This window comes from Rhodococcus sp. IEGM1339 (assembly GCF_050321925.1).
Classification (GTDB): Bacteria; Actinomycetota; Actinomycetes; order Mycobacteriales; family Mycobacteriaceae; genus Rhodococcus; species Rhodococcus pyridinivorans.
The window spans coordinates 1-57,671 of sequence record NZ_JBNQFT010000011.1 but is presented as its reverse complement, the minus strand read 5'-3'; the positions used below and the strand labels follow the sequence as shown (position 1 = coordinate 57,671).

The 57,671-nt window shown below is 68.7% G+C and carries 52 protein-coding genes and 1 pseudogene (1 of these 53 running past the window's edge); 15 read left to right on the top strand and 38 right to left on the bottom strand.

The features are described from left to right. From ACQR3U_RS12800 to mftE, 13 genes are all read right to left on the bottom strand, one after another. Window positions 1-3,965: the start of a non-ribosomal peptide synthase/polyketide synthase gene (locus ACQR3U_RS12800; protein ID WP_230811009.1), read on the bottom strand. It extends 16,936 nt beyond the left edge of the window; the window shows 3,965 of its 20,901 coding nt (coding positions 1-3,965); the start codon lies at window positions 3,963-3,965; its stop codon lies off the left edge, out of view. A 282-nt stretch (window positions 3,966-4,247) separates the two neighbouring features. Continuing rightward, window positions 4,248-4,601: a hypothetical protein gene (locus tag ACQR3U_RS12795; protein WP_006553525.1), complete on the bottom strand. Its 354-nt coding sequence runs from the start codon at window positions 4,599-4,601 to the stop codon at window positions 4,248-4,250. Window positions 4,602-4,666: 65 nt separating this feature from the next. Further along, complete coding sequence (locus ACQR3U_RS12790; protein ID WP_230811008.1) at window positions 4,667-6,628, bottom strand: acetoacetate--CoA ligase; 1,962 nt, start codon at window positions 6,626-6,628, stop codon at window positions 4,667-4,669. Between the two features lie 143 nt (window positions 6,629-6,771). Beyond that, on the bottom strand, window positions 6,772-7,041 hold the full coding sequence (locus ACQR3U_RS12785; protein ID WP_016932945.1) for a GlsB/YeaQ/YmgE family stress response membrane protein: 270 nt from the start codon (window positions 7,039-7,041) through the stop codon (window positions 6,772-6,774). Between the two features lie 145 nt (window positions 7,042-7,186). Further along, window positions 7,187-8,854, bottom strand: a complete 1,668-nt coding sequence (locus ACQR3U_RS12780; RefSeq protein WP_230811007.1) for an AMP-binding protein — start codon at window positions 8,852-8,854, stop codon at window positions 7,187-7,189. Window positions 8,855-8,951: 97 nt separating this feature from the next. Further along, window positions 8,952-10,352, bottom strand: a complete 1,401-nt coding sequence (locus ACQR3U_RS12775) for an MFS transporter (RefSeq protein WP_006553529.1) — start codon at window positions 10,350-10,352, stop codon at window positions 8,952-8,954. A gap of 146 nt (window positions 10,353-10,498) precedes the next feature. Beyond that, entirely contained in the window at window positions 10,499-11,047 is a 549-nt protein-coding gene (locus ACQR3U_RS12770; protein WP_230811006.1) for a hypothetical protein, read from the bottom strand. A gap of 133 nt (window positions 11,048-11,180) precedes the next feature. After that, window positions 11,181-11,705, bottom strand: a complete 525-nt coding sequence (locus tag ACQR3U_RS12765) for a DUF779 domain-containing protein (RefSeq protein WP_006553531.1) — start codon at window positions 11,703-11,705, stop codon at window positions 11,181-11,183. A gap of 93 nt (window positions 11,706-11,798) precedes the next feature. Next, window positions 11,799-13,322, bottom strand: a complete 1,524-nt coding sequence (gene adh / locus ACQR3U_RS12760; RefSeq protein WP_230811005.1) for an aldehyde dehydrogenase — start codon at window positions 13,320-13,322, stop codon at window positions 11,799-11,801. Window positions 13,323-13,388: 66 nt separating this feature from the next. Continuing rightward, the gene (locus ACQR3U_RS12755; protein WP_024101641.1) at window positions 13,389-14,687 is read right to left on the bottom strand and encodes a helix-turn-helix domain-containing protein; all 1,299 of its coding nucleotides are present in this window, start codon (window positions 14,685-14,687) and stop codon (window positions 13,389-13,391) included. A gap of 36 nt (window positions 14,688-14,723) precedes the next feature. Beyond that, complete coding sequence (gene mftG / locus ACQR3U_RS12750) at window positions 14,724-16,184, bottom strand: mycofactocin dehydrogenase MftG (RefSeq protein WP_230811004.1); 1,461 nt, start codon at window positions 16,182-16,184, stop codon at window positions 14,724-14,726. Between the two features lies 1 nt (window position 16,185). After that, the gene (gene mftF, locus ACQR3U_RS12745; protein ID WP_064060471.1) at window positions 16,186-17,619 is read right to left on the bottom strand and encodes a mycofactocin biosynthesis glycosyltransferase MftF; all 1,434 of its coding nucleotides are present in this window, start codon (window positions 17,617-17,619) and stop codon (window positions 16,186-16,188) included. Continuing rightward, a complete protein-coding gene (gene mftE, locus ACQR3U_RS12740; protein WP_006553536.1) occupies window positions 17,616-18,299 on the bottom strand; it encodes a mycofactocin biosynthesis peptidyl-dipeptidase MftE in 684 nt (227 codons plus the stop codon). Before mftE ends, mftF begins: the two co-directional genes overlap by 4 nt. Before the next feature lie 97 nt (window positions 18,300-18,396). Here mftE and ACQR3U_RS12735 point away from each other — a divergent pair, with 97 nt between their 5' ends. Continuing rightward, window positions 18,397-19,380 carry a GNAT family N-acetyltransferase gene (locus tag ACQR3U_RS12735; RefSeq protein ID WP_230811003.1) on the top strand — a complete coding sequence of 328 codons (984 nt, stop codon included), beginning with the start codon at window positions 18,397-18,399 and terminating at the stop codon, window positions 19,378-19,380. On the opposite strand, the gene ACQR3U_RS12730 is transcribed toward ACQR3U_RS12735, so the two are convergent. From ACQR3U_RS12730 to mftA, 7 genes are read right to left on the bottom strand one after another with little or no spacing between them, the layout of a single operon-like run. Continuing rightward, on the bottom strand, window positions 19,355-21,340 hold the full coding sequence (locus ACQR3U_RS12730; RefSeq protein ID WP_230811002.1) for a mycofactocin system FadH/OYE family oxidoreductase 2: 1,986 nt from the start codon (window positions 21,338-21,340) through the stop codon (window positions 19,355-19,357). The two genes, ACQR3U_RS12735 and ACQR3U_RS12730, sit on opposite strands and share 26 nt — an antisense overlap. Window positions 21,341-21,342: 2 nt before the next feature. Further along, window positions 21,343-22,155: a mycofactocin-coupled SDR family oxidoreductase gene (locus tag ACQR3U_RS12725; protein WP_006553541.1), complete on the bottom strand. Its 813-nt coding sequence runs from the start codon at window positions 22,153-22,155 to the stop codon at window positions 21,343-21,345. 50 nt (window positions 22,156-22,205) lie between these two features. Further along, window positions 22,206-24,107 (bottom strand): mycofactocin system FadH/OYE family oxidoreductase 1, encoded by a 1,902-nt coding sequence (locus ACQR3U_RS12720; protein ID WP_230811001.1) that lies wholly within the window; start codon window positions 24,105-24,107, stop codon window positions 22,206-22,208. A gap of 13 nt (window positions 24,108-24,120) precedes the next feature. Continuing rightward, entirely contained in the window at window positions 24,121-25,329 is a 1,209-nt protein-coding gene (gene mftD, locus ACQR3U_RS12715) for a pre-mycofactocin synthase MftD (RefSeq protein WP_230811000.1), read from the bottom strand. Between the two features lie 23 nt (window positions 25,330-25,352). Further along, a complete protein-coding gene (gene mftC / locus ACQR3U_RS12710) occupies window positions 25,353-26,594 on the bottom strand; it encodes a mycofactocin radical SAM maturase (RefSeq protein ID WP_006553544.1) in 1,242 nt (413 codons plus the stop codon). Window positions 26,595-26,613: 19 nt separating this feature from the next. Then, window positions 26,614-26,907, bottom strand: a complete 294-nt coding sequence (mftB, locus tag ACQR3U_RS12705; RefSeq protein WP_006553545.1) for a mycofactocin biosynthesis chaperone MftB — start codon at window positions 26,905-26,907, stop codon at window positions 26,614-26,616. A 40-nt stretch (window positions 26,908-26,947) separates the two neighbouring features. Further along, window positions 26,948-27,043 carry a mycofactocin precursor MftA gene (gene mftA / locus ACQR3U_RS12700; RefSeq protein WP_006553546.1) on the bottom strand — a complete coding sequence of 32 codons (96 nt, stop codon included), beginning with the start codon at window positions 27,041-27,043 and terminating at the stop codon, window positions 26,948-26,950. A gap of 120 nt (window positions 27,044-27,163) precedes the next feature. On the opposite strand from mftA, the gene mftR reads away from it, so the two are divergent. The 3 genes from mftR to ACQR3U_RS12685 all read left to right on the top strand — a co-directional run bounded on the left by mftR (window position 27,164) and on the right by ACQR3U_RS12685 (window position 29,152). After that, window positions 27,164-27,829 (top strand): mycofactocin system transcriptional regulator, encoded by a 666-nt coding sequence (gene mftR / locus ACQR3U_RS12695; protein WP_019291266.1) that lies wholly within the window; start codon window positions 27,164-27,166, stop codon window positions 27,827-27,829. After that, complete coding sequence (mftM, locus tag ACQR3U_RS12690; RefSeq protein WP_006553548.1) at window positions 27,826-28,629, top strand: mycofactocin oligosaccharide methyltransferase MftM; 804 nt, start codon at window positions 27,826-27,828, stop codon at window positions 28,627-28,629. The genes mftR and mftM overlap by 4 nt, the downstream gene beginning before the upstream one ends. Before the next feature lie 82 nt (window positions 28,630-28,711). Next, the gene (locus ACQR3U_RS12685) at window positions 28,712-29,152 is read left to right on the top strand and encodes a hypothetical protein (RefSeq protein WP_019291264.1); all 441 of its coding nucleotides are present in this window, start codon (window positions 28,712-28,714) and stop codon (window positions 29,150-29,152) included. 182 nt (window positions 29,153-29,334) lie between these two features. On the opposite strand, the gene ACQR3U_RS12680 is transcribed toward ACQR3U_RS12685, so the two are convergent. The 4 genes from ACQR3U_RS12680 to ggt all read right to left on the bottom strand — a co-directional run bounded on the left by ACQR3U_RS12680 (window position 29,335) and on the right by ggt (window position 34,815). Next, window positions 29,335-30,012, bottom strand: coding sequence for a MadR family response regulator transcription factor (locus tag ACQR3U_RS12680; RefSeq protein WP_006553550.1), 678 nt, complete (start codon window positions 30,010-30,012; stop codon window positions 29,335-29,337). Beyond that, window positions 30,009-31,382 (bottom strand): MadS family sensor histidine kinase, encoded by a 1,374-nt coding sequence (locus tag ACQR3U_RS12675; RefSeq protein ID WP_019291263.1) that lies wholly within the window; start codon window positions 31,380-31,382, stop codon window positions 30,009-30,011. Before ACQR3U_RS12675 ends, ACQR3U_RS12680 begins: the two co-directional genes overlap by 4 nt. Further along, window positions 31,379-32,611 carry an iron-containing alcohol dehydrogenase gene (locus tag ACQR3U_RS12670; RefSeq protein WP_006553552.1) on the bottom strand — a complete coding sequence of 411 codons (1,233 nt, stop codon included), beginning with the start codon at window positions 32,609-32,611 and terminating at the stop codon, window positions 31,379-31,381. Before ACQR3U_RS12670 ends, ACQR3U_RS12675 begins: the two co-directional genes overlap by 4 nt. Before the next feature lie 209 nt (window positions 32,612-32,820). Beyond that, window positions 32,821-34,815, bottom strand: a complete 1,995-nt coding sequence (ggt, locus tag ACQR3U_RS12665) for a gamma-glutamyltransferase (protein ID WP_230810999.1) — start codon at window positions 34,813-34,815, stop codon at window positions 32,821-32,823. A gap of 58 nt (window positions 34,816-34,873) precedes the next feature. On the opposite strand from ggt, the pseudogene ACQR3U_RS12660 reads away from it, so the two are divergent. Then, window positions 34,874-34,993 (top strand): annotated as a pseudogene (locus tag ACQR3U_RS12660) (transcriptional regulator); the annotation flags it as partial. Window positions 34,994-35,026: 33 nt separating this feature from the next. Continuing rightward, entirely contained in the window at window positions 35,027-35,308 is a 282-nt protein-coding gene (locus ACQR3U_RS12655) for an SRPBCC domain-containing protein (RefSeq protein WP_230811011.1), read from the top strand. 60 nt (window positions 35,309-35,368) lie between these two features. Here ACQR3U_RS12655 and madC read toward each other — a convergent pair whose 3' ends face one another. The 3 genes from madC to mdo all read right to left on the bottom strand — a co-directional run bounded on the left by madC (window position 35,369) and on the right by mdo (window position 39,358). After that, on the bottom strand, window positions 35,369-36,910 hold the full coding sequence (gene madC / locus ACQR3U_RS12650) for a MadC family VWA domain-containing protein (RefSeq protein ID WP_230810998.1): 1,542 nt from the start codon (window positions 36,908-36,910) through the stop codon (window positions 35,369-35,371). Window positions 36,911-36,917: 7 nt separating this feature from the next. Next, the gene (locus tag ACQR3U_RS12645; protein ID WP_230810997.1) at window positions 36,918-38,006 is read right to left on the bottom strand and encodes a MadB family AAA-type ATPase; all 1,089 of its coding nucleotides are present in this window, start codon (window positions 38,004-38,006) and stop codon (window positions 36,918-36,920) included. A gap of 80 nt (window positions 38,007-38,086) precedes the next feature. Next, a complete protein-coding gene (gene mdo / locus ACQR3U_RS12640; protein ID WP_019291259.1) occupies window positions 38,087-39,358 on the bottom strand; it encodes an NDMA-dependent methanol dehydrogenase in 1,272 nt (423 codons plus the stop codon). Between the two features lie 298 nt (window positions 39,359-39,656). On the opposite strand from mdo, the gene ACQR3U_RS12635 reads away from it, so the two are divergent. Further along, a complete protein-coding gene (locus ACQR3U_RS12635; RefSeq protein WP_019291258.1) occupies window positions 39,657-40,712 on the top strand; it encodes a ferredoxin--NADP reductase in 1,056 nt (351 codons plus the stop codon). Between the two features lie 52 nt (window positions 40,713-40,764). Here ACQR3U_RS12635 and ACQR3U_RS12630 read toward each other — a convergent pair whose 3' ends face one another. The 3 genes from ACQR3U_RS12630 to ACQR3U_RS12620 all read right to left on the bottom strand — a co-directional run bounded on the left by ACQR3U_RS12630 (window position 40,765) and on the right by ACQR3U_RS12620 (window position 44,314). Then, a complete protein-coding gene (locus ACQR3U_RS12630) occupies window positions 40,765-42,015 on the bottom strand; it encodes an MFS transporter (RefSeq protein ID WP_230810996.1) in 1,251 nt (416 codons plus the stop codon). A gap of 162 nt (window positions 42,016-42,177) precedes the next feature. After that, window positions 42,178-42,981: a glutamate racemase gene (locus tag ACQR3U_RS12625; protein WP_006552244.1), complete on the bottom strand. Its 804-nt coding sequence runs from the start codon at window positions 42,979-42,981 to the stop codon at window positions 42,178-42,180. Window positions 42,982-43,048: 67 nt separating this feature from the next. Next, window positions 43,049-44,314, bottom strand: a complete 1,266-nt coding sequence (locus ACQR3U_RS12620; RefSeq protein ID WP_317752293.1) for an NAD(P)/FAD-dependent oxidoreductase — start codon at window positions 44,312-44,314, stop codon at window positions 43,049-43,051. A 214-nt stretch (window positions 44,315-44,528) separates the two neighbouring features. On the opposite strand from ACQR3U_RS12620, the gene ACQR3U_RS12615 reads away from it, so the two are divergent. The 5 genes from ACQR3U_RS12615 to ACQR3U_RS12595 are packed head-to-tail and all read left to right on the top strand — an operon-like array spanning window position 44,529 to window position 47,049. Beyond that, a complete protein-coding gene (locus ACQR3U_RS12615; protein ID WP_006552246.1) occupies window positions 44,529-44,990 on the top strand; it encodes an Asp23/Gls24 family envelope stress response protein in 462 nt (153 codons plus the stop codon). Further along, window positions 44,987-45,298, top strand: coding sequence for a hypothetical protein (locus ACQR3U_RS12610; protein ID WP_006552247.1), 312 nt, complete (start codon window positions 44,987-44,989; stop codon window positions 45,296-45,298). Before ACQR3U_RS12615 ends, ACQR3U_RS12610 begins: the two co-directional genes overlap by 4 nt. After that, window positions 45,295-45,489, top strand: a complete 195-nt coding sequence (locus ACQR3U_RS12605; protein WP_006552248.1) for a hypothetical protein — start codon at window positions 45,295-45,297, stop codon at window positions 45,487-45,489. Before ACQR3U_RS12610 ends, ACQR3U_RS12605 begins: the two co-directional genes overlap by 4 nt. Continuing rightward, window positions 45,482-46,489, top strand: a complete 1,008-nt coding sequence (locus ACQR3U_RS12600; protein WP_230810994.1) for a DUF6286 domain-containing Asp23/Gls24 family envelope stress response protein — start codon at window positions 45,482-45,484, stop codon at window positions 46,487-46,489. Before ACQR3U_RS12605 ends, ACQR3U_RS12600 begins: the two co-directional genes overlap by 8 nt. Further along, window positions 46,486-47,049: a hypothetical protein gene (locus ACQR3U_RS12595; protein ID WP_006552251.1), complete on the top strand. Its 564-nt coding sequence runs from the start codon at window positions 46,486-46,488 to the stop codon at window positions 47,047-47,049. The genes ACQR3U_RS12600 and ACQR3U_RS12595 overlap by 4 nt, the downstream gene beginning before the upstream one ends. 42 nt (window positions 47,050-47,091) lie before the next feature. Here the strand turns inward: ACQR3U_RS12595 and ACQR3U_RS12590 are convergent, their stop codons facing one another. Beyond that, window positions 47,092-48,267 (bottom strand): oxygenase MpaB family protein, encoded by a 1,176-nt coding sequence (locus tag ACQR3U_RS12590; RefSeq protein WP_230810993.1) that lies wholly within the window; start codon window positions 48,265-48,267, stop codon window positions 47,092-47,094. A 98-nt stretch (window positions 48,268-48,365) separates the two neighbouring features. Here ACQR3U_RS12590 and ACQR3U_RS12585 point away from each other — a divergent pair, with 98 nt between their 5' ends. Next, entirely contained in the window at window positions 48,366-48,944 is a 579-nt protein-coding gene (locus ACQR3U_RS12585) for a TetR/AcrR family transcriptional regulator (protein WP_006552253.1), read from the top strand. Between the two features lie 122 nt (window positions 48,945-49,066). Further along, entirely contained in the window at window positions 49,067-50,230 is a 1,164-nt protein-coding gene (locus ACQR3U_RS12580) for a serine hydrolase domain-containing protein (protein ID WP_121208909.1), read from the top strand. 101 nt (window positions 50,231-50,331) lie between these two features. Here the strand turns inward: ACQR3U_RS12580 and tuf are convergent, their stop codons facing one another. From tuf to ACQR3U_RS12545, 7 genes are all read right to left on the bottom strand, one after another. Further along, a complete protein-coding gene (gene tuf / locus ACQR3U_RS12575) occupies window positions 50,332-51,522 on the bottom strand; it encodes an elongation factor Tu (protein WP_064060461.1) in 1,191 nt (396 codons plus the stop codon). 92 nt (window positions 51,523-51,614) lie between these two features. After that, window positions 51,615-53,717 (bottom strand): elongation factor G, encoded by a 2,103-nt coding sequence (gene fusA / locus ACQR3U_RS12570; RefSeq protein ID WP_006552256.1) that lies wholly within the window; start codon window positions 53,715-53,717, stop codon window positions 51,615-51,617. 146 nt (window positions 53,718-53,863) lie between these two features. Continuing rightward, window positions 53,864-54,334: a 30S ribosomal protein S7 gene (rpsG, locus tag ACQR3U_RS12565; protein ID WP_006552257.1), complete on the bottom strand. Its 471-nt coding sequence runs from the start codon at window positions 54,332-54,334 to the stop codon at window positions 53,864-53,866. Continuing rightward, entirely contained in the window at window positions 54,334-54,708 is a 375-nt protein-coding gene (gene rpsL, locus ACQR3U_RS12560; protein WP_006552258.1) for a 30S ribosomal protein S12, read from the bottom strand. The genes rpsG and rpsL overlap by 1 nt, the downstream gene beginning before the upstream one ends. Window positions 54,709-55,032: 324 nt before the next feature. Further along, complete coding sequence (locus ACQR3U_RS12555; protein WP_006552259.1) at window positions 55,033-55,566, bottom strand: DUF3558 domain-containing protein; 534 nt, start codon at window positions 55,564-55,566, stop codon at window positions 55,033-55,035. Next, a complete protein-coding gene (locus tag ACQR3U_RS12550; protein ID WP_269065868.1) occupies window positions 55,563-56,114 on the bottom strand; it encodes a DUF3558 domain-containing protein in 552 nt (183 codons plus the stop codon). The genes ACQR3U_RS12555 and ACQR3U_RS12550 overlap by 4 nt, the downstream gene beginning before the upstream one ends. 10 nt (window positions 56,115-56,124) lie before the next feature. Beyond that, a complete protein-coding gene (locus tag ACQR3U_RS12545) occupies window positions 56,125-56,754 on the bottom strand; it encodes a TetR/AcrR family transcriptional regulator (protein ID WP_019291249.1) in 630 nt (209 codons plus the stop codon). Between the two features lie 162 nt (window positions 56,755-56,916). Between ACQR3U_RS12545 and ACQR3U_RS12540 the strand changes: the two genes are divergently transcribed. After that, a complete protein-coding gene (locus ACQR3U_RS12540) occupies window positions 56,917-57,576 on the top strand; it encodes a TetR/AcrR family transcriptional regulator (RefSeq protein ID WP_019291248.1) in 660 nt (219 codons plus the stop codon). Window positions 57,577-57,671: the final 95 nt, after the last annotated feature.

Here is a 57,671-nt window from a genome sequence, read left to right as displayed (position 1 = left end):
AACAGCGACGCGTGCTGCCTGCGGGCGAGGTCGACGAGACCGCGGTGGGTCTCGGCGTCGATCGCGAAGCGGTGCTTGTCGCCGTTGTAGGAGGAGACGGCGGGCCGGGTCCGGTCGGTGGGCAGGTCGAGCTCGTCGGGCAGACCGTCGAGCTCGTTCACCCAGTAGTCGAGCTGCTGCGCCGCAACGGAATTCGGGTCGGCCTCGTCGCCGAGGGCCTCTCGCTGCCAAACGGCGTAGTCGGCGTACTGGACGGGAAGCGGCGTCCAGCTCGGCTTGTTCCCCTCGGCGCGGGCGCTGTAGGCCGTGACCACGTCGCGGGCGAAGGGGCCGAACGAGGAGCCGTCGGCGGCGATGTGGTGCAGCACCATGGCCAGGACGTAGTCGTCGGGGGCGAGCCGGTACAGCGCGACCCGGAAGGGGACGTCGCGGACGACGTCGAAACCGCGGCTCGCGAGGTCGACGACGGCCGCGTGCAGGTCCTGCTCGTCGACGTCGATCGGCTCGAGCGGGACGACGACCTGCTCGACCGGAAGGATCGTCTGCTGCGGCTCGCCGTCCACCTCGGGGTAGACGGTCCGCAGGCTCTCGTGCCGCGCCACCACGTCGGCGAAGGCGTCGGACACCGCTGCGGGATCGACGGCGCCGGTGAGCCGCACCGTGAACGGAAGGTTGTAGGCGGCGGTGCTGACGTCGAAGCGGTTGAGGAACCAGATCCGTTGCTGCGCAGTCGACAACGGCAGCACGTCGGGTCGCGGTCGGGCGACGAGCGGGGACCGCGCGCCGGTACCGATCTGCTTGGCGAGCCGGGTCGCGAGACCCACGACCGTGGACGCCTCGAACAGCACACGCACGGGCACCTGGGTGTCGAGCGCGGCTCCGATGCGGGAGACCACCTGGGTGGCGACGAGGGAGTTGCCGCCGAGTTCGAAGAAGTCGTCGTCGAGACCGACACGTTCGACACCGAGGACCTCGCCGAACGCTTCGGCGACGGCACGCTCGGCGGGGGTGCGCGGCTCACGGAAGACGCGGGTGCTGCTGAAGACCGGCTCCGGCAGCGCCTTCCGGTCGAGCTTGCCGCTCGTGTTGAGCGGCAGCGCGTCGAGCACCATGAGCGACGCCGGAACCATGTACGACGGCAGCGACCGGCCGGCATGATCGGCGAGATCGGAAGGGTCGATGGTGCGGCCGGGAGCCGCGACGACGTACCCCACGAGCTGGTCCCCGGTGGGGGTCCCCACCACGAGCACGACGGCCTGCGAGACGGCGGAGTGCGCGAGGAGCACCGCTTCGATCTCGCCGAGTTCGATGCGCTGGCCGCGGAACTTGACCTGGAAGTCGGTGCGGCCGATGTATTCGAGCAGACCCGTGCCGTCGGCGGCGGTCTCCCACCGCACCAGGTCGCCGGTGCGGTACATCCGCTCGCCGGGCGCCCCGAAGGGGTCGGCGAGGAAACGGTCGGAGGTCAGGTCGGGACGGTCGAGATATCCGCGCGCGAGCTGGACGCCGGCGAGGTAGAGCTCGCCGGGTCGGCCCACCGGCACCGGCCGCAGCCGCCGGTCGAGGACGTATGCGCGGCTGTTCCACTGCGGGACGCCGATCGGGACGCTGTGCACGTCGCCGGGAGCGGCCCGGTGGTAGGTGATGGAGACCGCGGCTTCGGTGGGTCCGTACAGGTTGTGGAGCCCGGCCGGGCACATGCGCGCGAAGTCCGCGGCGGTCTCGGACGGCAGGGCCTCACCGATGACGAAGACGTGCCGCAGCGAATCACACGTCCCGGCAGGCGCATTCGCGACGAAGACGGTGAGCATCGACGGCACGAAGTCGGTGATCGTGATGCCGTGCTCGGCGATCTTGTTCGCGACGTAGACCGGGTCGCGGTGCCCGTCGGGCGTCGCGATCACGAGGGTCGCGCCGACGCGCAGGGGCATGAAGAAGCCCCACAGCGACACATCGAAGGTCGTCGCGGTCTTCTGCAGGTACACGTCGGTGGAGGTCAGACCGTACTGGTCGTTCATCCACTGGATCTGGTTGTCGATCGCCACGTGGCTCACGGCCACGCCCTTCGGCCGGCCCGTCGAACCGGAGGTGAAGATGACGTAGGCGGTCGTGTCCGGCAGGATCGGTCCGCGTCGTTCGGCGTCGGTGAGCGGTGTCGTGCCGAACCGCGCGTGGTCGAAGGTGTCGACGTCTATCGTGGGGATGCCCTCGGGCAGCGTCACGTCGTCGCGTGCCGTGGTGAGCACCGCCGCGGGGTGGGCGGTCTCGAGGATGTAGGCGGTGCGATCGGCGGGGTGGTCGGGGTCGATCGGCACCCAGGCACCACCCGCCTCGACGATCGCGTACATGCCGACGACGAGCTCGAGCGAGCGTCGGATGGACAGTCCGACGAGGGACTCGGGGCCGACACCGAGATCGACCAGTGCCCGGGCAAGGCTGTTCACCCGCGCGGCGAATTCGGCGTAGGTCAGCGATTCGCCTTCGAAGACCAGCGCGGTCGCCTCGGGAGAGGTCGCGACCCGGTCGTGGAACTCCGCGAGCAGGTCGCGGCGCTGCACGGGATGGTCGGTGCGGTTCCAGTCGCGGACGACCCGGTCGAGTTCGGTGCCGCCGGCGAGCGGGATGTCCCAGACGGGCCGGTCGGAGGCCGAACCGACGAAGCGGTCGAAGAACTCGACGAACCGCGCGTGGTCGGAGGCGGCCCGGTCGGGTCCGTAGAGATTCGGGTTCGACTCGAAGTCGATGTGGGTGTTGTCGCCGCTGGTGTAGACGTTGACGCCGAGATCCTCGATCAGACCGGTGGACAGGATGTTGATCCGTCCCACCATGTCGCCGAGTCGGACCTCGTTGTCGAACAGCATGATGTTGACCCACGGTCCGAAGAAGGTGGACTGCGCTCCACCCGCCGAGGTCGCGGCGCGGTCGCGGACGATGTCCTCGTGCCGGTAGCGCTGGTGACGCAGCGCGCCCGAGACGGCAGCACCGGACGCCGCGATCAGGTCGTGCACAGTGGTCTCGTCGGTCACGCTCAGCCGGAGCGGGACGACGTTCGAGACCATGCTGCCGGAGCGGCGCAACAGGGCGGTCGTGCGAGCCGCGACGGGCAGGCTCAGGACGACGTCGGTCTGCCCGGTCATCTGGGCGACGTAGGCCGCGAACGCCGCGATGACGGCGGTCGCCAGACTCGTGTTCTCCCGCTCTGACAGCTGCTCGACGCGACGTTCGGTCTCATCCGACAACGCCGCGCTGTCGATGCGGCTGACCGGCGCGGGCGCCGCGGTGCGGCCGGCGAGGCTCGTGGGTTCCTCGATGCCCTCGATCTGCTGCGCCCAGTACTCGCGGTCGTCGGCGAACCGCTTCGATCCGCGGTACTCCATCTCGACGTCGTGGACCTTGCGCAGATCGGACGCGAGGCTCGGGGACGGTTCGACGCCGTCGACCGACGCCGTGTAGAGCTCGGCGATGCGGGTCATGAAGGTCGCGGCGGCGAAACCGTCGAGCGCGAGATGGTGGACGCGGTTGTACCAGAAGTAACGACGGTCACCGATGCGCAGGACCGTCGCGGAGATCAGCCGGTCGCGGAGGACGTCGACGGGACGGCTGCGGTCGTCGCGCATCCAATCGAGCGCGGCCTGGCGAGGATCGGGCTCGCCCCGAAGATCCTCGTACCCGACGGACTCTTCGAGAGTGGGGTCGACGAGCTGGTAGGGCTGGGCGTCGACCTCGATGAACCGGAGGAAACCCGATCCCATCTCGTGGGCGGCGCGGACACTCGCGGCACGCAGCAGGTCGCGGTCGAGGTCGCCCTCGAGTTCGACGTACTGAGCGATGTTGGCGGGCACCGTCGGATCGACGTGCTGAGCGAACCACATGCCCAGCTGTGCCGGCGAGAGCGGAAAGGCCCCGGGCGGCACGATGCCCTGCGCGTTCGCCGCTTCCGATCCGCCGCTACCCAGCGAGTCCAATCCCCAACCTCTCTCTCACCGTCGCGCAACCCCCATCGGCGGCAGCTTGCGCAGCGCACAACCTTCTCGGTTTATCTGCTGACCAGGTGGGAATCGTTACGGCGCGGCCGGGCGGTAGGACTCTCCGCAGGACCGGACGCAGCAACGAATCCCCGGCCTTTCGGCCGAGGCGCCCGAAGCAGGTTACCCGCCGGTCATCACCGGAGCCCATGACATACGCATCGGTCCCAATCTACAGGGTGCCCACCCGGCGCCGACCAGCTGTCACCCGAGTGCGGACGATCACGTCCACGCCACGGCGATGATCACGTTGAGAATGCCCAGACCACCGGCGACATGGGCGAGGGTCGCGGTCGAGCCGGGATTCTGCTTCTCCTTCCTCAGGCCGATGAACGCCACGACGAGCACGGCGAGGGCGACCAGCAGCTTGATGCCGATCTTCATGTGGTTCACCTCGACGACGTCCTGCGCCTCCCGCAGACCGACCAGGGCCAGACCCGTCACGACCTGCAGGATGGCGCCGTGCAGCATGCCGGCGACGACGCGCGGTTCCTTGATGACCGCGAGCCACGAACCGATGATGCCCGCGAGGCCGATGAAGTGCAGGATGAGGAAGATCTTGATGGCGATGTCCATGGGCGCAATCCGACCATTCGGGACGGGGACTGTCCAGTTAGGTGACGCTCATGGTGTGCCCCGGATCACGCCTGGTCGCGGTACCAGTCGAGCAGGTCGGGCTCGTCGATCGCGGTGCGGTCGACGACGCGGCCGGGATCGGCTCCCTGCAGGATCCGTTTGAGGGGAACCTCGAGCTTCTTACCGGTGCGGGTGTGCGGCACCCCGGGCGCGGCGACGATCTCGTCGGGCACGTGCCGGGGCGAGGCATGCTCGCGCACGGCCGCACGGATCCGTTCCTTCAGGTCGTCGGTGAGCGTGACGCCCTCGGCGAGGACGACGAACAGCGGCATGCGGTACGTGCCGTCGGGTTGTTCGATGCCGAGGACGAGCGACTCGACGACCTCGGGCAGGTTCTCCACGGCCTGGTAGATATCGGCACTGCCCATCCGCACACCGTGGCGGTTGAGGGTGGAGTCGGACCTGCCGTGCATCTCGAAGGTTCCGCGCTCGGTGATCGTGATCCAGTCGCCGTGGCGCCACACACCCGGGTAGACGGAGAAGTACGCATCGCGGTAGCGACTGCCGTCCGGGTCGTTCCAGAACCGCACGGGCATGGACGGCATGGGGACGGTCACCACGAGTTCGCCGACCTCTCCGCGCACCGGCCGGCCCCCTTCGTCGAAGGCGTCGACCGCCACGCCGAGGCAGGGCACCGAGATCTCTCCCGGCCACACGGGCACCGTGGGGACGGCGCCGACGAAGGCCGTCACGACGTCGGTCCCGCCGGAGATCGACATCACCTGCACGTGCTCGCCGGCGTTGTCCGACAGCCACGCCGACGACGAGGCGGGCAGCGTCGACCCGGTGACCCCGACGCCGCGGAGGGCCGACAGATCGTGGTCGTCCTGCGGGACGACACCGGCCTTGATGCAGGCCAGCACATAGCCGGGGCTCGTCCCGAGCACCGTGACGTTCTCCTCGGCCGCGATCCGCCACAGGCGATCGACCTCGGGATGGGACGGGGCGCCGTCGTAGGTGACGACGGTGCATCCCACGAGCAGCCCCGAGAGCAGGAAGTTCCACATCATCCAGCTCGGGCTGGTGTACCAGAGGAAGCGGTCGCCGGGACGGAGGTCGAGGTGCAGCGACAACGCCTTGAGGTGTTCGAGCAGCACACCACCGTGGCCGTGCACCAAGCCTTTCGGTGGGCCGGTGGTGCCGGAGGAGAAGACCACCCACAACGGATGGTCGAAGGGAACGGGTAGGGGTTCGAGAGCGGCGTCGCCGGAGACAGCGTCCCGCCAGTCCAGAACGGTCCCGGTCTGCCCGGACGTGTCGAACCCGGACGTGTCGAACGATGTCTCCTCCTCCGACACGACGACCGTCAGGGCGAGGCCGGGCATCGCGGCGCGGAGTACGTCCACCTCGTCGACGCGGTCGTGCCGCCGTCCTGCGTAGCGGTATCCGGTTGCCGTGACGAGTGCTCGTGGTTCGAGTCTGGCCAGACGGTCGATCGCCGCAGGTGCGGCGTAGTCCTGTCCACATCCGGCCCAGACGGCCCCGATGCTCGCCGTGGCGAGCAGGGCGACGATCGCTTCGGGGATGTTGGGCAGGTAGCCGACGACACGATCACCCTCCCCCACCCCGTGCGCGCGGAGCGTCGCGGCGAGCGCGGCCGTCCGGCGTTCGAGTTCGGACCAGCAGACCTCGCGTCGGCGTCCCTCCTCGTCGAGGTGGACGATGGCGGCCTCGTCCGGGGGACGCTCCCGGAAGACGTACTCGGCGAAGTTCAGTCGCGCGCCCGGGAACCACACGGCACCGGGCATGGAGGCGTCGGCCAGAGCCGGGCCGGGGTCGGTGTGGGAGACGACGTCGAAGGCGTCCCACACTGCCTGCCAGAATGCGCCGGGCTCGTCGACGGACCACTGCCACAACGCCCGGTAGCCGGGCAGGTCGAGTCCGTGTCTCTCCTCGACGAACCGGGTGAATCCGGTGACGTTCGCCTGCTCGATGTCGACGTCCGTCGGAGTCCATTGCGGTTCCACCACAGTTCACCTCCCGGTCCGGGACCGTACCTGAACACGGACGAAGACCCGCCCGGACCGGCCGGGAACCGTCGTGCACGGACGGACTGCCCGTGCACGACGTCCGAGACGTCCGAAACGGAGCCTCGCGCGAGGACTCTCGGCTACCGCCGCTCGCGCGTCGCAGACGTGTAGATGAGGGTGAGCACCACAGCGACGGCGATGGAGATGATCCAGCGGATCCAGTCGATGCCGGAGGTGTTCTCGTTCCCCTCGGACGAGATCAGACCCCAGATCCAGTAACCGATCAGCGCACCGATGATGCCGATGACGATGGTGATGAGCATCCCCATCGCCTGCTTACCGGGGATCACCAACCTGGCGAGGATACCGATGACTGCGCCGAAGATGATCGTGCCGATGATCTGTCCCATGGTGAGCCTCTCTGTTCGGCGCCGCACCCGGGGCGGCGCAACCTCGACGACCATGTACCCCATCAGTGTCGATCATGAACCCCTCACACGAGGCGGATTCGACGTGCCTGTCGAGTGAACATCCTTCTCCGGCAGGGCCGTGGTCTCACCGGCCCCCGTCCGCTCGTGTCGCCTCGAGCAAGGCGATCGCCTGCTCGCGCATCTCCACCTTGCGGACCTTCCCGGTCACCGTCATCGGGAACTCCTCGACCACGTGCACATAGCGCGGGATCTTGTAGTGGGCGAGCTTGCCGGTGCAGAACGTCCGGAGCGAATCGGCGTCGAGCGGTTCGGCGCCCTCGCGCATCCGGATCCACGCCATGAGTTCCTCGCCGTACTTCGTGTCGGGCACGCCGACGACCTGGGCGTCGAGGATGTCCGGGTGGGTGTAGAGGAATTCCTCGATCTCGCGGGGGTAGATGTTCTCCCCACCCCGGATGACCATGTCCTTGATCCGGCCGGTCACCGAGACGTACCCGTCCTCGTCCATGACGCCGATGTCGCCGGTGTGCATCCATCGGGCCGCGTCGATCGCCTCGGCGGTCTTGTCGGGCTGATCCCAGTAGCCGAGCATCACCGAGTAACCGCGGGTGCATAGTTCGCCGGGTTCGCCGCGCGGCACCGTCAGTCCGGTGACGGGGTCGACGACCTTCACCTCGAGATGCGGGCCGACACGACCGACGGTGCTCACGCGCCGCTCGATGCTGTCGTCGCTGCGGGTCTGCGTCGAGACCGGGGAGGTCTCGGTCATGCCGTAGCAGATGGAGACCTCGCTCATGCCCATCCGGTCGATCACCTGCTTCATCACCTCCACCGGACACGGTGATCCCGCCATGATTCCGGTCCGCAGACTCGACAGGTCGTAGTTGTCGAATCCGGGGTCGGCCAGTTCGGCGATGAACATCGTCGGCACGCCGTACAGCGACGTGCACTTCTCCTCGGCGACCGCACCGAGCGTCGCAGCGGGGTCGAATCCCGGCGCCGGCAACACGGTGGTCGCGCCGTGACTCGTGCACGCGAGGTTGCCCATCGTCATCCCGAAGCAGTGGTACAGCGGGACGGGGATGCAGACCCGGTCGCGTTCGGTGTAGTGGCACAGCTCGCCGACGAAGAAACCGTTGTTGAGCACGTTGTGGTGACTGAGGGTGGCGCCCTTGGGGAAACCGGTGGTGCCCGAGGTGTACTGGATGTTGATCGGATCGTCGGGCGACAACGAGGCCTGGGCCGCGTCGAGCGGTGCCCGGTCCTCGGTGAGCGCGGCGCGGCCGGAGTCGACGAGTTCGTCCCACCGCGGCGAGTCGAGCAGGACGACGTCCTCGAGATCGGGGCAGTTGGGCCGGACGGTCTCGATCATCTGCGCGTAGTCGGAGGTCTTGAACGTCGGGGCGGACACCAGCATCCGCACACCGGCCTGCTCGAGGACGTACTGCAGCTCGTGCAAGCGGTAGGCGGGGTTGATGTTGACGAGGATCGCCCCGATCTTCGCGGTCGCGTACTGCACGAGCACCCACTGCCAGCAGTTGGGTGCCCAGATTCCGACGCGGTCACCCTTGGTGATGCCCGCCCGCAGCATACCGAGCGCGAGCACGTCGATGTCCGCGACGAATTCGGTGTAACTCCAGCGCTTTCCGGCGGCAGAATCGACGAGCGCCTCACGGTCGCCGAAGCGGGCGGCGGTGCGGTCGAGGTTGTCGCCGATGGTGTCGCCGAGCAGCGGGACGTCCCAGGCACCCTGGGTGTAGCTGGGCAGACGGTCGACGTCGAGGCCGGACATCGCATTCTCCTTCACGAGGCGGGGAAACGGCTGTGGTGGCGGTCGTCGGGCTGCTGCCGGACGACCGCCACCGGGGGTGGATCGGTGGGGCGGTGGATCAGAGGGCCCGGTCGCGGGTCTCCACGAGCGCCGCGGTGCAGACCAGGCTCACGAGGCCGATTCCGGCCAGCATGATCCCGATCGCGATACCGCCGTAGGAGGCGGCGAGCGGTGCGGCGATCATCGGCGGGATGGCGCCGCCGAGGACACCGGCGAAGTTGTAGCCCAGACCGGCACCGGTGTAGCGGTAGCGGGTCGCGAACATCTCGGGCAGCAGTGCTCCGCACGGCCCGTAGGCGATACCGAAGATCGCGAGGGTGATCATCATTCCGAGCACGAACGCAATCGGTGAGCCGGTGTCGAGGAGCGGGAACAACACCAGTGCCCAGACCACGGAGAAGGCGCACGAGACCATGATGACCTTCTTGCGCCCGAAGCGGTCGGAATACAGCGCGGACAGCACGATCGCGAGACCGAAGACGAGCGACGAGGCGATGCCCACCACCAGGACGAACGGCCGGTCGAATCCCAGCTCGGACGTCGCGTAGCTGGTCAGGTAGGCCGTGCCCATGTAGAAGAAGGCGAACATGATGGCCAGCGCGCCGCCGGCAAGGAAGATCTCCTTGGCCTGGTAGCGCAACGCGTCGAGGAAGGGCAGCCGGCGCGGGGCCTCGATCTCGGCGGCCGGGGCACTACGGCGGGCTTCCTGCTCCGCACGAAAGACAGGAGTCTCTTCGATGGCGAGGCGCATGTAGAGGCCGATGCCGACGAGAACGATGCTGAGCAGGAAGGGGATCCGCCAGCCGTAGTTCAGGAAGGCGTCGTTGGTGTCGCCGAGGGCGAGACCGGTGAACAGGAAGGTTCCGCTCGACAGGGCGAATGCGATGGCGGGACCGAGCTGCGGGAACATCGCGTACAGACCGCGTTGGCCTGGTGGCGCGTATTCGGCGGTGAGCAGGGTCGCACCGGCCCACTCACCGCCCACTGCGAAGCCCTGGGCGAATCGCAGCAGCACGAGGATGATCGGGGCGGCGACACCGATGGTCTCGGCGCCGGGCAGAAGGCCGATGAGCAGGGTGGAGATACCCATCAGCAGCAGCGTGGAGATCAGCGTCTTCTTGCGTCCGATGCGATCGCCGAAGTGCCCGAACAGCATTGCGCCCACGGGGCGGGCGATGAAGGCGACGGCGAAGGTCGCGAAGGAGGCGACGGTACCTGCGGTCGATCCGAGCGCGGGGAAGAAGACCGTCGGGAAGACGAGCGCTGCGGCGGTGCCGTAGATGAAGAAGTCGTAGAACTCGATCGTCGTGCCCATGCAGCTGGCGACGGCGACGCGCCGGATACCGGGCCCTTCCTTCGAGGGGCCCGCGTGGCGGGGTGTGGATGGATCGGGACGCGAACGTCCCACCGGTCCGGCGACGGGGGGTTCGGCAGCCCCCGGGGTCGACACACTGGTCACGTGAGTCCTCCGTTGTCCGTTCGAACCGCGGGCGTGATCGCCTCGGCGGATGAACGAAACGTAGTGATGCCGGTCACCCCCGCACCACCCCCGAAAGGGGGGTAGAGGTGACCGGCATCACATAGTGCGCCGAACGAACGAAATTGTCAGCGGCCGGCGGCGCCCGCGATCTCCTGGCGCATCTCGCCCCACACGGAGGCGTAGGAGTCGATGTTGGCGGCCGTGGCCCACGCCAGCGAGCCGCCCTTGATCTTCTCCAGGGCCTCGGCGAACAGGTCCTGGTAGCGCGACAGGCGCGGCACGAACGCCGACACGTCGTCGAACAGACTCTGCGCCCGGCGGTCGAGGTCGATGAGGCCGTCGACGAATCCGTCGGCGTCCGCGTTCTCGAGGAGCGTGTTCAGCTCCTCGTCGAGTGGGAGGAACTGGTCGTAGAGCTCCGAGATCGAATCCTCGTCGATGGAGACCCGTTCGGCATCGAGCTGATCGTTCAGCTCGGAGGTGCCCTTGTCGGTGAGGCTGATGCCGCCGCCGTTCTCCGACGCCTTGCCCTGTTCGAGGAGCGCGGCCACCGCAGTCTGGCCGGCCGCCACCGACACACCGAGGTGCGCGGCGATCACCTCGGCAGCGACCTGCTTCTTCAGGCGCACCGTCTGCAGCAGTGCCAGTTCGTCCACGTTGCCTGCGAAGGCCATGCCCACTCCTCGTCGCACCCGCCGGGCGCCCACGTCGTCGTCCGGAATCCGGACGGATTCCGTCCCGATTCTGACGCACACCGGCAACCGGCAGGCGAGTCACCCTCCTCCCGATGGGATCACGCCGATGGGATCACGGGGACAGGCCGGGTACCGGGCACGCGTCGGCGGCCTCGGCGACCACGGTGGGCACATCGGACACCGCGGGCTCCACGCCGGCCTCCCGGTCCCGCCCGGTGAGTGGCCGGTGGGCTTCCAGGAGAGCCATTTCGTCGGAAGTGAACGCGCGCCCCCTGCTGAGGAACCGCACCCCCTCCGGACTCTCGAGACTGAACCCGGAGCCGCGCCCGGGCACCACGTCGAGGACGAGACAGGTGTGCTTCCACGCCTCGAACTGCGAACCGGAGATCCACACCGGCACGGCGTCCGCGCCGACCGGCGGATCGGAGCGGGTCTCCCCTGCCCCGAGGCGCAGGTCGAGGACTCCGAGGAGCACGTCGCAGTCGCCGACGACGAAATCGCCGTCGGGATAACACATCGGCGCGGAGCCGTCGCAGCATCCGCCGGACTGGTGCATCATGAGCGGTCCGTTGCGCTGCGCGAGGCGGCGCAGCAGGGCGACGGCATCGACGGTCGCCACGATTCGCGGGACGGTCACAGGCCTGCCTTTCCGTTGGGGTGCACGGTGTTCCGAGCGTATGGCAACGGCGCCTGCCACGCCGTGCGGACGTGACAGGCGCCGAAGTTCGGATCAGAAGAAGCCCTGTGCCTTGGGGGCGTAGGACACCAGGAGGTTCTTCGTCTGCTGGTAGTGGTCGAGCATCATGAGGTGGTTCTCGCGGCCGATGCCGGACTGCTTGTAACCACCGAAGGCCGCGTGCGCGGGGTACTGGTGGTAGGTGTTCGTCCACACCCGGCCGGCCTGGATGGCGCGACCGGCACGGTAGGCGACGCCACCGTCGCGGGACCACACACCGGCACCGAGACCGTAGAGGGTGTCGTTGGCGATCGAGATCGCATCGTCGAAATCGCTGAAGGACGTCACGGACACGACCGGGCCGAAGATCTCCTCCTGGAAGATGCGCATCTTGTTGTTGCCCTGGAAGATCGTCGGCTGCACGTAGTAGCCGCCCGAGAGGTCGCCGCCGAGATCGGCGCGCTCACCACCGGTGATGACCTTGGCACCCTCGCTCTTGCCGATCTCGATGTACGACAGGATCTTCTCGAGCTGGTCGTTCGAGGCCTGAGCGCCGATCATCGTGTCGGTGTCGAGCGGATCGCCCTGGCGGACGGCCTTGGTGCGGACCGCGGCGAGCGAGAGGAAGTCGTCGAAGATGTCCTGCTGGATCAGCGCACGCGACGGGCACGTGCACACCTCACCCTGGTTGAGGGCGAACATCGTGAAGCCTTCGAGCGCCTTGTCCTGGTAGTCGTCGTTCGCCGACAGCACGTCGGAGAAGAAGATGTTCGGGCTCTTGCCACCGAGTTCGAGGGTGACCGGGATCAGGTTCTGCGAGGCGTACTGCATGATCAGCCGGCCGGTGGTGGTCTCACCGGTGAACGCGATCTTGCGGATGCGCGGGCTCGACGCGAGCGGCTTGCCCGCCTCCACACCGAAACCGTTGACGATGTTGACCACGCCGGGCGGCAGCAGGTCGCCGATGATCGAGATCAGGTGCAGGATCGACGCCGGTGTCTGCTCGGCGGGCTTGAGGACCACCGCGTTGCCGGCGGCCAGGGCCGGCGCGAGCTTCCATACGGCCATGAGGATCGGGAAGTTCCACGGGATGATCTGGCCGACGACGCCGAGCGGCTCGTGGAAGTGGTAGGCGACCGTCTCGGAGTTGATCTCGGAGATCGAACCCTCCTGCGCGCGGATGGCTCCCGCGAAGTAGCGGAAGTGGTCGATCGCGAGCGGGATGTCGGCGTTGAGGGTCTCGCGGATGGGCTTGCCGTTGTCCCACGACTCGGCGAGGGCGATCGACTCGAGGTTCTCCTCGATGCGGTCGGCGATCTTGTTGAGGATCACCGCGCGTTCGGCGGGCGAGGTCTTCCCCCAGGCCGGCGCGGCGGCGTGGGCTGCGTCGAGCGCGAGTTCGATGTCTTCCTCGGTGCCGCGAGCGACCTCGGTGAACACCTGGCCGGTGACGGGGGTGACGTTCTCGAAGTACTCCCCCTTCACCGGGGGCACCCACTGGCCGCCGATCCAGTTGTCGTACCGGGACTGGAAGGACATGTGGGCGTCGGGCGAACCGGGGCGGGCGTACACGGTCATGTGCATCTCCTGCAGCGTCGAGCGGTCGGTATGTGATCCGAAACACTACGAACGCGAGGGTTGCAACTACGTTGCGAGCTGCCTGTCCAATCGGGTCAATGTGGCGTCGACCTGCGCGAAGCGGGGTGACCGGGGATCGATCGATGCCCGGTAGGCCGCCCAGGCGGTGATGTCCTCGCGGCCGTGGACGGACGCGGTCCATTGCGCGAGCAGATGCTCCTCGCCGCAGCGCAACAGCGCCGCCCGCACGCCCGAGCAGAGTTCGTCGCGGATCTCCTCGATGCCCGGCGCCACCGATCCGGGCAGGATCTCCTCGGTACAGAGGCGGACCGCCGAGGCCACGTCGCCGCGGTCGAGTGCGCGGCGCACGTCCGCGACATCGGTGTCTAGCGTGGTGAGCAGCCGATAGGGCCGCGATCCGAGGTGTTCGGCCCCGAGCACCTTGCGCAGGCGCGACATCTCGGCGCGGATGGTCACCGAGTCGAGTTCGTTCTCGTCGAGCAGCATCGCGAGCCTGTCGGAGCTCAGGCCTTCGGGGTGATCGGCGAGGATCAGCAGGATCTCGGCGTGCCGGCGGGACAGGCCGACGCGTTCGCCTCCGCGGTGCAGGGCGGGCCGCCCGGCGCCGATCGTCTCGATGCGCGGCGTCGCCGACGGGAACAACGGGCGGCCGCTCAGGGCATGCAACCGCAGTTCGGCCTCCGCCGCCGCGACCGTCGCGCGGACGAGTTGCAGGACCTCGGGCGCGGCGACGCGGTGCCCACCGGTGATGTCGATGGCACCGAGGACCCGGCCGCTGGTGGGGTCGTGCACGGGAGCGGCCGAACAACTCCATTCGTGCACCGTGCGGTTGAAATGCTCGGCGCCGAAGATCTGCACCGAATGATCCACGGCGAGAGCCGTTCCCGGAGCGTTCGTGCCGACGCGGTCCTCACTCCAGTCGGCCCCTTCGACGAAGCTCATCGACAGGGCGCGGTCGCGCGCGGCGTGATCGCCCTCGACCCACAGCAGCCGTCCCTGTCCGTCGGTGATGGCGACGAGCAGTCCACTGTCGTCGGCGTCCTCGACGAGGAGCTTGCGCACCACCGGGCGGATCAGCGACATGGGGTGGCCGGCGCGGTACTCCTCGAGGTCGTGCCCGGAGAGCAGTGCGGGTTGTTCGACGACGTCGGGATCGATGCCGCGCTGCAGGCTCCGGCTCCACGAGTCGCGGACCACCGAGCGCACCCCGTCGAGCCGATCCTTGCCGCGGGCGGAGACGAACGTGCCGTGCGCGCGCAGTACCGCACGTGCGTGCGCGGCCACGTCCGCTCCCGGGTCGAGTGCCACCCAGGGGTTGGTCGTCGCGATTCCACGATCCGTCATGTACCGGCGCCTCCTCCCCCGACACTGTAGTCGGGATCACACCGTGTGGGGCAGGGCATCCCTCGCGGTCGCGGCGATGCGGTGGGCGAGCATCACCGCGGTGGCGTGCAGCCCACGGCTGGGGACCTGCGGAAACACCGAGGTGTCGACGACGCTCAACCCCTCGATCCCGCGCACGCGGCACCACTCGTCGACCACGGCGTGCTCGTCGTCGCCCATCCGGCACGTGCCGGACAGGTGCAGGGACGTTCCGAGCCTGCCGCCGCGCGCGTCCACGCTGCCGGCCTCGACGACGCCGGTGGTCGCGGCGAGGAGGTCGGCGGCGAGCCGGACACCCTCCTCCAGAGCTTGCCGGTCGGCCGGGTCGGTCAGGTATCGATAGTCGAGCAGAGGTGGACGTCGCGGGTCACGTTCGTCGAGCACGATGCGTCCGCGACTGCGTGGGCGCGTCAGGACGACGCCGAGCACCGGATCGGCGACACCGCTGCCGGGGATCGCCGCACCGAATGCCGCGGTGTACGGGCGCAGTTCGAGGTTCTCGGTGTGCAGGACCGTCTCGAGCAGCAGCGTGTGCGACGGGAGGCCCGGGCGGAATCGGTACGGGACGGCGAACTCCGGATGGTCGGAGAAATCGCGGCCCACCCCGGGAAGGTCGTGCAGCGGATCGACGCCGAGCCGGCGCAGTTCGTCGGCCGGTCCGATCCCGGAGAGCATCAGCAACTGCGGGGACCTCACTGCGCCTGCGGCGACGATCACGTGTCCGGCCGAGATAGTTCGTGGTCCGTCGGGTCCGGCGATCTCGACACCCACCGCGCGACCGCCCGCCATCACGACTCGGGTCGCGCTCACCCCGCCGGCGACCGTCAGATTCGGCCGGTCCAGGACGGGTGCCAGGTACGCGAGGAACGGACCCACTCTCGTGCCGTCGCGCATGTTCGACGGAACCGCACCCACCCCGTCGGGTCCGGGAGCGTTGAGGTCGGCGACCGGTGCGAATCCCGCACTTTCGGAGGCGTCGACGAAGGCACGCGAGAGCGGATGCATCCGTTCGCGCGGCACCCTGGCGACCGGTATCGGGCCGGAACTTCCGTGCAGGTCGCCGGGGACATCCGTGTCGGTCTCGACGGCCCGGAAGGACGGCAGCACCTCCTCGTACGACCACGAGGCGGGCCACGACGCGAAGTCGTCCGGCCGCGCACGCACGAAGTACGCGCCGTTGACCGCGCCGGAGCCCCCGAGCACCCGGCCCCGCGTCACGGTCGCCTGGACGTCCGAGGTCAACCGTCCGGGAAAGTCCGCCGTCCACGGGCTCTCCGGACCAACCGGAAGGACGGCAGCGTCACGGATCTCGCGCGGAACAGCGGACGCCGACCCGAACGCCGTGCCCTCCTCGAGCAGCAGCACGGTGCGGTCCGGATCGTCGCTGAGCCCGGCGGCGAGAACGCAGCCACAACTTCCCCCGCCGACGATCACCACATCGGCGTGCGCCGGGATCATGTCACTTCCGGATGTCGGGTACGAGCGCGGCCGCCGTGCGGGCGTCGAGCGCACCCTTCCACAGCCCCGCGCCGTAGGCGAGGTCGTCGAGGCGCTTGTAGAGCAGGTACCGGACGGGATCGAGGCCGCCGCTCTCGCGGTGCGTCTTCCAGTCCCAGATGCCTTCGGCCACAGCGCAAGCCAGAACCGCCCGCCGAACCTTGCGGGAGAACACCGCTGCGACGACCGTGACCGGCCAGTAGTGCCGGCACACCGCCGACGCCACCTGCCACAGACCACCGGCGAATCCCTGGGCGGTGAGCAGCGCGGCGATGCGGTCGGGCCGGTCGAGTTCGGAGAACATCCGCCGCAACCGCACGAAGGTGACCACCTGGGTCAGCACCGCTGCGATCACCCCGACGCGGGTGAAGGTCGCGATCGCGACGCACGCGAGGAGCGTCCAGATCGACATCACCATCGGTGGGACGGAACCCGGATGCCGCTCGGCGAGCGGAGCCGCACCGGTTCCGTAGAATGCCTTGCGCGTCAACCACGTCCGGAAGCGGGTGCGATGGTCGTGCGCGACCCGCGAGATGGGCTCGTACCGCAACCGCCACCCCGAGGTCTGCAGTCGCCGGCACAGATCGACGTCCTCGGCCACGTGCATCGTCTCGTCGAAACCACCGCAGGCGACGAGCGCGTCGCGACGGACGAGCAGCGCCGCGCTCGGCACGTACGAGACGGGACCACCCGCGACCACAGCGGATTCCCGGCTGCCGAGGTCGAGCGACGAGCGTGCGTGCTCGTACTTCGCGAGCGCGCTGCTGTCGGGTTCGAGGGCCACGACGCGCGGCGCGACGAGTGCGACCGCAGGATCGGTGAAGTGCCCCAGTGATCGTTCGAGCCAGCCCAGCTGCGGCACCACATCGGAATCGAGGAAGGCGACGAATTCCGTTGCCACCTGCTGCAATCCGGTGTTGCGGGCCGCCGCCGGCCCGCGTGCGGTCTCGTGCCGGATCACCCGGACGCGACCACGTTCCGGCGCCTCGACCGGTTTCTCGGAACCGTCGTCGACGACCACGACCTCGTGCCCTTCGACAGCGGCGAGCAGACGGGCGAGGCCGGACGGATTGTCCTTGACCGGGACGACGACGGTGACGGCGGAACTCGGCGGCAGCTTCGTCGGCCGGGGGTTTCCGATGCCCGAGTCGAGCAGGCGTCGCGCGACCGCGGCGCTCTGCGCGTCCACCACCTCGACGAAGTCCTCGTCGATCATCGCTACGGCGGCGGGGGCAAGTGTGAGCATGCGCGTGGGCGATCCTCCGACGAGGACGCGTCCTCCGGCGAAGCTGCGCACCCGCGCGTCGATGCGCACACCGAAACCGTCGGGGAGCCGGGTCGCCGAGGGCTGCGCCGCCTCCGGGGACGTCGCCTGTGGAGTGATCGCCCGACTCACCGAAGCCTTCCTTCCGTTCCCGGCTGCCACCGGGCGACCTGTGCACTCGCCCGCTCGACCAGACTCGCGAACAGGCGCGCGCCGAGTTCTGCGGTGGCCTCGGTGGGGTCTCCCAGCACTCCGTTCGCGGACACCGAGACGATACCGGCTTCGCGCAGTCGTGGCATCAGTGCTCCGATCGGTTCCGTTGCGCCGACCGCGGCCCGCGTCATGTCGACCGCCCCGGGCGCCAGGTGCAGCAGCAGACTCGTCTCGGTGGCACCGGCGTGGGCATCGGATCCGGGCACCGCGCACGGAAGCCAGGCAGCGTCGCGGCCTTCGTATCGCAGGAGGCTCACCGCCTCGATCAGCGGATAGGCGTTGCCGCCGTGCCCGTTGACGAAGACGACCCGCTTCGCCCATCGGCACACCGACCTGCCGTATTCGACGATCAGCGCCTTCGTCACCTCGGCTCCGATCGAGACGGTGCCGGCGAAACCTTCGTGTTCTCCGCTGGCTCCGTAGGGCAGGGGTGGCGCGAGGACCACCTCGGGCAGCTCGGCGGCGACAGCAGTCGCGATCCGGGTGTCGGTGTCGAGGGGAAGGTGTGGGCCGTGTTGTTCGAACGCACCGGTCGGGACGGCCACCGTCACCCGGTCGGGTTCGATGTCCGTCCAACAGGCGTCGGCGAGCTCCCGCATCACCGCTCCGATGCTAAGGGTTTCGCGGGCGTGCACGAAACCCGGAGGTCTCGGTGGGTCCGCCCGGACGCCGAGATCCGGTCGGTACGCTTTCCCGGTGCTGATCGAACCTCGTCCGCTGGACGATCCGGACGTGCAGGACCTCATCGGCGAGGTCCAACTCGAATACGTGCGGAGGTACGGCGGACCCGACGACACCGAACTGGCCCCGCACGAATTCGAACCGCCACGCGGGGTGTTCCTCCTGGCGGTGGCCGACGGGGTTCCGGCCGGGATCGGCGGCTGGCGTGCACCGGAGCATGCTCATCGAGGGGTGCGCGACGGTGATGCCGAGATCAAGCGGATGTACGTGCGGGCGAGCATGCGGCGCCGCGGTGTGGCGGAACGGGTGCTGGGTGCGCTGGAGCGGACGGCGACCGATGCCGGTCGCCGTCGCATGATTCTCGAGACGGGCAGCGAGCAACCCGAGGCGATCGCGTTGTACGCGAAGGCCGGGTACGTACCGATGACGGAGCGCTTCGGGCTCTACGCGGAATCACCGACGGCGATGTACTACTGCAAGGAACTGCCCCCGATCCGTCCGGCGACCGACGACGACCTGCCGGTGCTGCAGGAGATCGAACGCGCGGCGGGCAAGCCCTTCGCCGAGATCGGGATGGCGTTCGTCGCCGACGACGATCCTCCGTCCGTCGAGGAGTTGCGCGCTCACCGGGACGCGGGCCGCTGCTGGGCGTGGTTCGACGAGCAGGGACGAGCGGTCGCGTATCTCGTGGCCGACCTCGTCGACGACGGCGTTCACATCGAGCAGGTGTCGGTGCATCCCGATCACGCGCGTCGCGGGATCGGCCGCGAGCTGATCGACCACGTCGCGGGGTGGGCGCGGGACGCCGGGTTCGGATCGCTGACGCTGACCACCTACCGCGACGTGCCGTGGAACGGCCCGTACTACGCGCGTCTCGGCTTCCGCACGGTCGCGGACGATGCCCTCTCCCCTGGTCTCACCCGGATCCGCGTGGAGGAACGGAAGCACGGCCTCGACCGTTGGCCGCGCACCGTCATGCGCCGCGGGCTGGAGGCGTAGGAGCCAGGTCCCTGGCGGCCCGATCCCCCTCGACGATCGCGGCGTGCAGGCGGCGTGGCGTCACCGCGTCGCCCACACGGATCACTCTCGTGCCGGATGCCGAAAGCTCCTGCCACAGCTCGTCGACGGGATCCTGATGGGTGGCGACGACGACCGCGTCCACCGCGAGCGTCGTCTGCTCACCGGTCGCGTGGTGGACCAGGGTGACCTCGGCGCCGTCCGGCAGGTCCACGACACCGCCGACGGCGACGCCGGTGAGTCGCTCGATCCGCTTGTCGTGGGCGCGGCGCAACCAGCCGTCGAGCTCGAGCGTCAGGCCGAGGTCCTGGCCCACGAGCATTCCCGGCGTGCACACCGTCACTGCACATCCCCGGTCCGCCAGCAGTTCGGCGACCGACGTCGCCTGGTGGAAACCGAGATCGTCGACGACGAGGACCCGGCCGGAGGGTGCGGTGCGACCGGTGAGCACATCGCGCACATCGCTCACCCGTGCGGACGATCCCGCCCAGGCGGGCCGGTGCGGGCGCGCGCCCGTCGCGACGACCACGACGTCGGGCGCGAGCGCGTGCAGCGTCGCGGCATCGGCGGTCACACCGGTACGCACCTCCACTCCCCTGCGGCGGCACTCGGCGTCGAGGTGGGTCACCGCACCGAGCAGTTCGGCACGGTGCGGGGCTGCAGCCGCCTCACGGATCTGGCCGCCGGTGCAGCGGTTCCGTTCGAGCAAGGTGACCGACTGTCCTTCTCCGGCAGCCGTTACCGCCGCCTGCAGGCCCGCGGGTCCGCCGCCGACGATGACGACCCGGTGCGGTACGGCGGGCGCGGCAGGAGCGTCGGATTCGTACCCGGCCTGGGGATTGACCGCGCACGCGATGGGACGGTTGAGCCCGACCCGTCCGATGCATTCCTGATTGCAGCCGATGCACGGCCGAATCTCGTCGTCGCGTCCGGAGAGGGTCTTGTTCGCGAACTCCGGGTCGGCGATCTGCGCGCGCACGGCGCCGACCAGATCGCATACTCCGTCGGCGAGCGCGGCACCGATCTGTTCGGGTCGGGTGAAGCGCCCGACCCCGACGACCGGCAGCGACACCGCCGCCCGGATCGCGTCGGGGACGAACAGGGAATAACCGTGCGGGGTGGACATCGGCGCTTCGACCAGATGCAGCGTCTCGGTCGCGACGCCCACGGACGTGTTGAGGTAGTCGACGTCGCTGCTCGCCTCGAGCATCCGCGCGACCTGCACGGCGTCGTCGATACCGACACCGCCGTCGGTGCCGTCGTGACCCGTCAGTCGCACGCCCACGACACGGTCGCGCCCGACGGCCGCCCGTACCGCGGACACGACCTCGAGCAGCAGACGGGCCCGCCCGGCGAGATCCCCGCCGTAGCGGTCCGTGCGACGGTTCGTCACGGATGCGAGAGAAGCGCGCAGGACGGATGCCTGGGAGCACTGGATCTCGACTCCGTCGAAGCCGCCCTCGGCACAGCGGCGGGCGACGTCCGCGTAGCCCGCGACGAGTACGGCGATGTCGGATTCCGTCATCGCGCGCGGGACCTCGCGGAAGAGCGGGTCGGGTTCGGGACTCGGCGCCCACAACGGTTGCCCCGTGTACATCGAGGTCCCCTGCGCGCCGTTGTGGTTGAGCTGCGCGAGGATCCGCGTGCCGTGTCGGTGGACGGCGTCGGTGAGGCGGCGGTAACCGGTGACGATGTCCGGGTCCCAGCCCCGGATCAGTTTCTCGTAGGGTCGGTCCGAGGGGTGCACGGTGTGCTCCTCGGTGACGATCATCGACGCGCCGCCTCGTGCTCTGGCTTCGTAGTACGCGATGTGGCGGTCGGTGACGGTGCCGTCGACCGAGAAGTTGGTCAGGTGCGCCGGGAAGACGATGCGGTTGCGCAGGGTGACCGGACCGATCCGCAACGACGCGTGCGGAACGGTGCCGGTCGCCGTGCGCGTCACCGTCAGACCTTCGAGTTGCCCTGGTCGATGGCCATCTGGCTGCCGGTGATCGTGGAGGCCCGATCGCTCGCGAGGAACAACACGGTCTCCGAGATGTCGTCGGGGTCGGCCACAGGCTTCTCGGTGAGGATGGGGACGAAGTTCGGTCCCCACGACGGGTTCTTCTCGAACAGCTTCAGGACGCTGACGTCGGTGCCCATCGGGGTGTTCACGCCGTAGGGGTGGATGGAGTTGACCCGGATACGGTACGGGCCGAGTTCCTTCGCCGCTGCCTGCGTGACACCGACGAGGCCGAATTTCGCTGCCGCGTAGTTGATCTGGCCTGGCATCGCCTTGAGGCCCGCCACCGAGCTGACGACGATGATCGATCCGCCGTTCCCGGCCTCGATCATCGCGGGGGCAGCGGCCTTGAGGGTCTTGAAGACACCGGTGAGGTTGATGTCGATCAGCTCTTCGAACTGGTCGTCGGGCATTTCCCAGAAGCGGTTCCAGCTGCAGATGCCGGCATTGGCGACCACCACGTCGAGTCGCCCGAACTGGGCGACGCCCTCGTCGACGACGGCCTTCAGTGCGGCACTGTCGCGCACGTCCGCGACACGGGCGAGGATCTTCCCGCCGGCCTCCTCCACGAGGCGGACCGTCTCGTGGAAGTCGTCCTCGGTGGCCTGCTCGTAGGTCACGTACTCCGATACCGGGGCCGCGATGTCGACGCCGATGACGGACGCGCCCTCGCGCGCGAACCGGATGGCGTGGTTGCGGCCCTGCCCGCGCGCGATCCCGGTGATGAAGACGACCTTGCCGTCGAAATCTCCCATGTCGGCCCTTCCGTAGACCCAAATTAGAACGCGTTTCAGTGTGCCCCACGTTACAGCGCCGTGGCCACCCGGTATCCCTCTCGGACGGCCTCGCGCACGGTCCTCGGGGCCACCTGGTCGCCGATCGACCGCGATCCCGGCCACTCGGACACTTCTGCCGGTAACGGGGGTGCGCAGTCGACCAGGACAGCGTCCGCCACCGGCGTGGATTCCCCGGACACCCGGTCGACGAGCACGACGCCGTCGGCATCGACCGAACCGACCCGGCACCCGAGATGTCTCGCCACGCCCGCCCGCTGCATGCGGACGTCGAAGGCGACGAGGTCCCCCGTCGGCGCAAGTCGTGATCCGGCGACCGGGTCACCCGTCGCATAGTGGACCTCCGCGCCGCGCTCCACGAGACGGTCGACGACGGCACTCGCCACCGGACCACCCGTCGGATCCCACACGACCATCCGGGACGCAGGCGGCCGAATCCCCGACAGCACCTCCGCGGCGGTCGCGTACCGCTCGGGCTCGGTCACCGGAAAGGAGGGTGGACGTGGAAACCCGCCGGTGGCCTGCACGACCTCCGTACCCGCAGCGAGCGCACTCTCGATGTCGGCAGCGCTCACTTCCGTGCCGGTACGGATGTCGACGCCGGACTCCAGGCACTGCTGTTCGAGCCAGTCGACGAGCGCAGCGAAGTCGGGCCGGCCACCGCGCGAGACGGCGGCGATCGTCCCACCGACCCGTTCGTCCGCCTCGACCAGGACGACACGGTGACCGCGCGTCGCTGCCACGCGCGCTGCTTCCAGACCGGCGGGTCCAGCACCCACCACGAGTACGTCGCGTGCGGAGTCCACCGGTCCGGGAGAGTTCCGTGTCTCGTCGCCGGCCTCCGGGTTCGCGATGCACCCCACGATCGGGTTGTGGAAGTCGTCGACGAGGCACGCCTGGTTGCAGCGCACGCAGGGACGCGGCCGACGACCGCGACGGACGGCGATGACGAGGTCGGGGTCGGCGATCTGCGCGCGGGTCATCTCGACCAGGTCACACGCACCGTCGGAGAGGGCCCGCTGCGCGTGGCCGGCGTCGACGATGCTGCCCTGCAGAGCGATCGGGACCGATCCGGAGATCTCGTCCCGGATGCGGCGGCACAGGTCGTCGTTGAATCCGGCGGGGACATGTGCGTCGGGCCGATACGACTCGGGTGAGAACAATCCACCGCGCACCACGGTGAGCAGGTCGACCGATGATGCGATCGCGCGGACGTATCCGGCGGCGATGTCGGGTGTGATGCCCGCCCACGGCGCGTTCTCGTCGCACGAGAGTCTCAGTGCAACAATGTGATCCGAGCCGATTCGCGCGCGAACGGCGGCGATCGCCTCACGCAGCAGCCGCAGGCGTTCGGTGCCGTATGCGTCGTCTCGACGGTTGGTCAGCCCAGAGAGGAACTGCCGCAGCAGCGAGGTCGGTCCGGCGTCGAGTTCCACTCCGTCGAGACCCGCTTCCGCGGCGACGACGGCAGCACGGGCGAAGGACTCGACGAGCTCGGCGATTTCACGCTCGGTCGCCTCGGCAGGCAGTTCGCGTGTCACCGGATCCGGCACGCGCGAGGGTGCCCACAGCGGTGCCCGGGTCCACGCGCTCGAACCCTGCAGGCCGCGATGACCGAGGCCGGTGAGCACGAGTGTGCCATGCGGACGGCAGGCCTCGACGATCCGCCGGTAGCCGTCCCCACAGTACTCGGCCAGCGGTGCGCGTTCGTAAGGGTGGTCGGACGGGTGCACCGACGCCGTCTCCGTGACGACGATCCCGCACCCACCCTGCGCACGTCGCGCGTAGTACGCGACGTGACGGTCCGAGAACGACCGGCCGTCACCGAGATTGGTGACGTGCGGACCGAAGATCACCCTCGACGGAGCGGTGCGTCCGGCGAGGGTGATCGGTTCGGTGAGCGCGGGGCTCATGTCGTCGGTTCGGTCAGATGCCGAGATCGCGGCGGAAGCCGTCCGGCACGAAGACGTCGTCGGGGGTGAGCTCGTGGATCGAGTTCTTGCCCAGACCCATGAGGGCGGAACCGATTCCGCCGGAAAGGATGTCGAGGACGTTCTCCACGCCTGCCTGACCGTTCGCGGCCAGACCCCACAGGTACGCGCGGCCGATGAGCACGGCCCTGGCGCCGAGCGCGATCGCCTTGACGACGTCGCTGCCGCGGCGGATACCGCCGTCGAGCAGCACCTCGACGTCCTTGCCCACCGCTTCGGCGATCGCCGGCAGGGCCCGGATCGGCGCCGGGGTGCCGTCGAGGTTGTTGCCACCGTGGTTGGACACCGAGATGGCGGTGACCCCGGCATCGACGGCGCGCTTGGCGTCGTCGACGCGCATGACGCCCTTGAGCATGAACGGTGCATCGCCCCACTGCTCACGCAGCCACGCGACGTCCTCCCAGGTGGGCAGGGGCGTGGTCATCCACTCGCCGTAGGCGCCGAAGAAGGTCGGGGCCTGGCCGTCCGGCGGTGTGAGGTTGGGGGTGGTCAGATCCGGCACGGCACCGGTCTTCGCCCATTCGAGGAGCCACTTGGGCCGGGTGATGCCCTCGGGGGCGAACTTGACCATCGCCTCGAGGTTCATCCGCTCCGGGATGGCGGGGCTGCCCCAGTCTCGACCGTTGGAGAACGACCAGTCCAGGGTCATGATCAGACCCTTCGCGCCCGCAGCGCGGGCACGTTCCATGCGTTGGATCAGCGTGTCGCGGCTGCCGACCCAGTACATCTGGAAGAAGGTCTTGTCGTTGACCGCCGCGACTTCCTCGATGGACTTGCTCGCGAACGACGACAGACCCATCGCGGTGCCGCGGGCGGCGGCCGCGCGGGCCACGGCGACCTCACCGTCCGGGTGCACGGCCTGCACACCGGTCGGCGAGATCATCACGGGCAGGGACACATCCTGTCCCATGATGGTCGTAGACATCTCCCGCTTGTCCGACAGTCCCGCGACGTGCGGGGCGAACCCGAGTTCGCGGAAGGCGGTGGTGTTGTCGTCGGCCGTGATGCCGGCCTCGGATCCGGCGACGAGTGCGCCGTAGACGGACTTGGGCAGGCGTTTCCGGGCGCGCTGCTGTGCGATTGCGACGGTCTCGAACCATGGGTCCTGGGCCCACGGATTCTTCAACCAGGAAAGCTTGGCCATCGTCGGTCGTCTCCTCGGAAGGTCTAGAGCCCTGCGAGCGGATTCTCGTCGCAGAACTTGGCGGGGGGCTTGGTGAGCAGGGTCAGCGGTACCGGTGCGGACGGGGTGCGCCGTTCGGCGCGCTTGCCGGTGCGCGAGTGGTCGACGCTCGACTGCGGCACGGTGCGCTCGGCTTCGAGCGCGGACTGCCCGTAGCCCTGCACGCACTCGGGATCGGGTCCGTCCATCGGCAGGCCGGTGAAGAACTTCGCGGCCATACAGCCGCCGCGGCACGCGTCGAAGAAGTTGCACGAGCCGCACGCACCGGCGGACTGCGGTTCGCGCAGTTCGCGGAACAGCTCGGAGTTCTTCCACACCGACGCGAAACCACCGTCGGTGAGGATGTTTCCGGCGTGGAAGTTCTCGTGGATCGCGAACGGGCACGCGTAGACGTCGCCGACCGGGTCGATCAGGCACACCACGCGTCCCGCACCGCACAGGTTCAGTCCGGGCAGCGAGCCGCCGCCCTCGCCGCCGAAGGCGGACAGGTGGAAGAACGAGTCGCCGGTGAGCACGCCCTCGCCGTGGGCGACGAGCCAGTCGTAGAGCTGCCGCTGCTGCTCGTGGGTGGGATGCAGGTCGTCCCACACGTCCACGGCGCGGCCGGACGGGCGCAGTCGCGTGATGCGCAGGGTCGCCCCGTAACGGTCGGCGAGAGCCTTGAATTCGTCGAGCTGGTCGACATTCTGGCGGGTGACGACGACGGAGATCTTCGCGTCGCGGAAGCCCGCCTCGGACAGGTTCTCCAGGGCACGCACGGCCATCGCGAACGAACCCGGCCCGCGCACGGCGTCGTTGACCTCGGCGGTGGCGCCGTCGAGGGAGATCTGCACGTCGACATAGTCGGAGGCGGCCAGCCGGGCGGCGACCTTCTTGTCGATGCGCACACCGTTGGTCGAGAACTTCACGCCCACCTGGTGTTCGGTGGCGTAGTCGACGAGTTCCCAGAAATCGGATCGCACGGTGGGTTCGCCGCCGCCGATGTTGACGTAGAAGACCTGCATGCGCTGCAGCTCGTCGATGATCGCCTTGCACTGTTCGGTCGACAGTTCACGCGGGTCGCGCTTGCCCGACGAGGACAGGCAGTGCACACATGAAAGGTTGCAGGCGTAGGTGAGCTCCCAGGTCAGGCAGATCGGGGCGTCGAGGCCCTTCTCGAACTGGTCGACGAGGCGACCGACCTTCGGTGGGGCGGAGGTTGTGGGCGGTTCGAGCAGCGAGGTCATGGGCTGGTCCTTACAGACGTCAGACAGGAACGATCATGTGCGAATCGGCCAGGGTGCCCAGGGCACGCACGTAGGGCCGCTCGGCGTTCTCGTCGATCCCGTGCGCTCGCAACGCGTCTCGCACCGACCCGTGGTCGCCGAGGGATCGGACGACGTCGACGATGACGGTGTTCTTCAGGAACGACAACTTGCGGGTGCCGAAGTGGTAGAGCAACGCCCCGAACGGCTCGGGGCGAAGCGCTACCTGCGGGTGGAGCCGCCAGCCGGCACCCGGATCGAACATCTCGGTGTCCGTTGCTGTCTCGGTGTCCATTGCCAGGGGGGACACGTCGGTGGCTCCGGGCGCGGTCATGTCAGTACACGCCGCACATGCCGTCGATGGAGACCTCTTCGACGAGGGACTCCTCGATCAGATCGGATTCGATCACGGCGTTGTCACGATCGGACATGTTTCCTCCTCGGTTTCTTCTCCTGGATCGGAGCCGGTCGTCACAGTGGGACTTGCGCTGTGAGACAGTTCACCACTGTAATGGCATCGAGTGCAGAATGTCACGCCTTCGGGAGGAAGAATGACGCGTAGTCGCGGGAAACCGTCCGCTCGGATAGGTCGCCGCCCGTCCACCACGAAGGAGGAACTCGCCGCAATCGGCATCGAGCTGTTCATGGAGGCGGGCTTCGACGAGACGAGCATCGACGACATCGCCGAGGCGGCCGACATCGCGCGACGCACCTTCTTCCGCTACTTCCCGTCGAAGAACGAGGTGGCCTGGGGAAACTTCGACGAACACCTCGCCGGCATGCGCGCGAGCCTCGAAACGATCCCCGAGGACGTTCCGCTCTCGGAAGCGCTGACCACCGCCCTGCACGACTTCAACACCTTCCCCGACAGTGAGGCCGAACGACACCGCGCGCGGATGGGTCTCATCCTGCACACGCCCGCGCTGCAGGGCTATTCGTCGGTGATGTACCAGGGCTGGAGACGTGTCGTCGCCGAGTTCGTCGCCCGTCGCATCGGGGCCGATCCCGACGACCACATCCCCCGCACCGTCGGCTATCTGCTGCTCGGTGTCGCGATCTCCGCCTACGAGGCGTGGCTCGACGAACCCGGATCGGATCTGCACGACTTACTGGCCACCGGGATGGGGACACTGACGGCCGGTCTCGACTACAGTGACCCGCACTCCCCTTCCACACCGCCCCCTTCCACACCTCCGAAAAAGGTTGCGAAACAATGACCCTGCTCGATTCGCTCGCTCCCTGCAGCCCGGGCCGGTGGACACACGATCACGTGACGGTCGAACGCGTACCCGCCGGGCCGCTGAACGTCCGGCGCGAGGACGACCGACTCCACGTCACGCATTCCCTCACGGCCGAGCAGATCAGCGAGCGACTCGTCGCCGAGGTCACCGCCTCGATCCAGGACATCGAGTTCGGTCAGGACGAGTTCGAGCTGACGATGGTGGGACTCGTCCGCTCCACGGTGCCCGGCGCCCTCGACTCGTGGGTCACCTACTACCGCAACTCGCTCGGCGAACTGCTCGACGGTACAGCCGATTTCGCGCCCATCCATAATCGGGCCGCCGAACTCGTGCGTGGGAGCGTGCTCGACCTGGGGTCGTGTTTCGGCTTCCTGCCGCTGCGGCTCGCCGCCGCCGGCACCACCGTCACCGCCACCGACATCCTGCCCGGCACGATGCGCCTGCTCGATGCGGTCGCACCGCGGCTCGGGCTGCACGTCGACACGCTCGTGTGCGACGCGGCGAACGTCCCGGTGCCCGACGGCAGCGCCGACACAGTCACCGCGATCCACCTGCTCGAGCACGTCGACGACGCCCTCGGTGCCACGATCCTCGCCGAGGCGCTGCGGATCGCCCGGCAGCGGGTGGTGGTCGCGGTGCCGTTCGAGGACGAGGCGACGGCCTGCCACGGACACGTGCGCACCTTCGACCTGCCCGCACTCGAGGAACTGGGCCGCAGTACGGGGCGTCCCTTCGAGGTGTTCGAACACCACGGTGGGTGGCTCGTCATCGGGTGATCCACCCGGGCCATCCGCCTGCCCGCCCATCCGTTTCCCGTCCGGCGACGAATACCCGGTGTGGACGGAAGGAGGTGGCGTGATGGACCACATCGTCGAGAGCCACTTCGGCTGGACGACTCGTCGCGTCGTCCTTCCCCGCCCCGGCGCATCGCGGGACATGTCGTGCGGAGTGGTGACGGACTGTCGGCCGCTCCCCCAGCGACCGGACGTGCGGCTGCTCGTCTTCCACGACGATGCGGACGACTCCGACTACGACGCCGTGGCGATCGGAAAGACCGAGGGCGCGAACGACATTCCGGTACTGACCACCGTCGAGGAGTGTCTGCTCGTCACCGCGACCCGGCCCGGCTCCGGTCCCGCGATCGTGCTCGCCGCGCCGCCGGGTGAGGACGAGGGCCGACGGGTCCGGGAGATCACCCGGCAGCTTCTCCGAGGCGGACCGCTACTGCGCCTGATCCTGTATACCGGCGCACTGTCGGTACTCGTGCCATTGCACTCGCCTGCTCCGACCGGACGCTGACGCGGTGTGGACGTCGGGTCCGTACCCGCCAGTCCCCCGTCGCCGTATTTGCGGACGCGGCCACGCTCGTCGCGGACACCGAACGCGAAACCGTTGGCCGTCGCCGCGTGGCTCGACGACTGGGGTGCGGCCTACAGCAGCAAGCTCACCGCGCAGAGCTGAGCCGCGGAAGGGGCCGGCCGTCAGATCAGCCCCTGCTTGCTGGCGGCGTAGACCGCCTCGGCCCGGCGGCTCACCCCGAGCTTGCGCATGATGTTGCTGACGTGGAACTTCACGGTGGTGGCCGAGATGAAAAGCTGCTCACCGATCTTCACGTTCGACATGCCGGCGGCGAGAAGCTTCAGCACCTCGAGTTCGCGGCCGGTCAACTGTTCGGCGGATGTGCCCTGCCCGTTGAGCGAACGCACGACCGCCGCCGCGCTGCGCGAGTCGAAGGCGCTCTCACCGCGAGAGACCGCCCGGATGGCGCGCACCAGTTCGGTGGTGTCGACGTCCTTGACGACGTAACCACGCGCGCCCGCGTGCACCGCCCGCACGACGAGTTGTTCGTCGAGGAAGGTGGTGAGCACGAGCAGACCGATGCCCGGGTGCGCCGAGGACAGCCGCCCGCACAATCCCAGTCCCTCGAAGTCCGACCCGGCCGAGAGCTTGAGATCGAGCAGCACGATGTCGGGGCGCATGCGGTCGACGAGCGCGAGCGCCTCCACGTCCGTCGAGGCCTCCCCCACCACTTCGAGATCCGGTTCGCGATCGAGGATCGAGCGGAGTCCCTGACGGAGGATCGCGTGGTCGTCGACGAGTGCGATGCGCACCGTGCCGGGCCGCGCCCGCGGGGTCATCCGAGGCGGCGTGACGGTCATGACGGTTCTCCCACCTGTTGAGCTACAGCATTGTCCTGCAACGGGATACGGGCCGCGATTCGCACTCCACCGAACCGGGAACGACGCACCTCGAGGGTGCCACCGAGTTCGCGGGCGCGGGCCTGCATGTTCGCGAGACCGCGATGGCTCCCGTCGAGGTCGTTGGCGGCGAGTCGCAGCATCACCCGCAGACGCGCCGGGTCGCCGTCGCCGTCGTCAGCGACCGACAGCAGGACCGCATCGCGTCCATAACTGAGCCGCAGCACCACGCGACTCGCGTTGGCGTGCACCGCCGCGTTGAACAACGCTTCGCCGGCGATCCGGAGCAGGGCGTGCTCGGCCTCGCCGCTCAACTCGACCGGTGTGCCACCCATTCTCGTCTTGACCTCGAGTTCGCCCGGCATGTGGGCCACGCTGAGCTGTTCGAGCATCTCCGGCAACGACATCCGTTCGGAATCGGACGGTCGGTTCAGCGCGTAGATCGCGGATCGCAACTGCTCGACGGCACCGCGGGTGAGTTCCTTGGCGAGGTCGAGTCGTTCGCTGCGTTCGGCGTCGGGAATGTCGCTGCGGCACACCTCGATCTGCATGCCCGCCGAGAGCACGGCCTGCGTGACGCTGTCGTGGAGCTCGCGCGCGATGCGGTGGCGTTCCTCGTCGAGCGCCTGGTTCCGGTGGGCGACGCCCAGCTGCCGCTGCGTGAGAGCGAGTTTCTTCAGGGTCGCTTCGAGTTCCTCGTTGCGTGCCTGCAGATCGGCGGCGGAGCGGTTCGCTTCGCGGTAGGCCTGCTCGGCGCGTTCGAGCAGGAGTTGTCCGCGTTGGTAGAGCGCGGAGTTCTGCAGCGCGACCGCGGTCTGGCTGGCGAGGATCGACAGAACGGCGCGGTCGGTGGTGTCGAGGACGCGGCGGTCCGGCGTCCACGCGGCGATGGCACCGGCGACTCCCCCGTCCAGGACGATGGGCACGAACGCGTGGTGGTTCTCGACCAGCTCGCGACGTTCGACGGCACCGGTGCGCACGGCGTCGAGCAGGGCCACGACCTCGTCGGGAAGGGGCGGCCCCTCGACGTTGTCGACGAGGAAGGGGGTGGCGTCGGGACCGAGCACGAGCCTGCGCGGCCCGGCATCGGGCAGGACACCGTCGGCGAGCGCGAAGGCCACCCACGTCGCGCTCAGGTGCGCGCGGGCGGCTTCGGCGACGGCGCAGATGAGCGTCTCCGGCCCCTCGACCGTGCGCACCAGCGCCCGGGAGATCAACTCGAGTGCGTGGACGACGCGTTCGAGTCGTTCGGCGGCACCGCGGTACTGCGAATAGAAGGTCGACTTCCCGGAGCGGAGTCCGGTCAGTGCCGACAGGTCGGGAGCACTCACAGCGCCGTCCGGAACAACTCGATCATCTGGGCGCGGGTCGCGGTGCGCGGATTCGTCGACATGCACGCGTCGCGCAGGGCTCCCTCGGCGAGTCGCGGCAGGTCCTCCTCGCGCACACCGAGTTGGCGCAGCCCGCGAGGCACACCCACCTGACGAGCGAGAGCGTCGATGCGCGCCGCGACGGCCTCGACGGCCTCGGGCGCGGGACCGCGCGCCTCCTCCAGACCGAGGGTCGCGGCGACCTGGACGAACGGCTCGGGATCGTCGGCGCCGTTGAACCGGATGACGTGCGGCAGCAGCACCCCGTTGATGACCCCGTGCGGCAGATCGAGCAGACCGCCGACCTGATGGCTCATCGCGTGGGCGGCGCCGAGGATGGCGTTGGTGAACGCGAGTCCGGCCTCGAGACTCGCCTGCGCCATGGTGGCGCGAGCGGGCATGTAGGTCGGGTCGTCGATGGTGCGCACGAGCGTGCCGGTGACCATGCCGACCGCGCGCAGCGCGTGATGGTCGGTGAGGGGGTTGTGGGCGCGGGAGACGAAGGCCTCGATGCCGTGCGTGAGGGCGTCGAGTCCGGTGGCGGCGTTGAGATCGGCGGGCATGGTGGTGAGCAACCGCGGATCGATCACCGTGAGGTCGGGGACGAGCGACCGGCCGATGATGGTGATCTTGCTGCCGCGCGCGGTGTCGGTGACCACGCAGAACTGGGAGACGTCGGCTCCCGTCCCGGACGTCGACGGCACCATGACCATCGGCGGGATGGGCAGCGGCGCGCGGTCGACACCTTCGTAGTCGAGGATGTTGCCGCCGTTGGCGGCCAGGATCGCGACGCCCTTCGCGGCGTCGATCACCGAGCCACCGCCCAGCGCGACGAGGACGTCGCAGCCCCGCAACCGGTACAGCTCGTGACCGGCGGCGACCTCGTGGTCCTTCGGATTGGGGGTGAGCCCGGCCCATACCGTGGCTTCGACGCCCTGGTCGCGCAGATGTCCGAGGAGTTCGTCGACCCAACCGGCCTCGATCAGTCCCGGATCGGTGACGAGCATCGGGCGGACACCGCCGAGCCGGACGGCGGCATGGGCCGCTTCGACGAGTGAGCCCTCCCCGAAGACGATCTCGGGGGCGTGGAACTTGACCAGGGCCGGCCCCGAAGCGGGGTGGTCGTCCCGAGGGGTCGCGGAAGCGCGGGGATGGGTCGTGTTCTGGTGTCCCGGCATGACGACGGCCACTGTTCACTCCTGACGATCCGCGCACCTGTGTGATCCAGCTTACGGCGCACGGGTTGTCGGGCGGGGCGGGCACGGGGCGCACCGGACCGATGGCGAGGGTCGGCACCTATCCGACAGGGTAGGTCACGGGTGGGGGTCGGCGCTCGACGGATCTCCGCTACGGCCTGCGCCGATACGTCGCCGGCCCCAGACAAGCCTGCCCCGGTCGGTCACTGCCCGCCGGTATCGCCCATCACGGCACCCTCGCGGCGGGGGTCGGCGCCCCCGACCCATCCCTGCCCCTGGCGCAGCAGCGCGCTCAGCCCACTGGACTGCGGGGCGACGGACACCTCGTGGCCCATGTCGCGGAGCTGCTGCACGAGCGGATCGTTCGCTCCGTCGTCGGCGCCGTCGATCGCCGGGTGTTCGCCGCCGACCCCGGTGACGGGGGTGTTCGCGGCACCGAACGACACGGCCGAGACGGCCTGCTGCGGGTCGAGTCCCCAGTCGAGGGTGTTCACGAGTGTCTTGACGACGAACTGGATGATCACCGAGCCGCCCGGCGACCCGACCACCATCCGGATGTCGCCGCGACCGCCGTCGGGTGTGCGTTCGAAGACGAGCGTCGGGGCCATCGAGCTGCGCGGCCGCTTGCCGGGTTCGACGCGGTTGGCGACGGGCAGTCCCTCGTCGTCGACCGGTTCGGCCGAGAAATCCGTGAGCTGGTTGTTGAGCAGGAAGCCGTCGGTCATGTGGAACGAACCGAAGGCCGACTCGATCGTGGTCGTCATCGACGCGACGTTGCCGTAGCTGTCCGCGACCGAGATGTGGCTGGTGCCGTGCTCGAGGCTCTGCGGCGGCATGCCGAGCGGGACCGGACCGAAGTCGCCGGGCTGCGCCTCGCCCATGCTCTTGCCGGGGTCGATCAGTCCTGCACGCTCGGACAGGTAGTCCGGGTTCACCAGGGTCTCGAGCGAGCCGCCCGGCAGGGGCACGAAATCGGCATCGGCGACGTACTTGTCGCGATCGGCGTAGGCGAGTCGTTCGGCCTCGGAGATCAGGTGCACCGCATCCGCGTCGGGGACGCCGCCGTCGGCGTCGACATCACCCGGCGGCAGCGACGCGAGGTCGAAGTTGTCGAGGATGCCGAGCGTCGCGGCGACCGCCATGCCACCCGAGGACGGGTTGGGCATGCCGCAGATCTCGTACTCGCGGTAGGGGGTGCACAGCGGCTGCCGTTCCTTCGCCTCGTAGGCGGCGAGATCCTCGAGGGTCATGGTTCCGGGTGTACGCCCGCCGGAATCGGTGCCGGTGGACTCGACGATGCCGGCCGCGATGTCACCGGTGTAGAAGACGTCGGCACCGTCGGTGGCGATCGCCGAGAGTGTCTTGGCCATGGCCGGATTCGTGAGGGTCTCACCCGCGGCCTTGGGTGAGCCGTCGGCCTGCAGGAAGTAGGCGCGGGCCTCGTCGTCGACGGCGAGCTGCTCGGCGGAATCGGCGATCGACTGCGCCAGACGGTCGCTGATCACGATGCCCTGATCGGCGAGATCGATGGCGGGGCGGAACAACTCGTTCCAGGCGGCGTTCCCGTGCTCCGCGTGGACGGTTTCGAGCATCCGCACGACGCCGGGCACGCCGATCGAGCGGCCGCTCGCACGCGCGTCGGGGCGGGGTTCGGTGCGGTCGGTGTCGCTGATCCAGCGCAGGTAGTTCTCGGTCGCGGACATCGGTGCCGTCTCGCGGCCGTCGTATGCCTTCACCTCACCGGACTCGGCGTCGTAGTACACCAAGAACGCTCCGCCACCGATACCCGACGACTGGGGTTCGACGAGACCGAGGACCATCTGGGCGGCGACGAGCGCGTCGGCCGCGGTCCCGCCGTCGCGCAGGACCTCGCATGCCGCTTCGGTGGAGACGGGATTGGCCGTCGACACGGCGAAGGAGGAGGTGGTCACCGCGGTCATGCCGGTGCGGTAACCGGTCGCGATCTCGGGGTTCGTGGAGATGTCGCGATCCCCGGTCTCCGCCGGCTGCGTGTCGGTGATCGGGGTGCCGTTCGGTTCTGCGGTGCAGGTCGCGGCTGCCGCGGTCTCCTGCACGTCGGCCGCGCCGTCGGATTCCGTATCGCCCGACGCGGACGTGCACGCGCCGAGGAGGGCGATCGAGACGGTCGCGGCGAAGGCCGCGCGGACACCGGGCCGGGCTCTCGAGGGCAGGACCATTCACTGACCGTAGCCGGGCGCGTGAGTGCCCGTAGGGAATTCGACCGCGATCCGTTTGCGCACGCGCGACGCCCAGCGCCGGCCCGTCCACCTGAAGCCCGCACGGCTGGAGATGCTGACCTCCTGGATCGACCGCTACCGGTTGGTGAAGGAACAGCAGTTCCGCGGTCTCGACGCCGTCGCGCAGTGGCTCGGCCCGCGCGGCCTGGAGATGAAGATCGAGGAGTACGACCTCCGCACCGGCGGTTCGTACCGCTACGAACACTCCGACGACAGCGGCAGCTACCGCTTCGCGAGTGTCTTCCATACCGTCCGCGAGAACGAGTTCATCGTCCAGACCTTCGAATATCTCGGGTTCCCTGATGTGGTGAGCCTCGAGACGCTCACCTTCGTCGACCTCGGGAACGTCCCTGCAAGCTGGTCGGCCATTCCGTGTACCCGAGACAGGAGGCCCGCGACGGCATGGCGGAAGCGGGTATGGAGACCGGCCTGACCGAGGGCTTGGAACGACTCGAGGAACTGCTGGCCGGGTCCGCGACGCGGTGAGCGCCGTTCACCGCAGGGCGTGGCCGAGTTCGGCGGCGCGCGCGAGCAGTTGCGCGCCGTCGCGGGCGACGACCACCTCGTCGCACAGTTCGGCGTAGTCGGGCATCGCGCAGGTCGCCTGCGGCCAGTACCGCTCGGGCTCGGGCGTGATCCACGCGAGGCGGTGCACGCGACGACGGAGTTCCTCGAGCCGATCGACACGCGGGGGCAGACCGTTGCAGCGCCCGTCCCCCACGACCAGCACCGACGTTCGGCCGTCGATCGATCCGGAATGTTCGGTGAGCAGTTCGTCGAACATCCTGCCGTAGTCGCTGCTCGCTTCGAGATCGACTGCGGGATGGGCGAGTACGGCCGCCAGTGCACCGTCGCCGTCGGCGGCGAGCAACTGTGTCGTCACGTCCACCGGACGATCGACGAAGGCGACCACCCGGCACCGGTGCGCCCGTCCGTGCATCGCCTGGGCGAGCCGGAGTGTGAACGCGGTGATCGGACGGACCGACAGCGAGACGTCGGCGAGGACGAGCAGCCGCACCCGGTCGGGGCGGGGCGCGCGGACGACGAGCCGGAACGGCACCCCGTCGGTCCGCATCCCCGCTCGGGCGGTCCTGCGCATGTCGAGCCGCCCGCGGGTCCGCTCACGCGGATGGGGCCGGACCGGTCCGCGCATGCGACGCAGCACCTCGTGGCACGCGAGTTCGATCTCGGCGCGATCGATGCCGGCGGTGTCGTGCGATTCGGGTGCCTCGACACCTTCGGTCCCCGGCGCCACGGCGGCGAGCGAAGCCACGAACGCCTCGACCGCATCCACGAGGCGCGCGAGCTGGGATGCGGAGAGAGGTTCGTCGAGGACCTCTCCCCCGTAGGTGCGGTGCGGGTCGTAGGCGTCGAGCCACGCGAGGATCGACGCCGGGTCGTCCCACGACAACGATCCGACGACCGCGGCCCCCGGTTCCCCGGACAGATCACCCACCGTCGTGGTCGCGGCATTCTCGACGTCGACGGTGTAGGTGACGCCGCGACGGCCCGAGTCCGCATCCGTGTCCACCGACAGATCGGCGTCGGACGACGTCATCGACACATCGTCGTCGTCCTTGTGCGGGTTGAAACCCCTGCGGGCCTCCGGAGTGTCGAAGTGGTCGCCGACCTCGGCTGCACGTTCGTTGTACTCGGCGTAGCGCGCGACGCTCGGGTCGTCGCCGATCTCGAGTGCCGCCGGCAGGGACTCGGCGAACTGCGCGCGGGCGGGACCGCCGCCGCTCGTGGCGACGGCGGCGTCGACCGCACCGAACAACTCGTCGAAGGCGCGCTCGAAGCCGGCCCTCTCGTGCGGATACTTGGCGCACACCGCCCGCAGGCACGCGCGCAGCGAATCCCGCTCGCGGGCGGGGACCATGTCGAGCACCCGGCGCACCTCGATGCTCTCGGCGGGTGACGCCGCGACACCGTGGCGTCGCAGGAGCATGCCGAACACCGCCGCCACCACGTCGAGTACGTAGCGGGGGCGACGCTCGTCGAGCGCGGTCACCCGTCCCACTCGGGCTGCGTGCATCGCGGGGTCACCCCCGAAGTCCGCTGCCCGCGGCGTCGCGACCGCCACCACCGCGTCCCCGGAAGGCTGCGGTCGTGGTGTTCGCCGGGCGCGATGCGACCGTCACGCGTTCACGCGACGGAACAGGTTCGGGTGCACTCGCTTCGGACGCGCCCGGTTCGGACACCGCGGTTGCCGGTGCTGCACCGCCGAGCCGGGTCTTCGCGAGGTCGACGTCGCCGGTGTACTTGAGCAGCGTCGCCAGCAGCACGTCGCGCATGCCGCCCAGCGAATCCGGGTCGTCGGCGTCGTGTCCCATCACCGTCGCCGCACGTGCGGCGTCGATGACCTCCGAGATCGAGGGACTCTTGCGCAGCGGCAGATCGCGCAGGGTCCGGGACAGGTCGACGATCTGGTGAGCCGTTCCCGGGCGCACGTCCGGCACCCGCGCGGTGACGATCTCGCGTTCACGCTCGGGTGTCGGGTATCCGACGTGGTAGTGCAGGCAGCGACGCTTGAGCGCGGGTGACAACTCGCGAGTGTCGTTGGAGGTCAGGATCACCCACGGTGTGGACCGGGCCGTGAACGTGCCGACCTCGGGGATCGTCACCTGCCGTTCGGCGAGCACCTCGAGCAACAGTGCCTCCATGGATTCCTCGGTGCGGTCCACCTCGTCGACGAGCAGGACCACCGGCTCCTCCGAGAGCACGGCCTCGAGCAGCGGACGGACCGACAGGAAGGTCTCCGAGTACAGTCCGAAGTCCTGCTGCGCGAGGAACTTCGACGCGTCCGCGAGGTCGGCGCGACCGGCGAGCAGTTCGCCGATGCGGTCGCGCAGCATCTGCACATGCAGCAGCTGTTTGGCGTAGTCCCACTCGTAGAGGGCGCGGCTGTCGTCGAGCCCTTCGTAGCACTGCAGTCGAACCAGTTTCCGGCCGCCGACCGCGGCGAGCGCCTTGGCCAGTTCGGTCTTGCCGACCCCGGCGGGGCCTTCGAGCAGTAGGGGCCGCTCGAGTGCGGTGGCGAGGTGCACGACGGTCGCGAACTCGTCGTCGGCGATGTAGTCGTGCCGGCGCAGCGCATCCTTCAACTCGGCGCCCGAGGCGAACGGGGTCATCCGGGGTCTCCTTCTGTGGCGTGGTCGCAGCGGAGCAGGGCGCTCCCGGGGCGCAGGGGACGCCCCGGGAGCGCGGGTTCTCAGTAGGACCGGTTGATGCAGTGGTCGACGACCGGGATCATCGAGTCGACGGTGACCTCGCGGGGGTTGCCCGGGGTGCACCAGTCGTCCTGGATGTGCTCGGAGATCGCCCGGACGGTCTTCTCGTCGCCGCGGATCGCGTCTCCGCGACCCGCATACTTCTTGGTGTTCATCTGGTTCTTCTCGTACGAGTCGGTGCGCACCTGCCCGAAGTTGTCGGGGATGCCGACGTCCTTCGCGAGACGGATCGCCGCTTCGACGGCCGCGTCGGCGGCCTGGACGGTGGTCATATTGCGGGTGTCCACGCCCATCGCGGTGGCGATGCGGGCGTAACGCTCGTAGCGGGAGGGCAGGTTGTACTCCCACACGCGCGGCAGGGCGATGGCGTTGTTGAGGCCGTGGTGGCTGTCGAAGAAGGCCGAGACGGCGTGCGAGATGGAGTGCACGATGCCGAGGCCGCCGGAGTTGAAGGCCTGCGCGGCGATGTACTGGGCGTTCATCATGCCTTCGCGGGCCTTGAGGTTGCGCGGCTCGAAGACCGCTTCACGCAGGTGCTTCGCGACGAGCTCGATCGAGTACAGGGCGTTGCCGAGCGACGGGGCGAAGTCCAGCCGGGAGACGTACGGCTCGGAGCCGTGGGCGAGGACGTCGAAACCGCAGTAGGCGGTGAAGTGCTGGGGGCAGCTGTAGTAGAGCAGCGGGTCGTCGATCGCGAGGGTGACGATCGTGGCCTCGTCGAAGCCGACCCACTTGTGTGGGTGGTCCATGTCGGAGGTGTCGGTGATGACGTAGGCCCAGGACGTCTCGGAGCCGGTGCCGGCGGTCGTGGAGACGGCGATGTGCGGCGGGTTCTCCTTGTTGGTGGACTTCGCGAAGCCCTCGAACTCGTTGATGTTGCGGCCGTCGTGGGCGATCACGACGCGGGCGCCCTTCGCGGCGTCGTGGCTCGATCCGCCCCCGACGGAGATGATCGAGTCGCACTTCTCCTTCTGGTAGAGCGCCGCGGCCTCCATGACGTTGTAGTCCTTGGGGTTGGACTCGACCTTGTCGTAGAGGACGACCTCGACGCCCTGGTACTCGATCTTGCCGATGAGCTCCTCGATGATCCCCGATCCGCGCAGGCCGGTGGTCATCAGCAGGGCGCGCTTGAAGCCGAGGTTCTTCGCCTCGACGCCGAGGATGTCGTGGGCGCCGACACCCATCAGCGCGCGGGGGAAGGGGTGGAATTCCTTGATCGGGAAGTCCCAGATCTGATTGAGCTCGATTGCCATGGTGTATCTCCTCGCAGAGGGGGTGTACCGGATCGGGTGTGTGATGTGGACCTCATCCGCGATTCACCATCGACCAGAGCTGCGAGGCGTGAAAGACGCAGCGGCCGAAACCGTCCGGTCGCCGCGGGGGCACCGCCCGTTCGGGTAGGGCACCTCCCGCTGACCGGGTGGGCGCCGCACTCGCCCGAGCAGTGCCGGTACCGTTTTCCTCATCCCATGTGCGCTGGTAACCTGAATTAGAACACGTTCTAGATTCGGTCGTGCGCGGCCATCTTTGCAGGAGAGGACGAGACCACCCATGACGACTGTCGAGGTGCCCCACGGCTCACGCTCGGTGATCCTCACCGTGTCCGCCGTCGTCGAGGAGACCGCCGACACGCGGTCGATCGTGTTCGCCGTCCCGGACGAGCTGCGCGACAAATTCGCCTACCGGCCCGGCCAGTTCCTCACCCTGCGCATCCCGAGCGACCGGACGGGCTCGGTGGCCCGCTGCTACTCGCTCGCGAGCTCGCCGTTCACCGACGACGCCCCCAAGGTCACCGTCAAGCGCACCTCCGACGGCTACGGATCCAACTGGCTGTGCGACAACATCGCGGCCGGACAGACCCTCGAGGTGCTCCCTCCCGCGGGCGTCTTCACCCCGAAGTCGCTCGACCACGACTTCCTGCTGTTCGGCGCCGGCAGCGGCATCACCCCGGTGATCTCGATCCTCAAGTCCGCGCTCACCCAGGGCGGCGGCACGGTGGTGCTGGTCTACGCCAACCGCGACGAGAAGTCCGTCATCTTCGCCGAGGAGCTGCGGGCTCTCGCGGAGAAGTACCCGACGCGCCTGACCGTCGTGCACTGGCTCGAGTCCGTCCAGGGTCTGCCCACCGCCGACCAGCTCGCGGCGATCGCAACGCCCTACGAGTCGTACGAGGCGTTCATGTGCGGCCCCGGACCGTTCATGGACACGGTCCACCAGGCACTGAACACCGTGGGCATGCCCCGCGCCCGCGTGCACGCCGAGGTCTTCAACTCGCTGTCGGGCGACCCGTTCGCCGACCAGGCGCCGGTCGAGGTCAGCGACGAGGACGCCGCCGACGCCGCGACCGTCGAGGTCGAACTCGACGGCGAGGTCCACAAGCTCTCGTGGCCGCGTACGCAGACCCTCGTCGACATCATGCTCGCGAAGGGCATCGACGTGCCGTATTCGTGTCAGGAGGGCGAATGCGGATCGTGCGCGTGCACCGTGCTCGAGGGCAAGGTCGAGATGGAGAACTGCGACGTGCTCGACCCCGAGGACATCGAGGCGGGCTACATCCTCGGTTGCCAGGCCCGGCCGGTGACCGACCACCTCAAGATCGAGTTCTGAGCCGGCGGGTTCACGCCCCGCTGATCCCGCTCTCTGCGGAAGTGCCCGGCCCCTACGAACGTGCGGGGACGGGCACTTCCCGCATCCCGGCGGAGTCGGGCTTCGGCTTTCGCACGAGCACGCCGACCCCGGCCACGAGCGCCAGCACGGCGACGACCACGCCGTAGCCGACGGCGGTGGACATCAGGCCGAACGATCCGGCCGCCACCCCGGCGGCCATCGCGGGCACCGAGAACGCGAAGTAGCAGACGACGAAGGTCGTTGCGAATATCCGGCCGCGCTCGTGGGGTCGGCCGAGCGAGCCGACCACGCCCATGGCCGCGACGAAGGTCGAACCCCAGCCGAAGCCGGCGACCGCGGTACCCGCGTAGTATGCCGCGACCCATCCCGTGAGGAGCGCGGTGATCACCGCGGCCAGTCCCGTCGCGAGCAACACGGCCCCGAGGATCACGATGCGATGGGGGTCGCGGCGGGCCGTGGTGGTCGCCGCGACCGTGCCCGCCGTGAACAGCGTGCCGATCGCCAGACCCGCGGCGAGGCGGTTGTCGATACCGAATACCGAGTCGACGATCGAGGGCCCCAGCGACATGTACAGCCCGCCGAGTGCCCACGCCGACATCAGACTGGGCAGGATGAGCAGATAGCGACCCCGGACCTCACGGGGCACCGACGCGCTCGGCACCAGGCTCCGCAGGGCGTCGCGTCGCGACGGGAAACCCACCGACGGCGAGGTCTCCGGCACGAAGATCAGCGCGATCGCCAGCACGACGGCGAGAACGCCGACGACCGCATAGCTCAGGACCGTGGGGAGTGGCGCGAACTGTACGAGTACGCCGGCTCCCGCCGCGCCGAGCGCGAGGCCGAGCGACGGCGCCGCGGTGTTGATCAGCGGACCGATGTGCCTGTTCGGCTGCATCTCGATCACGGCCGCCGCCAGCGCGCTCGTCGCCGCGCCCACCGCGAGACCCTGCAGGATCCGCGCGACGATCAGCCACCCCACCCCCGGGGAGGCGATGAAGACCACCATGCTCGCCGCGAGCAACAGCAGGGCCGTCACGATCACGGGTCTGCGCCCGACGTAGTCGGACAGCGACCCCACCGTCACGAGCGCCGCGAGCAGTGCGAGCACGTAGACCGCGAACACCACCGTGAGCATCGCCGCGGAGAACCCCCACATCTGCTGGTAGACGGGATACAGCGGTGACGGTGCCGACGACGACGCGGTGAGGGTGAACGCTCCCAGGCCGACCACGGCGAAACCGAACGAGCGGATACGGCCGCGGGGCTGGACGGGAGCAGTCATCGAACCTCCAGAAGGTGATCGGCGCGTTCCACGCGAGAGACGAACGGCGTGTCCCACGCGGAAACGAACGAGCGCCTCCGCGCGAATTGGTGAACACCCCTTCAGCAACATACTTCGCTCGACGAAGTATTCCTCCGGCCATCCACTCGACGGCTCGGACACTCAGAGGGAGGTGGCGTCCTCGACGTCCTCGTCCCGCATGTCGCCGGGCGCCGCGAGCAGGGCGCGACCGGCAGCGAAGACCGTCGCTGCCAGCGGCAACTCTCCGGGCACACCGCTGCGGAAGACTTCGACACGGCCCGAACCCGAGGCGGGTCGCCCGAGCGCATCGATCCGGCGCAGCGTCTGCCGTGCGACGGCCTCGGCGCTGTCGAACAGGCGCACTCCGGCCGGCAGGTGTTCGATGATGGTGTCGGCGACAAGCGGATAGTGGGTGCAACCGAGAACCACACCCTGGACATCCCGAGGGGTGCGCTCGGCCGCGGAAGCGACCGCTGCGGCGACGGCCACCCGATCACCCGCATCGATGGCGTCGGCAAGTCCGTGACACGCCACGCCGACGACCTCGGACCCGTTCGCGAACTGGTCGATCAGATTCGCCTGGTACCTGCTCGCGGTGGTCGCCGCGGTGGCCCAGATCGCCACCGAATCGCACGCCGCGGCCGCGGGCTTGACCGCGGGGACCGTGCCCACCACGGGCACCGCCGGACCGAGATCGGCCCGGACGTGTTCGAGGGCGGTCACCGATGCGGTGTTGCATGGGAGCACGACCACCTCGGCGCCCCGGGCGACGGCGCGACGGGCGGTGGTGACGACCCGGTCGATCACCCAGTCCGGAGACTTCGGGCCCCACGGGGCGCCGTCGGGATCCGTCGACAACATGAGGTCGAGATCGGGACGCAACCGTCGCAGCCACGCGGACGTCGGCAACAGCCCGAGACCCGAGTCGATGAGCGCAACGATCACCCTACGAATCTAGCGGGTCGCGCACGGCCGGCCCGACGGCGGTCGTTCCGGCGCGCAGCTCACTCCCCTAGACCGCCGCCGTGAGCAGCTCGTCGATCGGGGCGCCCGCAGCGATCTTCGCGCGCGACTTCATGACCAGCGCGGGCAGGCCGCCGCCCACAGCGCCGACGAACCTGCCGTCGCGCTCGTAGTACGCGAGGAACTTGCGGCCGTCGTCGCGCACGACGTGCACCGTGTCGTCGGCGGTGACCGCACCGAGGCCCTGGATCTTGATGTCGTACTGGTCGCTCCAGAAGTAGGGCACCTGTGCGGCGGCCCCGGCCTCGACGCCCATGATGGTCTTCGCCAGGACGGATGCCTGCTCGCCGGCGTTCGTCCAGTGCTCGATGCGCCTGCGCCCACCGGCCGGTACTTGCCAGGACGCGACATCGCCGACGGCCCACACGTGCGGGGTGGAGGTGCGGCCCGTGCCGTCGCACACGACACCGTTCTCGACTTCGACACCCGATCCCTCGAGCCACTCGGTGGCCGGGATCGAACCGATGCCCAGCACGACGAGGTCGACGTCGATCTCGCTGCCGTCGCCGAGGACGGCGGAGGTGACACGGCCGTCGCCGAGGACGGCGGAGGTGACACGGCCGTCGCCGAGGACGGCGGAGGTGACACGGCCGTCGCCGCGGATCTCCGACAATCCGACGCCGGCACGCACGTCGACGCCCTCGGCGGTGTGCAGGCGGGTGACGAGAGCACCGACCTCGGCACCGAGCACCGATGCGAGCGGGGTGGGCTGCGGTTCGACCAGCACGACCTCCACCTCGCGCGCCCGCAGGCTCGCCGCGACCTCGCACCCGATGAACCCGGCACCGACGACGAGCGCGCGGGCACCCGGAACGATCGCCTCGCGCAGGGCGCGGCTGTCCTCGAGCGACCGCAGGACGTGGACCCCCGCCAGATCCGGCAGACCGGGGATGCGGCGGGGCCGCAGACCCGTGGCGACGACGAGTTCGTCGTAGCCGAGTTCGGTGCCGTCGCTGAGCGTGAGGGTGCGCGACGCGGTGTCGACCGAGCGAGCCGCGGCACCGAGCATCAACTCGATGCGGTTCTCGCCGAAGAACTCGCTCGGCCGAAGAGTCGTGTCGTCGCGGTCGCCGCGCAGGACCTCCTTCGACAGGGGCGGGCGGTCGTAGGGCAGGTGCGTCTCGTCGCCGACGAGCACGAGTTCGCCCTCGTATCCGGCCCGGCGCAGCTCTTCGGCGGTACGCACCGCCGCCAGGCCGGCGCCCACGACCACGACGCGCTCCGGCGTACTCTCGGTCTCCCGCTCGTTCGACACCCTCGGCCCATCCTTCGCTTCGTCTTTTGTGACACGCATGCGCGTTCCGCGCGGTAGTGATGCGTCCCACTCCGCGTCCCACGTTCTTACCAAACAGCGACGACGGGCGACAGACCTACGTCGGCCGTTAGAGTTCGAGGCACCGTGAGGACAATGGGATCCAGCACAGGATCGAGCACGGAACACGACCGGTACACCTACCTGGGGGCCCCTCATGACCAGCGACAGCGGCGCAGGTATCAGCCGCATACAGTTCGGCGCCGGAACCTCCTCCGGATCCGCCGACCCGCAGGGCCGCACGATCATCGCGGACGCGGTGGTGGCCAAGATCGCGGGGCTCGCGACCCGCGAGATCAGCGGCGTCATCGAGGTGGGCGCCGGCACCGCCCGCGTCGTGGGCGCACTGCGCGACCGCATCCCCGGTGCGCGCATCAACCACGGACAGGGTGTCGCCGTCGAGGTCGGTGAACGTCAGGCCGCGATCGACATCGGCATCGTCGCCGAATACGGCGTCGCGCTGCACGAACTCGCCGTCGCCATCCGGCACAACGTCATCGCTGCGGTCGAACGCATGACGGGACTCGAGGTCACCGAGGTCAACATCACGGTCTTCGACGTGATGCTCCACGAAGAGGCCGCGGCCCTCACCGACGACGCCAAACCCCGCGTGCAGTGAACCCCGGATCAGCAGCGCAGGCGAATGCGGCCGACCTGGTGGCGGACGCCGCGCTGTCCGTTCCCGGCGTCGTGGGTCTGCACCGCGGCGCATTCGGGGAGGTCGCCACCTATCTGCCCGGCCGACGGGTCGAAGGTGTGCGGCTGACCGATCAGCTGTGCGCGGTGCACATCGTCGTGCGGATCCCCGCCGATCTCCCGGCCGTCGCCGACGCCGTCCGCGTCCGGGTGTCCCCGCTGGTGGACGTCCCCGTCCAAGTGACCATCGAAGATGTCCACGCCGGTGAACGAGAAGGAGCCCCATCGTGAACCACACACCCGTCAGCAACACCGTCGTCGGACTCCTCGCGGGGCTGCTCCTGGCCCTCGCCGGCATCATCGGCGGGTTCAGCGGTCTGCTGTTCGCCGTGCTGCTCGGCGCGCTCGGTGCCGCGATCGGCGCCCATCGCGACGGCCACCTCGACCTCGGCGCCCTGTTGAGGAGTCGGGGCCGTGGCTGATCCCACCGCGTCCGACGTCGGGACATCCGACGACACCGGGACCGGGGTCGTTCCCCCGGGCGAACGCGGCAGCCTTGTCGTCAAGGACCGTGCGATCGAACGCATCGCCGCGGCTGCCGCGCTCGGCGTTCCCGGTGTGGTGCGGCACAGCGGAGGTGGGATCCTGCGTCTCACCGGCCGCGACCTGCCCCGGGCCGACGTCACCACCGGCGCGAAGGCCGTCGCGGTGAATCTCTACATCGCCGCCGAATGGCCGTACGACGCGGCGATGCTCACCCGCCGGGTCCACGACGCGGTCGAACACCAGCTGAACGACCTGACGGGCATGCGGATCAGCGAACTCAACGTGCTCATCGTCGCGACCGCGCTCGTCGAGGACGGCGAGACCGACGAGGCGCAGCCACCCGTCGAGTACCTGGAATCCGACATTGTCGCGGCGCGGACCACTCCGCATCCCGACATCCCCACCGTCGCTCCCCTGCCACCGCTGGCGCCGCCCGCGGCCGCACCCGCCGCCGCGATCGTGGCGATCGCGGCGCTCGCCCTGTCGTTCGTCGCCGCCCGGGAACTGCTCATCGTCAACGGGACGTACGGCGGTGCCCCGTGGCTGCGCAACTCCTTCGAGTGGTTCGGCCGTCTGCACTGGCACACCTGGCTCGCACCCGTCGCGGGCGTCTGCCTCGTCCTCGGGATCGTCCTGATCGTCGTCGCCCTCAAACCCCGCCGCCGGACGCATGTGCCGCTGCAGGTCGCGGGGCCGGTGCCCACGGTGTGGATGCGGCGCACGGACGTCGCACGCATGTGCAGCGCCCACGCGTCCGCGCTCACCGGCGTGCGCACGGCCCGCACGGTCGTCGACCGTCGCCGTGCCGTGGTGCGCATCTCGATCGAGGACGAGACACCGGTCGACGAGATCACCGCGTCCGTGCGCGGCGCGGTCGCCCCGAACCTCGCGGCGCTCGCCGACCCCGTCGAACTCGTGGTGGAGGTGGCGCGGTGAAACTCCGTACCGTGCTGGCGAATCGGCTCGTCACCTTCCTGGCGGGCCTCGCCCTCGCCGGTGCCGGCGCATTCGCCCTGGCGTGGGTGTGGCAGGTTCCCCTAGCTCGAGAGCAACTCTCGCGTCTCGACCGTCCCCGCGTGACCGACGTCCCGGACCAGTCGTGGTGGACACCGGCCCTGTGGTCGGTCTTCGCGGGCGGACTCGTGCTCGGCATCGCGTTGCTCGCTGTCAACCTGTCGCGCCGGCGCACGTCGACCGTGCAGCTCTACGACCAGGTCACCGACGCCACCCTCGGTGTCGAACTCGGTCCCGTCGTCGACGGTGTGGCAGCCGAACTCGCCGCCCTGCCGGGCGTGCGGGCCGTGCGCGGACGCGCGGTCGTCGAACGCCACCTGCCGACGCTCTCGGTGGTGGTGCACGCCGACCCGACCATCGATGTCACCGAGCTGACGGAAGCTGCGGAGGATGCCGCCCAGCGGGTCGCGCGCGCTCTCGGCGGGGCGCACGTGGCGACGCAGGTCCTGGTACATCTCGACCCGGCTGTGGATGTCCACTGAGCCCACCCACCCCGGGCCGGAACCCATCCGGTCCGGGGTGGCTCAGCTTCGGGCCGCGTCCACGAGGTCGTGCTCGACGCTGTAGTCCACGCGCATCCGGTCCATCGCCACGTCGCGCACCTTGTACGCCCGCTGCGTGGTGCGTTCGAGGTCCGGATAGCGGAATTCCTGGACGCGGTCGAGGAGCGCGAGCAGCGGCCCGACGCGTCCGAGGACGTGCTTGAGCGGGCTGTCGGGGATGTGCAGGGCGTCGGCGTCGGCGTCGCCGATGAACACCCGCTGCAGCGAGTGCATCACCGTGCGGGCGACCGTCGTCCGGATCGGTGCGGTGCCCGGCAGCAGGTTGGCCAGCTCCGGGACGAGATACTGCTCGGTCAGCGCGGTGACGAAATCCCGGTCCTCGTCGCTGGGGCCGGGCGAGGTGAGCCGGTACAGGTCCTCGACCGCGATGTGATCGCGTTCGGTGCGCAGGCCCAGTTCCTCGCCCATCCCGATCACGTGCCCGACGTAGCGCCACAGGTGGTAGATGTCGTCGAGTTCGCGATCGGTGAAGCGCACGCCGAGGATCTGCATCGCCTCGACCGCGATGTGCCCGAACTCGGCCATCGTGAGCGCCATGTACGACTGCGGGATCGGGACTCCCCAGGCGTCCTCGTCCCACACCCCGCTCGCGAGAATGCCCTTGCGCACGTGGGCGTGGATCAGGCGCACCCGCACCGTGAACGCGAATCCGCCTCCGTCGCGGCGCATTCCGCCGCGAGTGAGGACGTGCCGTAACCACTCCCCGACCTCGACCGACCGCACGGCCGGCTGACTCACATAGCGGCCCGTCAGTGCGAGAGGCTTTCCGGCGATGAAGTTTCCGGCACCGCGCAGCAGCGAGGCAGCACCGAGCACCATGCCGAGGATCGGCGTGTGCCGAACGAGCGCGTCGGCGGCGTTGTCGATGCGGTCGTGGTCTACCCAGGCGGGTTCGTTGTCGAGGAAGGCGAACAGCTCTCGCAGGGATTCGGGTGCGTCGGGGACCGCCTCGACACCGTGAGTGAGTGCGACGCGCACGGCAGCCGTCGCGGAGTTCGGACCGAAGTCGTCGTTCACCACGGCGTCGGCCGGCGGGTCGGCCTGCCACATGCCGTCGAGCCAGCGCTCGCCGAGATCTGCGTATCGGCGCACCGCAAGGTCGGCGTTGACGAGATCACGTGGGATGTGTCGCTCCATGCATCCATGGAAACACGAGGAATCCTCACTTACTATTCACTTTCATGAGCTCCCCGCGCGGCAACAGAACCGGAGGCAGAATCCCTCGGAAGCGTCCTGTGCAGCAGCGAAGTCACGACACCCGCAAGTTGCTCCTCATCTCTGCGTACGAGTTGCTCGAGCGCAGCCCCACCGCGCGGATCAGCACCACGGCACTCGCCGAGCACGCCCACGTGAGCATCGGGACGGTCTACCGATACTTCCCCGACGTCGACGCCGTGCTCGACGAACTCCGCATGACCGCCGTCCACGCGATCACCACCTCGCTGTCCACCGCCATCGGGCGGGCGATGGACCAGCAGCCGGAGGACGCCATGGCGACGGTCGTGGAAAGCCTCACCGCCGCGTTCGAGAAACACGCCGCGGTGCTCCGGGTGTCGTACACCTCCGAGGAGATCGAGTTCGGACTCGCGTGGGCCGAGGTCGAAGGTCCGCTGCGGCCGCTCGGACGCATCATCCCGGCGCGGCTGCGACCCGATCTCGACGACGCAGCACTCGACGATCTCGTGTTCATCGTGATGGGAGCGACGGCGAGCCTGTGTTCACGGATCGCCCTCTTGCGGCCCCGGAGATCCGATCGGACCCGGATGATCGCGGTGACGGCGCGGATGCTCCTCGCCGCGATCGAGAGCGCCTGACGCACGGCGCATCGTGTACGGCGCGCTCATCTCCGGGTTCGAAAACAGACCCGACGTCCTGCCGAACGGCACATACTGATCACTGTCGTTCTCACACCGTCGTCTCGACCGAGGAGAGTGCTGTGCGTCGACTACCGATCGTGTTGTCCGCCGTGATCCTCACCGTCGCGGCCGCCTGCGGCAACGACACCTCGAGCGAATCACCGCTCGCCGCAACGTCCGAAGCGACCGCGACCGATGCGACCGCTACCGGCGCGGCGCCCGCCGACGAATTCCAGGACGTGCTCGACCGCGTCCGCGAGGAAGTCGGCTTTCCGGGAGTCGTTGCGCGCGTGGTCACCCCGGACTACGAGTGGACCGGTTCGTCCGGCACGATCGGTGCGGATCGATCGGAGGAACCCGGCCCGGACGACCACACCCGCATCGGCAGCATCACGAAGACGATGACGATCACCGCTCTACTGCAACTGGCGGAGGACGACCGCCTGTCGCTGGAGGATCCGATCGGCCGCTATGTGCCGGGCCTGCCGAACGGCGACGTCGCCACCCTGGGTCAGCTGGCCTCGATGGTGAGCGGCATCCCCAGCTACACCTTCGACGAGGAATTCCAGCAGCAACTCTTCGACGATCCGGAGGCACCGTGGACCCCGGACGAACTCCTCGACTACGTACGCGGTGACGCACCGAACTTCGCTCCCGGGGAGCGGTTCGAGTACTCCAACACCAACACGATCGCGCTCGGGCTGGTCGTCGAGCAGGTTTCCGGGCAGAGCCTGCACGAGTACTTCCGGGCGAACATCTTCGAGCCCCTGGGCATGGCCGACACCGTGATGCCCACCGACGCGGCCATCGCGTCACCGCACCTGTACGGGATCACCGAACAGGGACAGCCGGACGGGCAGACGGCCGATGCGACCGGTTGGAACCCGTCGTGGGGATGGTCGGCCGGCGCGGTGATCTCCACCGTCGACGACCTCGAACTGTGGGGCACGGCCCTCGGGACGGGCGAGGGCATCCTCTCCCCCGAGATGCAGCAGCTCCGTCTCGACTCGTTCCTGTTCGACGTCCCCGGTGCGACCGACACCCGCGCCTACGGCCTCGGGCTCGGTATCGAGAACGGCTGGCTCGGCCACACGGGCGAACTCCCCGGTTTCAACACCTACGTGGGATATCTGCCCGAACGCCGGGCCGTGGTCGTCGCCGCCGTGAACAGCGACATCCCGACGGCCGACGGGGAGGAACCGGTGACCCCCGTGGCAAACCAGCTGAAGGAGATCGTCGGCTGATCGCTTGAGATCCAGAAACGTCGAACGGCGCCCACCCGGAGGGTGGACGCCGTTCGAGCGTCAGTGAGGACTAGCTCACTTGATGATCCCGTAGACGGTGCCTACTTGATGATCTTCGTGACGCGACCGGCGCCGACGGTGCGGCCACCCTCGCGGATCGCGAAGCGGAGGCCCTCGTCCATGGCGACCGGCTGGATCAGCTTGACGGACATCTCGGTGTTGTCACCGGGCATGACCATCTCGGTGCCCTCGGGGAGGGTCACAACGCCCGTCACGTCCGTGGTACGGAAGTAGAACTGCGGGCGGTAGTTGTTGAAGAACGGCGTGTGGCGGCCGCCCTCCTCCTTGTTGAGGATGTAGGCCTGGCCCTCGAACTCCGTGTGGGGAGTCGTGGTGCCCGGCTTGACGACGACCTGGCCACGCTCGACGTCCTCGCGCTTGATGCCGCGGACGAGGAGACCGACGTTGTCGCCGGCCTGGCCCTGGTCGAGCAGCTTGCGGAACATCTCGATGCCGGTGACCGTGGTCTTGGTCGAATCGGGGCGGATGCCGACGATCTCGACCTCTTCGTTGACGTTGATCACGCCACGCTCGATACGGCCGGTGACGACAGTGCCACGACCCGTGATGGTGAAGACGTCCTCGACGGGCATGAGGAACGGCTTGTCGGTCTCACGGACCGGGTCCGGGATGGAGTCGTCGACGGCCTGCATGAGGTCGACGATCGACTGGACCCACTTCTCGTCACCCTCGAGAGCCTTGAGAGCGGAGATCGGGACGACCGGAGCGTTCTCGTCGAACTCCTGCGAAGCGAGGAGCTCGCGCACCTCCATCTCGACGAGCTCGAGGATTTCCTCGTCGTCGACCATGTCGGCCTTGTTCAGGGCGACGAGGATGTAGGGAACGCCGACCTGGCGAGCGAGCAGCACGTGCTCACGCGTCTGGGGCATCGGGCCGTCGGTGGCCGCCACGACCAGGATCGCGCCGTCCATCTGGGCGGCACCGGTGATCATGTTCTTGATGTAGTCCGCGTGACCCGGGGCGTCGACGTGCGCGTAGTGGCGCTTGTCGGTCTGGTACTCGACGTGGGAGATGTTGATCGTGATACCACGAGCCTTCTCCTCAGGTGCCTTGTCGATCTGATCGAAAGCGAAGCTCTCGTTCAGGTCGGGGAACTTGTCGGCAAGCACCTTGGTGATCGCAGCCGTGGTGGTGGTCTTGCCGTGGTCGACGTGACCGATGGTGCCGATGTTCACGTGCGGCTTGGTCCGCTCGAACTTCGCCTTCGCCACTGGATGTCCTCCTGGACTGTTGTTGCTTGCTGTATGCAGCAGTGCGGTTTGTATTACTTGGTCGTGCAGGTGACCGAGGGATAACCCGGAGGCTACTCGCCGGTCGCCTTGGCGATGATTTCCTTCGCGACGTTCGAGGGAACCTCTGCGTAGGAATCGAACACCATGGAGAAGTTCGCACGACCCTGGGTCTTCGACCGCAGATCGCCGATGTAACCGAACATCTCCGAGAGCGGAACCAGCGCCTTCACGACACGGGCACCACTGCGTTCCTCCATGGCCTGGATCTGGCCACGGCGGGAGTTCAGGTCGCCGATCACTTCACCCATGTAGTCCTCGGGCGTGGTGACCTCGACCGCCATGAGGGGCTCGAGGATCACCGGGGCGGCCTTGCGGGCCGCTTCCTTCAGCGCCTGCGAACCGGCGATCTTGAACGCCATTTCGGACGAGTCGACGTCGTGGTACGCACCGTCGATGAGGGTGACCTTCAGGTTCACCAGCGGGTAGCCGGCGAGCACGCCGTACTGCATGGCGTCCTGGGCACCCGCGTCGACCGACGGGATGTACTCGCGCGGGATGCGACCGCCGGTGACCTTGTTCTCGAACTCGTAGGTCGCGCCGTCCTCGCCGACGAACGGCGAGAGGCCGATGATGACCTTTGCGAACTGGCCCGAGCCACCGGTCTGCTTCTTGTGCGTGAACTCGAGCTTCTCGACCGGCTTGGTGATCGTCTCGCGGTACGCGACCTGCGGCTTGCCGACGTTGGCCTCGACCTTGAACTCGCGACGCATGCGGTCGACGAGGATGTCGAGGTGGAGCTCGCCCATGCCGCCGATGACGGTCTGGCCGGTCTCGTCGTCGAGTTCGACGGAGAAGGTCGGGTCCTCTTCGGCGAGCTTCTGGATGGCCGTCGACAGCTTCTCCTGGTCGGCCTTCGACTTCGGCTCGATGGAGACCTGGATGACCGGGTCCGGGAAGGTCATGGACTCGAGCACGATCGGGGCGTCCTGCGCGCACAGGGTGTCGCCGGTCGTGGTGTCCTTCAGGCCGATCATCGCGTAGATGTGGCCGGCCACGGCCTCGTCGACCGGGTTCTCCTTGTTGGCGTGCATCTGGAACAGCTTGCCGATGCGCTCCTTCTTGCCCTTGGTCGAGTTGAGCACCTGGGTGCCCGAGTCGATCCGGCCGGAGTACACGCGGACGAAGGTCAGCTTGCCGAAGAAGGGGTGCGCGGCGATCTTGAAAGCGAGCGCGGAGAACGGCTCGTCCTTCGAGGGCTTACGACGCAACTCTTCTTCTTCGTTACCAACCTGGTGGCCGATGACGTCGCCGATGTCGAGCGGGTTCGGGAGGTAGTCGATGACCGCGTCGAGCATGGGCTGGATGCCCTTGTTCTTGAAGGCAGAGCCGCACAGCACCGGGTACAGCTCGGAGGCGACCGTCATCTTGCGGATGGCAGCCTTGATCTCGGCGACGGTGAGCTCCTCGCCGCCGAAGTACTTCTCCATGAGCTCTTCGTCGGACTCGGCGACCGTCTCGAGCAGCTTCTCGCGGTACTCGGCAGCCTTGTCGGCGAGATCGGCCGGGATCTCCTCGATGGTCGGCTCGGCACCGATCTCGGTGACGCCGCGCCAGGTGATGGCCTTCATCTCGACGAGGTCGACGACGCCGTCGAAGGCATCCTCGGCACCGATCGGGAGCTGGAGGACCAGCGGCTTCGCGCCCAGACGATCGATGATCGTCTGCACGGTGAAGTAGAAGTCCGCGCCCATCTTGTCCATCTTGTTGACGAAGCAGATGCGCGGAACGTCGTACTTGGCAGCCTGGCGCCAGACCTGCTCGGACTGGGGCTCGACGCCCTCCTTGCCGTCGAACACGGCGACAGCGCCGTCGAGGACGCGCAGCGACCGCTCGACCTCGACCGTGAAGTCGACGTGGCCGGGGGTGTCGATGATGTTGATCTGGTTCTTGTTCCAGAAGCAGGTCACAGCAGCGGAGGTGATGGTGATACCACGCTCCTTCTCCTGCTCCATCCAGTCGGTGGTCGAGGCACCGTCGTGCGTCTCACCGATCTTGTAGTTGACACCGGTGTAGAAGAGGATGCGCTCGGTGGTGGTGGTCTTGCCGGCATCGATGTGCGCCATGATGCCGATGTTGCGGACCTTGTTCAGGTCGGTCAGCACTTCCTGTGCCACAGGTAACCCCGCTCGTAGCTCGTGTCGGTCCTTGGGTGCGGACCACATGTTCTTGTGTTGTCAGCCGGCCTTTACGGGACCGACACAGTTGTGCGAGCAGCCGACCGGGAGGTCCGTGATGACGGCATCTCCCGGTCGGCGACGACTCACCAGCGGTAGTGCGCGAACGCCTTGTTGGCTTCAGCCATCTTGTGCGTGTCCTCGCGGCGCTTCACGGAGGCGCCGAGGCCGTTGCTCGCGTCGAGGAGCTCGTTGGCGAGCCGCTCGACCATGGTCTTCTCGCGACGCTGACGCGAGAACGTCACCAGCCAGCGCAGTGCGAGCGTGGTGGAACGACCGGGGCGAACCTCGACCGGCACCTGGTAGGTGGCACCACCGACGCGACGGCTGCGGACCTCGAGGGCGGGCTTGACATTGTCGAGCGCGCGCTTGAGGGTGACGACCGGATCGGTACCGGTCTTCTCGCGAGCCTGCTCGAGCGCCTGGTAGACGATGCGCTCGGCGGTGGACTTCTTGCCGTCCAGCAGGATCTTGTTGACCAGCTGGGTGACCAGCGGCGAACCGTAGACCGGATCGGCGATCAGCGGGCGCTTGGGAGCGGGACCCTTACGTGGCATCAGCCCTTCTCCTTCTTCGCTCCGTAGCGGCTGCGGGCCTGCTTGCGGTTCTTGACACCCTGGGTGTCGAGCGAGCCGCGGATGATCTTGTAGCGCACACCCGGGAGGTCCTTCACACGACCGCCACGCACGAGCACCATCGAGTGCTCCTGGAGGTTGTGGCCCTCACCGGGGATGTAGGCGGTGACCTCGACCTGGGAGGTCAGGCGCACACGGGCGACCTTACGGAGAGCCGAGTTCGGCTTCTTCGGGGTGGTGGTGTACACGCGAGTGCACACACCGCGACGCTGGGGGCTGCCCTTGAGCGCCGCGCTCTTGACCTTGGCGGCCTTGTCGCGGCGGCCCTTGCGGACCAGCTGATTGATGGTTGGCATTAACCGGCTTTCTTCGTTGTCTGAAGCTGCTCACTTCGAGCAACCTCGGCTGTTCTGAAATTAGGGATCCATCGGTTGGGGCAAGAAAGCTGCTGCCCCGCACTCGCCCCTCGTGTGCACACGAGGTCGGGTGTGTCGCGTACCCCCACACAGGCAGCCGGGGGCTCGTTCCTGCAGATATCTACAGACCACGCGCACGGCACTACCTCGCATAGGCACACAGACCGGCCCGGGCATGCCGGACACGACCCACAACGATACCCGGCGTGCGCGCATGAGGTCAAAGTGAGGAGCGCGCACCCTCCCGAGGATCCGCACACACCGTCAACTGCTGAGGTTCAGTGTGAGCCGGGCCAACGTAGCAGCAGCTTCACACGGGTCCGCTCCCCCGGAGGTGTACTGCACCCACCAGCCGAAGATGCCGGTCGTCGACGCCCCGGAACTGACCCCGCACGACAGCGGATCGCCGGGTCGGCGCATCTGCAGTGCCCGCCGGCCCTCGATGGTCGTGTTCTCGATCTCGTAGCCGAGCCCCTCGGCGGCGGCGCGTTCGTGGTCGAGGGAACCGGTCTCGAACCAGTTGAAGGTGACCTTCACTACTCCAGTGGGCCCCTCGCCGTCCCAGCGGCAGATCGCACCGAAGAACCCGCGATAGACGTAGTCCGCGCCCACGGCCTCGGCGATCTTCTCGTCGGCGACCGCATCGCACTCGGTGAGCAGCCGGGTGAACTCGGCGCCCGTGCCGCCGCCGATCCCCTCCGGGACGGCCCGCCCCTCGATGGTGCGGGTACATCCGGTGAGCAGAGCACCCGTCGTGAGGACGGTCGCGAGTGCGGCACCCCAGCGGCGGGCGTTCACTTCTGCACCCTTTCCACACTCGTGGTGGCCAGTCCGCGAGCGACGACGCAGGCGTCGGCGACGGGCGTGAGGTTCGAGTACGAGACCGACCAGTGGACGAAGTCGCCGCCGAACTCCACGCCGATCTCGCACAGCGTCGTCTGCCCCAGCTCGTTCTGATAGGACCCCATGAAACCCGACCGTCCCCCGATCTCGACGTCGGCGGCGGGCCGGCCGATGAGATCGGAGCCGGCGCGTTCGCGGCCGATGGGACTTCCCCGGTACCACGAGAAGCTCACGCTGGGGCCGCCGACGTAGATCTCCCACTCGCAGCCCACCGAGTTGCGCGTCACCGTCGTGAAACTGCCGAGACCGAAAGCCGCCGCCACCTCGTCGTCGGACATCGCGCCGCACTCGTCGAACAGCGGGCCGGGGTCGGTGACAGACGCGGTCGGCGAGGTCTCGACCTGTCCGGCGTCGTCGGAGTTCCCGCACGCCGCCGCACCGAGACCCATGAGACCGACCGTCGCCACGGCAGCCGCCGTCCTTCCGATGCGCAGGAGAGGCATGGCGGGAAGACTACCGAGCCGGGCCCACCTGCGTGCGACGACTCGAGGACTCCCGGAGCACCTCGTCGAGCTGCGCGGCCCAGTGACGGACGATCTCCCGCCGGCGGGCCGAGTCGTCCGTCAGCACGTCGGCCAGGCCGAGGCCGCGCGCGAGATCCAGGGTCGCCTGCACCGTCCGGTGCACGACCGGGTCGGTGTCGTCGGCACCGAGCTGCTCGACGGCCACCGCGTGCGAGACACGGCCGAACTTCTCCTCGAGCGGCAGGAGCATCTCGCGCAGAGCCGGATCGGCCGCCGCGGCCGTCCACACCTGCAGGGCGGCCTTGAACATGTTGCCGGTGCATTGGTCGACGATGCGCTCGACCACCGCCTCCGTGCGGCCGACGCCCTCGGGCACGTCGAACGGTTCGGTGCGGACCCGCTCGATGCGACTGTCGAACATGAACTCGAGCGATGCGGTGATGAGATCCTCCCGGGTCGGGAAGTGATGCTGGGCGGCCCCGCGCGACACTCCTGCCCGCTCGGCGACCACACTCACCGTGGTTGCGGCCCAACCGGATTCGACGAGGCAGTCGATCGTCGCCTCGAGCAGTCGCCGCCGCGTGGCGCGGCTGCGGTCCTGCTTCGGTTCTCGCGCCATCGGGACTCCTGTTCCTGCCTGTCCTGTCACGACCCCGTGGTCACGACCGTTCCGTCACGACTGATCTTCCGCCGAACGGGTATTCGTGCGACCCCGAGACCGTACGCAAAGGTCATCATCCGTACACTCGTATAACAGGTCGGGGGGAAAGGGGAGCACCACGTGGCGACCACCGTCAGGCGCGAGGACTACTTCGACGCCGCGCTGGCCATCCTGGCCACCAACGACCATGCCGGACTCAAGCAGGCACGGTTGTGCAGTCACCTCGAGGTGACGACCGGCTCGTTCTACAACTATTTCGAGAGCTGGGCGCAGTTCAAGACCGAATTCCTCCAGCACTGGCTCGAGAGCCAGACGCTCCAGCTCGCCGCCGCGGCGCGCCTCGAGGGTTCGATGACCCGGCGGCTCCGGTTGCTCGTCGAATTCGCGTGCAGCCTCCCCCACTCCGCCGAGTCCGCCATCCGCGGTTGGTCGCACAGCGACTCCGGCGTCCACGAGGTGCAGAGCGAGGTCGACGACCTGCGGTACGCGGTGGTGGCCGAAGCGGTGGCCCAGTACCTCGGTTCGAGGGACCAGGCCGAGCGGTTCGCGCGGCTGGCCCTGTACACGCTCGTGGGCTACCAGCAGACCGTGCCGCTGCAGGACGTGAGCTCGTTGCGGTGGTCCCTCGCCTATCTGCTGGGGACGCTGCTCCCAGCGGAGGAGGCGACCGGTCTCTTCCCGCCGGATTCCTTCCCGCCGAACATCGGAACCTCCGGGTTCGCGGTGTCGAACCCCGAAACCTCGAACCCGGAAGCATCCGACTCGGAAGCGTCGGCCTAGTGGTCTGTCTGCGATTTGATCTGGTTAAGGGCTTCGCGTCCGCGACGGGCCTTCTCGATGATCGACTCGGCGGTGGCCTTCCAAACGAACGGTTG

Excerpts from the sequence above, each read along its gene's own strand:
- mftC (WP_006553544.1), bottom strand. The coding sequence starts at position 26,594 with ATGACCTCGCTGCTCGAACCGCCCACAACCTCCGCCCCACCGAAGGTC.
- mftE (WP_006553536.1), bottom strand. The coding sequence starts at position 18,299 with ATGCGGGAGCTCGCCGACGCCTGTTGGACGGACATCGAACCCGACCGG.
- mftD (WP_230811000.1), bottom strand. The coding sequence starts at position 25,329 with ATGGCCAAGCTTTCCTGGTTGAAGAATCCGTGGGCCCAGGACCCATGG.
- mftR (WP_019291266.1), top strand. The coding sequence starts at position 27,164 with ATGACGCGTAGTCGCGGGAAACCGTCCGCTCGGATAGGTCGCCGCCCG.
- mftB (WP_006553545.1), bottom strand. The coding sequence starts at position 26,907 with ATGGACACCGAGACAGCAACGGACACCGAGATGTTCGATCCGGGTGCC.
- ACQR3U_RS12680 (WP_006553550.1), bottom strand. The coding sequence starts at position 30,012 with ATGACCGTCACGCCGCCTCGGATGACCCCGCGGGCGCGGCCCGGCACG.
- ACQR3U_RS12590 (WP_230810993.1), bottom strand. The coding sequence starts at position 48,267 with ATGGAGCGACACATCCCACGTGATCTCGTCAACGCCGACCTTGCGGTG.
- ACQR3U_RS12630 (WP_230810996.1), bottom strand. The coding sequence starts at position 42,015 with ATGACTGCTCCCGTCCAGCCCCGCGGCCGTATCCGCTCGTTCGGTTTC.
- madC (WP_230810998.1), bottom strand. The coding sequence starts at position 36,910 with ATGCACGCAGCCCGAGTGGGACGGGTGACCGCGCTCGACGAGCGTCGC.
- mdo (WP_019291259.1), bottom strand. The coding sequence starts at position 39,358 with ATGGCAATCGAGCTCAATCAGATCTGGGACTTCCCGATCAAGGAATTC.
- ACQR3U_RS12635 (WP_019291258.1), top strand. The coding sequence starts at position 39,657 with ATGACGACTGTCGAGGTGCCCCACGGCTCACGCTCGGTGATCCTCACC.
- rpsL (WP_006552258.1), bottom strand. The coding sequence starts at position 54,708 with ATGCCAACCATCAATCAGCTGGTCCGCAAGGGCCGCCGCGACAAGGCC.
- ACQR3U_RS12755 (WP_024101641.1), bottom strand. The coding sequence starts at position 14,687 with ATGACGGATCGTGGAATCGCGACGACCAACCCCTGGGTGGCACTCGAC.
- ACQR3U_RS12685 (WP_019291264.1), top strand. The coding sequence starts at position 28,712 with ATGGACCACATCGTCGAGAGCCACTTCGGCTGGACGACTCGTCGCGTC.
- rpsG (WP_006552257.1), bottom strand. The coding sequence starts at position 54,334 with ATGCCACGTAAGGGTCCCGCTCCCAAGCGCCCGCTGATCGCCGATCCG.
- mftA (WP_006553546.1), bottom strand. The coding sequence starts at position 27,043 with ATGTCCGATCGTGACAACGCCGTGATCGAATCCGATCTGATCGAGGAG.
- ggt (WP_230810999.1), bottom strand. The coding sequence starts at position 34,815 with ATGGTCCTGCCCTCGAGAGCCCGGCCCGGTGTCCGCGCGGCCTTCGCC.
- ACQR3U_RS12780 (WP_230811007.1), bottom strand. The coding sequence starts at position 8,854 with ATGTCCGGCCTCGACGTCGACCGTCTGCCCAGCTACACCCAGGGTGCC.
- ACQR3U_RS12795 (WP_006553525.1), bottom strand. The coding sequence starts at position 4,601 with ATGGACATCGCCATCAAGATCTTCCTCATCCTGCACTTCATCGGCCTC.
- ACQR3U_RS12770 (WP_230811006.1), bottom strand. The coding sequence starts at position 11,047 with ATGGCCTTCGCAGGCAACGTGGACGAACTGGCACTGCTGCAGACGGTG.
- adh (WP_230811005.1), bottom strand. The coding sequence starts at position 13,322 with ATGACCGTGTACGCCCGCCCCGGTTCGCCCGACGCCCACATGTCCTTC.
- ACQR3U_RS12720 (WP_230811001.1), bottom strand. The coding sequence starts at position 24,107 with ATGAGCCCCGCGCTCACCGAACCGATCACCCTCGCCGGACGCACCGCT.
- ACQR3U_RS12550 (WP_269065868.1), bottom strand. The coding sequence starts at position 56,114 with ATGCCTCTCCTGCGCATCGGAAGGACGGCGGCTGCCGTGGCGACGGTC.
- ACQR3U_RS12785 (WP_016932945.1), bottom strand. The coding sequence starts at position 7,041 with ATGGGACAGATCATCGGCACGATCATCTTCGGCGCAGTCATCGGTATC.
- mftG (WP_230811004.1), bottom strand. The coding sequence starts at position 16,184 with ATGATCCCGGCGCACGCCGATGTGGTGATCGTCGGCGGGGGAAGTTGT.
- ACQR3U_RS12615 (WP_006552246.1), top strand. The coding sequence starts at position 44,529 with ATGACCAGCGACAGCGGCGCAGGTATCAGCCGCATACAGTTCGGCGCC.
- ACQR3U_RS12725 (WP_006553541.1), bottom strand. The coding sequence starts at position 22,155 with ATGGGAGATTTCGACGGCAAGGTCGTCTTCATCACCGGGATCGCGCGC.
- ACQR3U_RS12655 (WP_230811011.1), top strand. The coding sequence starts at position 35,027 with ATGAAGATCGAGGAGTACGACCTCCGCACCGGCGGTTCGTACCGCTAC.
- ACQR3U_RS12545 (WP_019291249.1), bottom strand. The coding sequence starts at position 56,754 with ATGGCGCGAGAACCGAAGCAGGACCGCAGCCGCGCCACGCGGCGGCGA.
- mftM (WP_006553548.1), top strand. The coding sequence starts at position 27,826 with ATGACCCTGCTCGATTCGCTCGCTCCCTGCAGCCCGGGCCGGTGGACA.
- ACQR3U_RS12645 (WP_230810997.1), bottom strand. The coding sequence starts at position 38,006 with ATGACCCCGTTCGCCTCGGGCGCCGAGTTGAAGGATGCGCTGCGCCGG.